Origin of the sequence: Caulobacter hibisci, from assembly GCF_016135805.1 — a bacterium.
In the GTDB taxonomy this organism is placed as follows: domain Bacteria; phylum Pseudomonadota; class Alphaproteobacteria; order Caulobacterales; family Caulobacteraceae; genus Caulobacter; species Caulobacter hibisci.
In genome coordinates this window covers 1-44,832 of record NZ_JADWOX010000027.1, presented here as the reverse complement: position 1 = coordinate 44,832, position 44,832 = coordinate 1, and the positions used below count along the sequence as shown (strand labels likewise).

The window sequence follows — 44,832 nt, the reverse complement described above, 5'->3', positions numbered from 1 at the left end:
GTGTGTCTTAGACAGGTGATGGGTCATGGTCTAGCTTTGCGTGCACCCTTGGATTGCGCCAGGCGATCGCCAGGACCTGGGAAGTTGATCGTCGGCGATGTCCGAACGCCCGATATCCTCAAGCAAGGCGGCTCCGACGAAGCGTGCCGATGCCGCAACGACAACGTTTCTCGGCTGCCCATTGACGACCTGCTCTACGTCCATGGCGACCAGACTACGCCCGCAGGGGAGGGGCTTTGCGCGCAAGCGCCAAGCTGAATGGCGAAGGTCCATGGAGGCGGTAGCGAAAGCCAGAATCCCAATGACGGGTCTCGCGCGGCATCGGAAGCGGTGGGAAATGACAACCGCGCCACCGCATTCAGGCAGGAGCACCTCTGTGCCGGGCCATGCCGAATCGATACCATTCCAAGCTTAGTCTTGGGGAGGTCCTGTTGGGCGTCAGGAATTGGGAGTGGTGGCGCGATGTCGTTGTCGTCGCCTTCGCGGTCAACATCGCGGCCACAGCAGCTTGGATTGCGGCCACGTCTGCTTGGCCGGTCGTTCGGCGTACGTTTTCGAGCAACGCCCAGTCGCTCGCGGGGCGGTGGCGCGACTTTCGCATCAACAGAATGGCTTGGCGTCTCAATCGTCTACAACTCATTCGCCGATCACCTGCGGTGGCGATCGCGGATATCCTTATGGCGACTTTGATTGTCATTTTGGGTGGCGGTTACGCCATGATGATCTTGCTTGCAGCGGTCTTTATCAGACTGACTCAACCTAGCGCCCACCCAGAACTCTTTTCTTTCGTGGGTGGCTTAGGTCTGGTGATCGCGGGACTTTATCGAGCGAGTGACGCCTACGCGGACTTGGTGCAGACGGATCGAAGGCTAGCTGCGCTCAGGAGGAAGGCCGCCGCACGTGGTTGGGATCTCGAAGACGCTAGCGCGGCGTTACTTTAACAGCCGAACTCGCCCTGTTCGCGTGAACACACCCGATGAGTGGTCGCGAACAGGTGTGCGTGCCCTTGCAAGCAAGAAGATCGGTTCAATCGCTTCGTCGGTCCGGCTGCTGGTCGTCGACCGGAGGGGGCGCCGTCCGCGATTGCCGACGGCGCTGATCGGTCACCCTGCGGTCGAAAGAGCCTGGTCGAGATCGGCCAGGATGTCGTCGATGTGCTCCAGCCCCACCGACAGTGGTCTGCCCCCTCTGAAGTGATCCATCCCGTAAGTTGGTCTGAGGACCATTTTGGATGGAACGAGAGATGGCAAGGAAGCGGCACAAGCCGGAAGAGATCGTCGCCAAGCTGCGGCAGGTAGATGTGCTGACAGCACAAGGTCAGTCGATCGCCGAGGCGGTCAGGACGATTGCGGTGACGGAGACGACGTACTTCCGCTGGCGCGCGGAGTATGGCGGCCTCAAGAGCGACCAGGTGAAGCGGCTGAAGGATCTGGAGCTGGAGAACGCCCGGCTGCGGCGGGCGGTGTCGGACCTGACGCTGGACAAGCTGATCCTCACCCAGGCCGCCCGGGGAAACTTCTAAGCCCCGCTCGTCGCCGGGCCTGCATCGACCAGGTGCGGGCCGAGCTTGGCGTGTCGGAGCGCCGCGCCTGCGCGGTGCTCCGACAACATCGATCCACCCAGCGCAAGCCGCCCCGCGGCCGCGACGACGAGGCGGCGTTGACCGCCGACATCATCGCCCTGGCCAAGGCCTACGGCCGCTACGGCTATCGGCGGATCACCGCTCTGCTGCGCCACGCTGGCTGGGCGGTCAACGCCAAGCGGGTGCAGCGGATCTGGCGACGGGAGGGGCTGAAGGTCCCACAGAAACAGCCAAAGCGTGGCCGTCTCTGGCTGAACGATGGCTCGTGCGTGCGCCTGCGCGCCGAGCGGCCCAACCACGTCTGGTCCTACGACTTCGTCGAGGACCGCACCCACGATGGACGGAAATTCCGCATGCTCTGCGTCATCGACGAGTTCACCCGCGAGGCCCTGGCGATCCGGGTCAAACGACGGCTCAACTCCACCGACGTTCTGGAGACCCTGGCCGACCTGATGATTCTGCGGGGGCCGCCAGCCTATGTGCGATCCGACAATGGCCCTGAGTTCATCGCCCAGGCCCTACGCGACTGGATCGCCGCCGTCGGCTCGCAGACCGCCTACATCGAGCCCGGCAGCCCCTGGGAAAATGGCTACTGCGAGAGCTTCAATTCGAAGCTGCGCGACGAACTGCTGAACGGCGAGCTGTTCTTCAGCCTCGCCGAGGCCCAGGTGCTGATCGAGGCCTGGCAGCGGCACTTCAACGCCGTCAGGCCGCACAGCTCGCTGGGCTACCGACCGCCGGCGCCAGAAACGATCATCCCCCGCGGCGGAACCGTCGTGCCATGGGCGAGCGCGCCAGCTGTGGAGGGCGCGCGCTCGCCCAACCAAACCGTGGCGTCAGCAAATGCCATCCACTAACATTGAACCCGGATCACCCCTCGGGGGCAGGCCACTCGTCCATGAGCCGGAAGAACTTCTGGCCTGAAGGCCGGCTACGCGTTCAGAGCGTCGAGCGATCGTTCAAGGACGCCCCCGGTCGGCCTGCAGCCTCGCTACGTCTGCCGGTCCCAATCGGCGACGGCGAGGACCAAGGCGAAAGCTACTGGCCAATGAACGCTTTATATCGACGCAGCGTGGGGCCGTTCACGAGGTCGAACTGAGCCCTGTAGGCTGGAAGATTGTTTTCCCAATCTTGGCAAAGCGTCTCAAGTCGTTGATCGGTCTTGCGATAGGCGCACCATTTGACGGCTTGCGGGCGAATGACGCCCACCATGCTGTCGAACACGCCGGCGCATGAACGCACATAATCCGCAAGGTAGTAGGTGCGCGAATGTCCGCCGCGTCGGACCGTCTTCGATGTGGCGCGTCTGTCCATGTATTCGTCGGCGGTGACGCAGTCCGAAGCTTTGGACTGCACCCCGATCCAGGTTCCAATCGTGAATTGGGGATCGCGCTGAGCTTTGGTGAGGACTGGCGGCTTGGAGGGATCGGCCAGACTCTCCGTAAAGGCGCGGGAGCGTTCGGCATCCAAATGAGTCCTGATCAGGATAGAGCCGAGCGGTAGAAGGAGGGCGACGGCGACGAAAATCTTGGCCTTGGACATCGAAACTCAGCAGCGATTCTGGGGTGAACCGAGTAGCTGTACCACTTGCGCGTTACCGCTCCGTCGCGCCAATTGCCTTCTGTGGCGTTTCTCGGCGGCGCAAGGTGCGGTTCCCGCCGCTCGCTTTCGCGACCGGCTCCACCTGAGACGGAGAGCGGCCGGCGGTCACGCTCGGTCCCGAGCCTTTCGGCTCTCCTACGGGCGCGCCGCCTTCGGGCAGGCTTTGGCCTGCCGCCGGCCGCTCGACGCGGACGTTCCGACACGCGCTTTGCGCGGTCTCCTTGCCGGCTTCATTTGTCATGAGCGCTCGCTGATGCGAGCGCGCACCGCTTAGTCCGTATGTCCTTCCTGCCGGCGCTGAGCCGTCCGGATCGTGGTGCTGCATTCTGACCGGGTGCAACAGCTCGGGAGGAAGGTATGGGCACGCTCTACATCGGCCTGGACGTCCACAAGGCCAGCATCGCCGTCAGTCTCGCGGAGGAGGGCCGCGACGGCGGCGTCCGGTTCCTGGGCGAGATACCGAACACGCCGACAGACGTCGCCAAGCTGGCCAAGCGGCTAGGCAAGGACAGCGAGCGCCTGGAGTTCTGCTACGAGGCCGGCTGCTGCGGCTACGGCATCTATCGCCAGCTGATCGAGCTCGGCCACGGTTGCACGGTGGTGGCGCCGACGTTGATCCCCAGGAAGCCCGGCGACCGCGTGAAGACCGACCGGCGCGACGCCCAGAAGCTGGCGGTGCTGCACCGGTCGGGGGATTTGACCCGGGTCTGGGTGCCCGATCCGGTCCACGAGGCGATGCGGGACCTGGTGCGCGCCAGGCTGGACGCGGTGATGGCGTTGATGCGGGCCCGCCAGCAACTCCTCGCCTTCCTCCTTCGCCACGGGAGGATCTACGAGAAGGGCAAGAACTGGACCCAGCGCCACCGGGTTTGGCTCGCCGGCCAGGTGTTCGACCAGCCCGTCCACCAGATCGTCTTCCAGGACTATGTCGAGGCGATCTTCACGGCCCAGGATCGGCGCGACCAGCTGGTGGCCCGGATCACGGCGCTCATTCCGAGCTGGTCGATGGGGCCCGTGGTCGAAGCCTTGCGCGGTTTGCGCGGGCTGGAGGCGATCTCGGCCGTCACCTTCGTCGCCGGCATCGGCGACCTCAGTCGGTTTGATAGTCCCAGCCAGCTCATGGCCTATCTGGGCTTGGTGCCTTCAGAGCGCTCCAGCGGCGATCATGTTCGCCGTGGCGGGATCACCAAGACCGGCAATGGCGAGGCGCGGCGGATGTTGGTCGAGGCCGCCTGGAGCTACCGCTATCCGCCGCGGGTCGCCCAGGAAAAGGTCGAGGTGCTCGTGAGGCTGCCCAAGTCGGTCCGCGACATCGCCTGGAAGGCCCAAATGCGTCTCTGCGACCGCTATCGAAAGCTCACCCGGTCCGGAAAGAAGCCGACGGTCGTCGTCACCGCCATCGCGCGCGAACTGGCGGGCTTCATCTGGGCGATCGGACAAGAGGTTCGGCCGGCCGCCCCCTGACCGGCTCCGTCCCGAGCCGTTCGGCCGAGGGCGGGATGGAGGTCAGGGTGATCCTCGAGAGCCCCATGGGCCGGCGTTAAGGCCGACGCCCGCGCTTAGTGAGAGGCAGCCCGCGACGACACACGTTCATGCGGTACCCAACCCGCGTATGGAAGTCTGATCGACCGTCGCCTTCGCCATCCCGCCTTCGACCCAACGGCAAGTCGTTCCTTGGTCTCCGCGCCTGCGGCGCGGAGTGTCTTTTGACGAGTCACGTCTTGCAAAAGGACATGGAAGGGCTCCGCCCTCGGCGCGCTTCGGATCGGCTTCCGCCCAGCTTCGGTCCCTTCGGGCCCTGCAGCCGGGTCCCCGCGAAGCCGCCCCTCCGCTTGCACACCCGGTCTCGCCGACGGGCGCCGGGGTCAGGCGCGCTTTTGCGCCTGACCCCGAACTCCCAAGGAGCAACTTCCATGACCGAGGATGACCATACCGCCGCGATCGCGGCCCTGAACGACGCCTGCCGCGCCGAGCCCGGCGCGAGCTGGGTGCTGACCGTAGGCGTGCACACCCTGCCGGAGGCCAAGCTGGCCCAGGCTCTGGAAGCCGTCACCGCCTTCTCGGATTTTTCCGAGGGCAACAACCCGCACGGTGAGCGCGACTTCGGCGCGTTCGAGGTCGGCGGGGCGCGGCTGTTCTGGAAGATCGATTACTACGACCTCGATCTCTGCATGGCCTCGCCCGATCCGGCCGACCCGGCCGTCACCAAGCGGGTGCTGACCCTGATGTTGGCCCACGAATACTAACCGCCAAGCCCGTCGCGCTTTCCGGCGCGGCGGGCGATGGCGGGAGGGGACATCCACGCTCGGCCCGCGCGGCCGATCCTTTGGGATCGGCCGCTTTCGTGGCTCTGGGGCATAGGCGACGACGCTGCAGGCCCGACCGGGACGGATGGGGCGCGACGTCGATGCGACTGTTGCGAGCGACACGGCAAGCGGTCTGACAGGTTTGCGAACGGGCCAAGGGCGCCCGCCAGCACCCGCCGCACCGCGCGCTGTTGGGCGCGGTGTGACGGAGCGGCAGGATCGTATTGGCGCGACTAGGCCGGGCCGCGCAGCAGCGCGAAGGCGCGGGCCGCTCGTGAGGAATGTCGAAGCTGATGGCGTAGCCGCATAGCCGTCTCCTCGATCAGACCCTCCAGCGCGTCGTCCATAACAACGCCATCCTCGGCCTTGGCGAGAATGCCGTCGAACTTGACGAGCTCGGCCTTACAAGCCTGATAGGCCACGCTGTCGGGGACCTTGCGCCGAATGTTGAGGCCAAGGCGACGGCGCCGCCCGCTCAACTGACGCAGCATAGACCCACGATCCTTGTCGTCGGGCGCGACGGCGAACACGTCGAAGAGATCGTCCTCGAAGTTCTCGAGGCGCAGGAGCTCGACATCGAGCGAGGCCACGCTGGACTTGAGACGTTCGACGACCCCAGCGCCCAGAACGCCGCCGATCAGGCCGAGCGCCGCGGAAAAAAGCGCCTCCCCCGGGGTGGCCATCCTCAGGAAGCTTTCGCGTCGCGGATGTAGCTTTCGATCGTGTCGATGAACGAGGGATCGCGATCGGACTTGATATGAATGCGGCCCAAGAGATCCTTGGTCGCAAAGCCGACGCGCACCAAACCGCCGAAAGCCTCTTCCAGGAACGACGGCGACAAGCCGCGCGCGCCGTCCAGGTCGACCTCCACGGGTTCGCCCTTTTTCAGGGCCGGCACCAGCCACTCTTCCCGAAACCGCTGGCCGCTCCAATCGCCATGCGAGGGATAGCGGCCGAACGGGAACGGATTGAAGTCAGCCGCCAATCGAATTGTCGTTGTCATCGCCGCCAACATTTCAACTTCTAGCCTCCGACGTCCGGGCTTCTAGCTGCCAGATAATGAGCGTTCCGGGAAACTGAAACCCTAACGGGCCGCAGTGTTCCTGCTCACCATCCTTCGCGGGGGTCCGATAGCCGTAGTACGCGTCCCCTGAAAATATACTGATGAACCCCGACGGAAAAAGGTCAATCAGGGCGATCATGTTGGTCAGGCCCTTGCCCCGCTCGCCCAGGCCGCTGACCGTGCGCCGCTGATGAATCGTTGCGCGCAGGATCTGGGAGTCGCTGGGCTTGGCGTTGATCGGTCGCCAGTCCTTCTCCTGGATCATCGACTTCAGATAGCCCTGAAGTCCGTCGCCGAGCTTCTGCGGGGCCGTCGCTGGGATACCTGCCCCATGATCAAGCGCGATGAAGGTCGCGCCCTTGTTGGTCAACAAGCCGGCGACCCACCAGCGCTCGGCGGGGTCGGGCGTGTGGCCCTCACCGCCATAGGCCCAGGACAGCACGTTGTCGGCCGCCTCGTTGAGGGCGGCGTGCACCCGGTCAGCCAGCGTGAGGTCGGCCACCAGGCCCTCGGCGAGCTTGGCGACCTTGAAGGTGCGAGCCCCAGGCGAGGGCTCGCCCTTCATGCCGGAGGTGACCTTCATCACCTGGGGGCTGATGCCCTGGAGAGCGTCCTCGTCGAACCGGTCGTCATCGGCCACCACGCCGAACGCGGCCAGGGCAAAGCGCGCCGAGCCGTTGCGCGGCATGCGAACATCGATCTGCAATCCATGGGTCAGGCGGCATCGCTGCATGGACGAGGCCAAGAGCACGCAGGCCACCACGTCGATGTGGTTGGTTTCGTAAAGATCCAAAAGCACCGGCAGGTCGGCGGCGCTGGCGAAGGTTTCGAACCGCTTGAGCTCGTCCAGGGTGCCGCGCAGGTCGCGATCATTGGCCGCCAGCCGCGCCGGGCCCTTGAAGAACCGATGGTCGGGGTATCGACGCCGCAGCGCCGCGTCCTCTTTCGCCCGCCCGCGATCACGCCGAACCTTACGCTTGCTGTCGCCCACGGCCCCTCGATCAAACAGTCACGCGGCGGTTGTCTAGCATCGCCGTTGGTTTCGTATCCACTGAAAATCGGGAGCGCCCCAGTCGGGTGTGGGGGATCTCGCGCATCCCCGCGAGCCGGGAAATCCGCGTCCGAACATATGGAGTGCGGCCACGACCGCTTCTGTCGCGGCGTTAACCGAGTTTTGCCAGCAAGCGGCGACTCGGGGTCAGAAGGGCGTCGCAAAACGCGAGGACGACCATGACGCCGGAAGCCTTTACCCGCTTGGCGCACCGCTTGAGCCCGACGGTGAAAGCCCATCCGATCCTGGAGACGGTCCAGTTCCACGTCGGCGGCAAGGCGTTCGCCACCTTGGGCTGGCCCGAAGCCGGCTGGGCCGTGGTCAAGCTCTCGGCGCGCGATCAGCAGCGCATCCTGGCCGCGCACGAAGCCGCCTCGCCCGAGCCTGGGCGCCAGCGTCGCTCGGGGGTGACGCTGCTTTGGCTGGAGGATTTGGAAGAGGCGGCGCTTGCCGACGTTTTGGCCGCGGCATGGAAGCAGGCCTATAGCGGCGAACGAACTCCGCGACGGGGCGGGCGACCGCGCAAGGGCGCGGCCCCGGCCGGCCTGGCGTCGTCGCAATCCTGACCGCGGACGGGCGCGTCCCAAGATCGCGCCGGGCCCTCAAGGGCTGAACGGGCAATCGGCCCGCCGGCGCCAACCGCGCCGGCGGGACCTGGCGCGTTAGCCGTTGACGGCGTCCTTCAGCTGCTTGGCAGCCGTGAAGGCGATCTTCTTGCTGGCGGCGATCTCGACGGCGGCGCCGGTGGCCGGGTTGCGACCGGTGCGGGCCGGTTTGTCCTGGACCTTGAACTTGCCAAAGCCCGGGATCGAGACTTCTTCACCCTTGGCGGCGGCTTCGGCGATGGCCTTGAAGACGCCGTCGACGAGGGCCTTGGCCTGGGTCTTGTTAATCTTGTCGTCGGCGGCGGCCAGGGCTTCGGCGATATCAGCGGTGTTCATTTGAGAAATCCGTGGCTTGGGGGAATCGAAACCGCGACCCTGCGTTGCTCTCGCGCGCTTGTCACCTCAGTCCTGGCCGCAGGGGTGGACGTCGATGGCCTTGAGCGTCTCCAATTGCGTGCGCTCCCAGCCGTCGGCGCCCTGCGCCAGGGCCTCGCACGCCTTGGCGATCCAAGCCAGATCGGCGATCGGGGCCTGCGCCAGCGCACGCATCGCCTCGGGCGTTATCTCCGGCGAGCGTCGGCGTTCGTCTTGTTCGGCGTCAGGCGGGGCGGCCTCGTCGGCCTCCTCAATCTGATCGGCGACGGCGCGGTGGTCGCTGCGGATCGGCGCTCGGCGATGGGCCTCGGTGAGCGGAAAGGTCGCCTGGACCTCGGCTTCCGGCATGCCGGCCTGGCGCGCCTTCCAGCGCGCAAGGCTCTCCATCATCGAAGGGTCCAGTTGCGGCGCGTTCCAGCGCGCCGCGCCCATCAGCCGCGTGAAAGGCTCGGGATGGCAGAGGATCGTGAATAGGCGATCGACGACCTCGATCATCAGCTCTTTCATCTCATCGTCGTCTAGCCGTGACACCTGGCGCCAGGGAATTTCGCCATAGGGCGTGACGACCTTGACGTCGCTGTAGTCGCCGACGGCGCTGCCCGGCGATACGCCCTGATGCAGCTCCTCGAGCCTGGAATTGCGCACCCCGGTCTCGGCCAGCATCAGCGCGAACGCCGCCGCCCACTCGGTCTCGGCGGTCTTGCGGGGCTTGGTCATGGCGGCGGGTCCCTTGGTCACGCGCCGATCATGGGGCCGGGGGCGGCGATCACAAAGGCCGGCGCGCCAACGCGAGGGACCATCCCTGCAGAGGCCCGGTCCGTGCGCACCCGATGGACTGGCGAGGGACCATCTCTGCGACGGCCTGCTCCGGGGCCAAGCCAAATCCCTTGAATGCCAGGCGGTCGGCGCCGCCGCGCCGGTCTTGCGTGGCCGCTTTGCGGCCTGTGCTTAGGACTGCCGTCCCCAGCGCGCTTCGGATCGCCTTCCGCCCAGCTTCGGCCGGTGGGCTGTCAAAGCCGGCCTTCGACACCAAGCCCTGCAGCCGGGTCCCCGCGAAGGCGCCCCTCCGCTTGCACCCCTGCGCTCGCCGCTTGGGCAGGGTTTCAGGCGCGCCTTGCGCCTGCAACCTAAGCCCCCAAGGAGGCACAAGATGACTTCCCCCTCAGAAAGCCCCGCCGCCGCTGGCGCCGATCCGGTCAGGACCGGCGGCGCGGCGTCTGGCCTTGCCGCCGTGCAGTTCGGCGAGGTCCGAGACATTCCCTTGAACCGCCTCAAGGCCTCGCCCAAGAACGCCCGGCGCGTCGGCCACAGCGCCGAGGTCATCGAGGCGCGCGCCGCCTCGATCCGCCACAAGGGCGTTCTTCAACCCCTCGTCGTCGAGCCCGAGATCAAGGACGGTCAGGAGACCGGCTATTATCTCGTCAGCGCAGGCGAAGGCCGCCGCCAAGCCCTGCGCCTGCTGGCCAAGCGCAAGGCCCTGGCCAAGGGCGCGGCCGTGCGCTGCGTGGTCGATACGGCCAACGACCCGGCCGAGGTCTCAATGGACGAGAACCTCAGCCGAGAGCCGATGCACCCTGCGGACGCTTACGAGGCCTTCAAGGACCTCGCCGAGCGCAAGGGCTACGGCGCCGAGGAGATCGCCGCCCGCTTCGGGGTCAAGCCCGACATCGTGCGCCAGCGCCTCCGCCTGGGCGCTGTCGCCCCCGCCCTGCTTGACCTCTACCGCGAGGAGGCCCTGACCCTGGAGCAGGTGACCGCGTTTGCGGTCAATCCCGACGCGGCGAGGCAACTGCAGGTTTATGAGCGGCTGTCGCCGCATCAGTTGACCCCGCACGTCATCCGCCGCGCCATGGTCGAGGACAAGGTGATCAGCACCGACCGTCGCGCCCAGTTCGTCGGCGTCGAGGCCTATGAGGCGGCGGGCGGCCCGGTCCTGCGCGACCTCTTCACCCAGGCGGGCGGGGTCTGCTGGCTGGAGGACGTGGCTCTCCTGGAGACCCTGGCCGCCGACAAGCTCGCGCAGGTCGCCGATGAGGTCAGGTCGGCCGAGGGCTGGAAGTGGGCGAGCGCATCGCTCGACTTCCCGCACGGCCACGGCTGCTCGCGGGTCTGGGAGCGCTTGCGCGAGCGCGCCCCCGGCGAGTCCGAAGCGATCAACGCCCTGATCGCCGAGGACGCCGAGCTGACCGAGCAGTGGGCCGACATCGACCCGCCGCCGCCCGAGGTCGCCGCCCGCTTCGAGGCCATCGCCGCCCAACTCGAAGCCTATGGCGACGAGTACGGCTATGACCCGGGCGAGCTGGCGCGGGCCGGGGTCTTCGTCGTCCTCGACGCCTATGGCGAAGCCCGGATCGAGCGCGGCTTCGTTCGGCCCGAGGACGAGCCCGCGCCCGAGCCCCAGGACGAAGCGGACGCCGCCGACCGTCAGGCAGCGGACGCGTCCGACCCCGACGACGCCAACGAAGACGAGGGCTGGGACGCCGACGCGAGCGACGGCGTCGGCGAGGTCGAGGAGCCTGCGGGCGACCCGGCCGCGCCGCTGCCCGATCGGGTGATCGCCGAACTGACCGCCCATCGCAGCGCCGCCTTGCGCGACGCCTTGGCGCAAAACCCCGATCTGGCCCTGGTCGCCCTGGTCCATGCGCTCGCGGTGCGGGTGTTCGGCGCCTACCCTGTCCCGACGTGCCTCGAAATCCAGTGGGCCTCGCGCGACCTCACCCAGTTCGGCGAGGGCATAGAGGACAGTCCCGCCGGTCGGGCGATAGCCGAACGTCATCGGTCCTGGGCGCGGCAAATGCCCAGCGAGGGCGCTGACCTGTGGGCCTTCGTCGTCGGGCTCGACCACGACAGCCGGGCGAGCTTGCTCGCCCACTGCGTGGGCCTGTCGGTCTATGCGGTCCGCAATTGGGATCGCAGACCCCATGCCCTGGCCCACGCCGAGACCTTGGCGAGCGCCCTCGATCTGGACATGCGCGACTACTGGAAGCCCACAGCGGTTCGCTATCTCGACCGCGTCACCAAGGCCCATATCGCGGCGGCGGTGTCAGACGGGGTGTCGGCGCAAGCCGCCGCCCGCCTGTCGGGCCTCAAGAAGCCCGACATGGTGGCGACCGCCGAGCCCCAACTGGTCGAGGCCGGATGGCTGCCGCCCATCCTGCGCACGGCCAAGCCGCAGCCCCAGGCGGTCGATGCGGAGGGCGAGGGACGCCAGCGAGGCCTTGAAGCCCCGTCCGAGGCCGAGGACGCCCTGGCCCTGGCGGGCGGTGATCCGCACGAGCCGCCCCAGCATGGCGGCGCGGCGGACCCCGCCAGCCTGTCGGCTGAGGATGAAGAACAGGCCGCCGCATCCTTGGCGGCGGCTGAGTAGGCGGGACGGGCGGCCTTCGGGCCGCCCGTCGTTTTTCGTGGGCGGGCGGGGCGGCCGATCCTTTGGGATCGGCCGCGTTTCGTCGTCACGGCGCCCAGGCTTGGCCTGTGGGTGGGGACGGCGCAGGCCGCGTAGCTACGCCGGGGCAGGCAGGGCGTCGTTCGCGGCCTATCGGGCCTACCGGCTCGGCCGGGCGGGAGCCCCCGCCGCCCAGAGCCCGCGTCGGGCCGCCTTGGCCTTGGCCTCCTCGGCCGCGTAGACGCCCTTGCTGTAGCGCCGGTACTCGCTGGTGAGGCCCGAGCGGATCAGGGCGGCGTTGATGTCGGGGCTTGCGTCGGACCAGCACCGCGCGACATGGCGGCCATAACGGTCGTGATCGACCACCCGGCACCCGACCCGGCCGCGCGTCAGGCTGACCAGCAAGTCTCGGGCCTCGTAGGCGAAAGGCTCGGCGGGCGTCTTGCCGCGTCGCACTTCCGGTGCGTCGACCCCGAAAAGGCGCACGCGGTCCGAGCCACAGCGCAGGGTGTCGCCGTCGTGGACCTTTGGCGCGGTGCAGGCGATGACGGCGGCGGCAAGCAGGGGGAGGGCGGGCATGCGCCGCCTATAGCTTGAGTCTCGCTGGGCAGCCGGCGCCGCGCCCGCCCCGCCGAAGGGGGCGGTGAGCCGAGCCTGGCCCTTAGTCCTCGCGCGGGCCGTTGCTGCGCGACCAGACCAGGCAGGGCGGCGTCCAGGTCGACCAGGGCGGCGTTGGCAGCGCTTTTGAACGACAGGGCGTCAGCGTGACCGAAAGGCAGCCTCTTCGTCCGCGCCGTCCCTCTTCCAGGCCGCGCCGAGATCGGCCTTGCCCGCATGAACCGCAGAGCCGGGCGCTTGTCGGAGGTCTTTTCGGTGACGGTGCGGAACGCGCCGGCATGGCGCTTGGCGGCCTGATCGCGTTGGCGCCGGCGTAAGAGCCGTTTTCGCGAACGGTGAAGGCGCCGGCGGCGGCCTTGAGGGTCTCTCCGGTCGATCTTCATCGGGCTGCGCCGACCTCGTCCTCTTCTGGCCTGATCTGGACCGGGACCGGTCCGTCGCCGCAACCTCGGCGCTCGACTTTCTTCCCCTGGGGCGGCCGCTGGCCACGCCTGCCCCATTCCTCGCGAGACAAGAAACTCTCCGCCTTCGGTCCTTCGCCAAGGCTTCGGGAGCGCGCCCGCAAACCTGCCTTGGAACGGCAGGGCGCGCTCTGCGGGCCGGACATCGGCCCCGGTCCTTCGGATCGCCATCGAGGCCGCGATCGGCGCGGCCTGGTTCAGATCGGAGAGACCCCCATGGCCACCATCGGCACCTTCACCATCCGCGAAAACGGCGCCTACACCGGCTCCATCGACACCCTGACCATCAAGCTCAAGGCCGTCGAGTTCCGCCCCGTCACCGAAAAGACCTCCGACAAGAGCCCCGACTTCCGGGTCTATGCGGGCAAGGCCGACCTCGGCGCGGCCTGGAAGAAGGTCAGCAAGGACGAGAAGGACTATCTGTCGGTCAAGCTGGACGACCCGTCCTTCAGCAGCGCGGTCAACGCCGCCCTGGTCGATCTGGACGGCGTCCTGACCCTGGTCTGGTCGCGCAGCAACGGCCCGCGCGAGGACTAGGGGCCAGGCCCGGCCCGTCCCGCCTTCTGGCGGGGCGGGCGCGACGCCGGCAATCGCAGCGGAAGCCTGGGCGGTCCATCAGGGCCGCCTGTTCTACGCCAGGGCCTGTCTTTCCACGACGCCCGGGCTGAGCGTCTTGAGAGCCGCCACGCCAAGGGACACAAGGGTTTCGCGGGTCTCGCGAGGACGCTTCCACCGCCCGCCAAGCGTCTCCTTCGCCGCCCGTACGCCGCCGATCGTCGTCTCCCCCGCGACGGTCGGCAAGGCGGCGGTCCGATCCTTCACCCCGGCGCTCCCCCCGCCGCGATCGGACCGCCGCCAACTGGCCAGGCCTGCGGGCTCACAGCGAAAGGATAGACCATGACCACCATCGGCCACCTGCGTCGCGACGGCGTCGATTTCGTCGGGCGCCTCGAAATCCTGACCCTTTCCACGGACCTGCGCCTGGTCCCGGCCAACAAATTCTCGCCCCGGGCGCCCGATTTCGACATCAACGCCGGGACGATCGACGCCGGCGTGGCCTGGCGTGTGACCGACACCAGCGGCGCCGTGCTCAGCCTCAAGCTCGATGACCCCAGCTGGCCCGAACCGATCAATGTCCGCGCCATGGCCAGCGAGGACGGCCAGCTGCCGCTCGTCTGGATCCGTAAGGCCGAAGCGTCGGCGGCTCAGGCCGCGCCGCCCAAAGTCGCCGAAACCGGCTGAGCCTTAAGTGTCGTCGTCGGGCGGATCGTCGAGGATCTCGGCGAACGCCTGCTCGAGCCAGTCCTCGGTCCCGGCCGCGCGCCGGGCCAGATAGGCCAAAAGCTCCTCCTCGACCCGCCGCATCGCCAATAGCACCTGGGCCGGCGGGATCGTCGCCAACTCGGCGCCAATGGCTTTACGCAGCCGGCGCATGCCCACGTAGAAGGCCATCGGCATCCTGTTGTCCATCACCTCCAGCGCGGCCTCCGGGTCGTGGAGGTACATCGCCAGCAGGATGCCGAATGGGTCCGCGCCGACCCCGCGCGCGAAGCGTCGGACCTTGGTGAAGGAGAACTCCCGCTTACCAGCCTCGAAGTCCTGGTAGGTGCGCAACTGCATCTTCATGCGCGCGGCGGTTTGGCGGCTGGTCAGGTTGCGCTCCTCTCGGAGCAACTTGACGATGCGGGACAACAGGCGGCCCTGCCGGGCAAGCGGCGAGGCGGGTAAGCGAACCATACGACGCTCCGAACGCGAACAACCTTAGATGGACACTATGGGCAGTTCGCTCTCGCCGTCGCAAATGCGTCATCGCCTTTGCGGGGCCGTTTTCCACAAGTGGGGACCAATCGGTCCCCCAAGGTTGCCGGCATGTATCGAGGCGACGAAATCGTTGCGTAAAAGCGCGCAACGATCGCGCCCAAACCGCGCGGAGAATCCGTCCGGACGGACCGCAAGGCCGCACACTGATTCCAAATCCACGCGATTGGGCCGTCTTCAGCGCATAATTGCTTGCCTTGCGCTCGACGATCCGCCGTCAGCCCGGAAAGCTCGCTCCAAAGGAGCGAGTAATGAGTTGGAATGATCCTTCCGAGCCTGTCCTGGCGGCTGTGCGGGCCAAGCTTTCACTGGGTTCCCCGCTGCAGGGCGCGGCGTTGTCGATCAACGCCATCGCCGCCGAACTGGGGGTGAGCCACACCCCGGTGCGCGAGGCCCTGGCGCGACTGGCCGGGGAGGGCCTGGTGGTGCGCACCGTCGGAGGCGGCTATGTCGGCGTTGTCCATGACGCCGTCAGCCTGTCCGAACTCTACGGCTTTGCGGGTCTGCTGGCCGGCTGGCTCCTGAAGGACCTTCGCGACGCCGCTGGACTGCCTACCAACAGCGCCGACCTCCTGACCGTGCTCGATGAGCGGGCGGTCAACCGCGCGCTCGCCGCCGAGCATCGACGGGTGCGGGTGCAACTGGCCCCCTTTGCACAAGGAGAAGCGATGGTCCTGGGAGCTGAGCGGCCGCTGCTGGCCGGTCGCCTGGGGGAGGGCCTTCGCCGATGGCACCTGCGCCGCGTGCGGCGCAGCGGTGCGATCCTGGCCGCCAGTCTGACCCGTCCGTCTCGCCCCTGAGGGGCGGCGCGAGGCCTTGAGACTATAGCGTTGAATATAGTCTGGCCTGGTCGCCTCCTGGTTGGGCCGCAACTTCGCGGCGAAACTGAAGAAGGAGAGACGGCCATGACCGCCACCCTCAAGCTGATCGTCCTCGGCTCGGCCAAGGCCCTGACCCAGGCCGGCGAAGTCCAGCTGGTCCCCGAGGACGCCTCGGGCCGCAAGTACGCCGGCATCTGAACGTCGGCGACGCGAGGCGCCCCTGGACGTTTCGCATCCCTGGCCCGGCGTGGCCGCTGGCCGTCGCCGGGTCGTTCGGACGCTGCTGCGGCCGCGTCCCCCAAGCACGGAAGATCGAGCCATGATCCTGCGCCTGATCCGTATCGGCTCGGCCAAGGCCCTGACCGAAGGCACCGACGGCTTCATCCCCGAGGACACCACGCCTCGGCCGCACATGCCGCTCTGACGCCTGCCGGCGGCGGCGAAGGCCGCCGCCGGTTCTTCGCGTGGCCAGTGGCGGCCACGCCGCCGTTTCCCAACCCTCCTGCGGATAGTCGCCATGCGTCTTGATCTGCCTGCCCACGTCCACGCGGTGATGATCGACGACGACCTCGTCCTGCTCGACGTGGAGGCTGACGCCTATTTCTGCCTGCCGCTGCCGGCCGGCCTGTTGCGCCAAGGTGCGCACGGCCTGGAAACCGAGGAAGCGGCCATAGTTCGGGACCTGGCCGCCGCCGGCTTGGCCAGGGCGGCGGGGGAAGGCCCGGTCGCGCGACGCCCGCCGCCGCCGGCGATCCCCCAGCGCACGGCGCGCGCGACGCTCGAATATCGCCAGGACCGCGTGCGGGTTCGGCCCGCGCATTTGCGGGCCCTGGCGCTCGCCGCGCGTGCTGCCCTGGCCAGCCGCCGCATGCCCTTCGCCGCGCTGCTCGCGCCGCCGAAAGGCCCGGCGGACGAAGGCGCGCCGGCGAGGCTGCTCGACGACCTGGCGGTCTGGCGGGGCGTCTCGCCCTGGCTGCCTCTGGACGGGGTCTGTCTCTTTCGCAGCGGCATGCTGCTGGCCTTCCTGCGCGCCCTTGGCCATCGACCGTCCTGGGTGTTTGGCGTGCGCACCTGGCCGTTTCGGGCGCATTGCTGGCTGCAGGCCGGCGACCTCGCGCTTGACGACGAGGCCGAGCGCCTGGCCGCCTACGCGCCGATCTTGGCGGCCTGACCATGAGCTGGCTGGTTCTTTCTCACCAAGGCGGCCGCTCGTCCGACCCCTGCGAGGCGATGGTCGCCGACCTTTTGGCGCGCGGCTGGCGCAAGGCGCCTGCGCCCTATGGCCTGGCGGCGCTGGTGCGAGGGCCAAACCCGCCGCCGATCACCGCCATTCCCGGGTTTCGCGGCACGGGCGCGGTGCTGGTCGGCGAGCTCTTCGATGCGGCGGCCGCGCAAGCCGGCGAAGGGGTCACCATCGCCGCGAGCCAATTGGCCGAGGCGCTCGAAGCCGACCCTCAAGCCGCCTGCCGGGTGCTGGCGCGGCAGGCCTTCGGCGACTATGCGCTGGTGGTGCGGCGGCAAGGTGAGAGCGGCCCGATGGCGTTCTCCGAACCCCTGGGCGGCCTGCCGTGCTTTGGCTGGATCCGCGACGGGGTGACCATCATCGGTCCCGCGCCGCCAGACGGCCTGGCCGCACCGCTTGGCGTCAGCGTCGACTGGCCGGTCCTGGCCGCGCTGATGGCCGATCGTCGCCGCTCAGGCGGCGCGCCGCCGCTCGACGGCGTGACCTGGATCGAGCCGGGGACCTGCCGTTGGGGGCGGGGACTATCGGACGTCTCGCGGCTCTGGTCGCCGGCCGAGGCGGCGCGGCCACAGAACCGTCGGCCTGACCTCGCCGCCCTTCGCCGAGTGGTCGACGGGACGGTGGCGGCTCTGGCGCTGGGCCAGGAGCGGATCCTCTGCGAGATCTCCGGTGGCCTGGACTCGGCGATCGTCGCTACCAGCCTCCGCGCCCAGGGCCGCGCGCCCGACCTCGCCCTCAACTTCTATCGCGGTCAGGCCGAGGCCGACGAGCGGGTCTATGCGCAGGCCGCCGCCGAGCGCGCTGGCGCGCCGCTACGCTGCGTGGAGCGGCCGCTGCTGGCGTTCGAAGAGGAGACGCTTCTGGCCGGGGCGGCGGCCTTTCGGCCCAATTTCGAGATCCTCGACGCCGACTTCGACCGCCTGGCGCTGGAGGTGATCGGAGAGGTCGGGGCCCAGGCGGTGTTCACCGGCCATGGCGGCGATGTCGTCTTCTACCAGCTGTCGGCCGCGGAGCTCGGCGTCGACCTCTTGACCGGCGCGCCGTGTCGGGGCGCGCGTCTGGCCCGGCTGGCCGAGGTCGCCCGGCGAACCCGGCGATCGGTGTGGAGCCTGGCGGCCCAGGCGATCACCGGCCGGCCCGGCCGCCGGGTCGCCGAGCTGATGGCCGCCCAGCCGGTCCTGGCCCCGGACAAGCCCGCCGGGCCGCCGCATCCGTGGATGGCGCAAACGCGCGGGCTGTCGGCGGCCAAGCGCGCCCAGATCGCGGGTCTGGCCGTCAGCCAGGGGCTCTCTGCGACGACCCTGCGCGGGCAGGCCGCGCGTCTGCGCCATCCGCTGTTCGCCCAGCCGGTGGTCGAGGCGTGCCTGGCGATCCCGCCGACCCTGCTCAGCCAGGGCGAGGGCGAGCGCAGCTTCGCCCGCGCCGCCTTCGCCGAGCGATTGCCGCCGAGCATCGTCGCGCGGCGCTCCAAGGGCGACATCAGCGTCTTCCTCGGGCGAAGTCTCGCCGCCAACACCCCGATGCTGCGAGGTTTTCTGCTCGACGGCCGGCTGGTCGCCGAAGGGATCATCGACCGGGCGGACCTGGACGCGATCCTCTCCCCGGAGGTGCTGATCTTCCGCGACGTGGCCGGCGAGATTCTCGCCGCGATCGTGCTGGAGGCGTTCGTGCGCTATTGGGAGGCGCGCGGCGAGGCCGCCTCCGACGCGCCTGCGGCCGGCGTGCTGGAGCCTTCGGCCCCCAGCACCGCCTGAAGGAAGGCGAAGGCCCGCCCATAGACGTCGCGGACATTGGCCGGCGAGATCACCACATGGCCTTCGCCGCCATAGGCGAGCAGCTCCACAGGCTTGCCCTGGCGATAGAGCGCGGTGAACATCTCCATGGCCTGGCCCGAATGGATGTCGCTGTCGCCCTCGATCAGCAGCACCGGGGCGGTGATCCTGTCGGCGAAGAGGAGCGGGCTGGCGCGCCCGTATCGAGCCGGATCGCGCCAGGGCGGCGCCAGCATGCGACCCTGTCCGGCCTCGGCCCAGCCAAACATGCTGGAGACGTGCAGCGAGACCTCGGGGGTGGTGATCGCCGTCGCGCCTTGAGCGCCATACATGGCGTAGAAGTCGACGGTGGCGGCGGAGGCGACGACGGCTTTGAAGCGCGATGCCTGGGTCGCGGCCGTCAGGGCGCCAAAGCCGCCGAAGCTCTGGCCCCAGACCGCCAGCCGCGTGCGCGACAGGCCAGGATCGGCCGCCAGGGCCGCATCGACCGCCGCCAGTATGGCCGCGCCCAGGCCCTCGGCGGGATCGGCGGTCGGGGCGATCGGCAGGCTGGGGACCAGGACCGCATAGCCGGCCCCGACCATGGCGCGGACATTGACCGCGAAGCCTTGGGCGTCCGGCGCATCGCCCGCAGGCGGCGCGATGTAGCTGGAGCCTGGATAGGGCACGACGATGAGCGGGCGATGGTCGCCGGGGCCGTGCGCGGTCGGACGGTAGAGCCAGCTGGTCACGGTCTCGCCGCGCGGCGTCTGGTGGACGATCGGCGTCGGCGGCGCGGCGTCGATTTGCTCAAGCCCGGTGTTGATCTTCGCCAGCGTCCGGAGCGGCTGTCCGCGTTGGGCGAGGACGAGCGAGGCGACGCCGACGCGGCTGCGCGAGAGGGCCAGCACCGCGCCGGTGGCGGGCGCGGCTGCGATCGCCTGGGTGTCGGCCGGCAGGACCGCGGCGGGGCGGGGGCTGTCGCCGGCGGTCAGCAGGCGCGAGCGGTCCTTGTCGGTCGCCAGGACGACGCCCGGCAGGTCTCCGGGCAGGACCGGGAAAGGCGAACTGAGCGTCGAGTCGGTCACCAGCGGCGTTGATCGGCCAAGCGGTATGAGGCCGTTATCGCCGCGGACGACGATGCGCTGGCCCAGCATCGCCGTCCGGCGCGCCGAAGCGGCCGGCAGGGCGGGCGTCAGGCGTGAGCGCCGGTCGGCGTCAACCCGCCACCAGGCCGCCGTGTCGCCGCCCGCCGCGGCCAGGACGACCGGGCGCGTGCCGATCCAGCCGGCGTCGGGGACGAGCCGCAAGGTCGTGCCGCCGGCCTCGTGCAAGGCGCCGGGCGCGAGGTCGGGGTCGACGAGACGGGCGTCGCCGTCGACAGACAGCCGCCAGTAGCGAACCCGCCGCCAGTCGCCGGCCTTGTCATCGGGACGGGCGGCGATGATCACCTCGCGCCCGTCCGGCGACCAGCTCATCAGGTAGCCGACCATGTCGCAGCCGGCGCAGGGGCGGCGGACCTGGCCGCTGGCCAAGTCCACCAGCACCAGCCGCCGCCGACGATCGAAGGCGTTGTTCTCGACCGGGGCCTGCGCGTCGATGGTCACGGGCTCTTCAAGAGCGGTGAGGGCGGCGGTGCGTCCGTCCGGCGACAGGCGAAGATCGAAGAACGGCCCGCGCGCCAGGGGGCGCACCTTACCGGTTTCGACATCCAGCGCCGCCAGCGAGACCTCCGGCCAGCGCGGATTGTCCGTCGCGCCGGCCCCGCCCTTGAGCACGGTGACGGTCGTCGCTCCGTCCTCTGCGGCGCGCCAGGCCGCGGCTTGCCGCGCCTTGCCCTGCCAGCCGCGCCCCAGCAGGAAGGACGGCGTGTCGGGCGTGGTGGCGATGGCCACGACCTCGCGGTCGCTCCGCCAGCGCGCCTGGGCGGTGAACACCTCCGGCTCGACCATCAGCCCCGACCAGAGCGTCTGGCCGGTGGCCAGTTCGACGACGCCCAGCTCCCGGAACCGGTCCTTGAGGCGATAGACGATCAGGCGGCGGCCGTCGGGCGACAGGGCGCCGAGGGTTTCGCCAACGCCGTCTTCGGAGGTCAGCAGACGGGCGGGCTCGCCCGCCGCGCCGGCGCCAAGGTCGACGACATAGAGCCGGCTGGTGCGCTGGGGCGTCAGCCAGTCGAGGTCCCAGCGCCCCGCGGCGGTCCATGGACCCTGGCGCTCGAACACCAGCCGCCGCCCATCGCCCGAGAACACCGCCCGGCCGAACTGCTCCAGACCGAGCATGTCGTCGATGGTGTAGGGGCGAAGCGGGGCGAGCCCTGCCGCGATCTTGGGCGCGATCTGGGACGCGGCCTGAGGCGCCGGCCCAGCCAGGGCGGAGGTTGCAGCCAGCGCGCAGGCGAGCGCCGGCCCTGCGAAAGATCGCATGACGGTTCGAGCTCCAGGGTCTTTTGGGGGGAGAGGCCGGTTACCAGGCCTTGGTCAGCTGCAGCGCCACGACGCGGCCGCTTGGATCGTAGTTGGCTGGGTCATAGCCGACGTACTGCGGGGAGTCGTAGAACGGCGGGTCCTTGTCGAGCAGGTTGGTGACCGTCAGGGCCACGCTCGTTCCGCGCCAGGCCCCCTGGCTGGCCTTGGGCGTCCACTGGGCCTGCAGGTCGAAGGTGGTCAGCGAGGCCATGCGCCGACCGGTCTCGGTGTGCAGGTCACCGGTGTGATTGGCCGACAGGGTGGTGGTGACCTCGCCATGGGTCCACGCCGCCGACAGCCGCGCGCGCAGGTCGGCCGGATAGCCGGCCAGGCCCGCCAGCTCGACCGCCGTGGAGGTCTGGGTGACCTTGCGCTTATAGGCCGTCAGCCAGGAGACGTTGCCGCTGAAGGTCAGCGGGTCCTCGCGCACCGTGGTGCGCCAGCTGCCGGTCAGGTCGACGCCGCTCACCGTGAAGCTGCCGGCGTTGACGTAGCGGGCGTCGCCGATCGCGCCATAGGCCTCCGGCGTATAGAGCGCCTGGGCCGCGGCCGAGGCGTTGGTGAGGTAGGACTTCACCAGGGCCAGGTCCGCCGCATTGGTGGCCGGGCTGACATAGGTGCGGAACGGCGCCAGGTCCGAAGCCGTCAGGATGGTGGCCAGGTAGTTGATCGCAGGCCGCCCGATGCGGTTTTCAAACTTCGTCTCGAACACCGTGCCCGACAGCCGAAGCTGCGGCCGGCTCTGCGGGGCGAAATCGAAGCCGGCCGTCCAGGACTTGGCGGTCTCGGGCTTGAGGCTCGGATTGCCGCCATAGAGGATCAGGGTCAGCACCGAGGTTGCGCCATTGCTGAGGCGCACAGGGGTCGCGCCCTGGGCGTCGGTCAACTGGCCGATCGAGGGGGCGCGAAAAGACTCCCCGTAGGTGGCCCGCAGCGTCAGGGGCTCGACCGGCGCCCAGGCCACCCCGACCTTAGGTGTTGTGGCGGCCATGCCGCCCTCATAGGCCTCGTGGCGGACGGCGGCCGACAGCTCCAGGCGCTCAAAGCCCGTGCGCCTGAAGTCGGGGCCGAAGAGCGGCACGCGCGCTTCGGCGAAGGCCGCCTTCACCGTGCGCTCGCCCCGACGCGTGAAGCCGGCGATCGGCGTCAGCGAGGTCGAGGTCGTGACCCCGGTGGTCTTCAGGGTTTCGGTGCGGACCTGGGCACCGAGCGCCAGGCGCACCGATCCGGCCGGCAGCTTGAACAGCGCCCCGTCGGCCGTGACGCTGGCGGTGTCGAGCTGACCGATGGTGCGCCGCGTGTCCCAGCCGGAGACGACGAAATCGAGCACCGCCTGGCTGTTGCGGCCCTGGCCGATGAACGGGTTGAAGTAGCCGTCCCGGCTGGCGCTGTAGCTGGAGAGGGGGCTGTCGGCGGTATTGCCCAGCGCCTCGTTCAGCGCCGCGGAATTGACGAGACCGGTGTTGCGGTTGAGCGAGATCTCCTCGCCGTGGACCGCGTAGGCGTCCAGCCGCCAGTCGGCCGGCAGGACGACCTTGGCGCCCAGGACGTAGTTGCGGCTTTGCACCGAGCCGGTGTTCTTCGAGGCCCCGGTCTCGTTCTGGAAATCGTAGGCGATCAGGTGGCTGCTGGCCCCCGTCGGCGAGACGAAATAGGGATTGGCCGAGGTCACCGTCAGGGTCGCCAGGGGCGCGAGGTTCCAGAGGCTGTAGCGGCGATCGCTGTAGCGGATTTCGCCGTCCAGGGTGACGCGCTCGCCCAGCGCCTGCTTGCCGGCCAGGTAGAGGCCGAAGCGCTCCTGGCTGGGCAGGGCGTCCATCACCGCGTTCTGGTTGGTGTAGTTGAACGGCCCGGTCGTGAACGAGGACGGCGTCAGGGCCGTGCCGCTCTGCCCGGCCGGGATGGCGTAGGCGGGCAGGTAGTTGGAGCCGAGGATGTTGGCCGGCTGGGCGTAGTAGAGCCGGTGGTCGGCGCCGCCGAATTCGCGCAGGTCGGCATTGGCCAGATAGGCCCGATCGGCGGCCCGGACATTGCCGGTGCGCTGATATTCGGCGCTGGCCACCATCGAGCCCGTCGACCAGGCCTTGCCATAGGTCTGGCTTAGCTGGCGCTGGGCAAGGCCGCCTTGGGTCGCCGCGCCAAGGCGCGCGCGGGTCTCCAAGCCCTCGAAGCGGTCGCGCATCACGATGTTGACGACCCCGCCGACCGCGTCCGAGCCATAGAGCGCCGAGGCGCCGTCGAGCAGCACTTCGATGCGCTCGACCGCCGCCAGCGGCAGGCCCGCGACGTCAGAGAAATCGGCCATGATGCCGGCCCCGGCCATGCGCCGACCGTTGACCAGCACCAGGGTGGCGTCGGCGCCGAGGCCGCGCAGGTTCACGCCCGTCGAGCGGCCGGCATTGGTGCCGGTGGCGTCCGCGCCGATGGCGTTGGTGCGATCGCTGGCCGTGCCGCCAAAGGTCTGGGGCAGAGCCATCAGCGCATCGCCGACGCTGATATAGCCGCCGCGATCGATGTCGGCCTGGCCCAGGGTCACGACCGGCGAAGCGCGCTCACGGCCGCCGCGAAGATGGGTGCCGACAACGATCTCCTCGAGCGCGGTCACGTCGTCGGCGGCGACGAGGTCTGCCGGCTGCAAAGCCAGCGGGGCGTCGTCCGCCTTGATCGGCCCCGCGCCGGACACCGAGCGTTGGATCGAGACGGGCAGGCGCACCGGCCGCACGACGAGCACGCCGGCGGCGGCTTGGAAGGTCTCCAGGCCGCTGCCGAGCAGCAGGCGGTCGATCGCTTCGCGCGCGGTGTAGCGGCCCCTGATCGCGGGCGCGAAGCGGCCCGCCACCAGCTCCGTCGGCGCCATGACCCGGATATCGTAGAGCTCGGCCAGCCGCACGATCGCCGGACCGAGCGGCCCCTTGGGCGAGGTGATCTCCAGGCTCTTGTCGGCGGCGGCCGCGCCGCTGGCGTGCAGCGCCACGACCGCGGCCGTTCCCAGCAAGGCCAAGCGCTCAAGCGACGTCCAATGTCTTCCCATGTTCCGTCTCCCCCTTGGCGAGGGCGGCGTCTGGTGACGCGGCTTGATCAACCCTCGCTCGTGTAGGACGCGGGCGGGCGAGGGGCTTGGTAGTTGGGCTGTGAAAAAATTATGACGGCGCGCCGGTGGGGGTCAGGACGACCGATCCATCCCACCGCGCCTTGGGCTCTAGGCCATAGATCGCGCCGACGGCGGCGATGAAGCTGTCGCTGTCACCGACCTTGAAGGCGCCCGTGACGCGCTGCTGGCTGGGCGCATCGGCGTCGAGCACGATCTTGCGGCGGCTGTAGCGATTGATTTCGGCCACGGCCTGACTCAGCGGCACGCCGTCGAACGACAGACGTCCACTCGTCCAGCTGGTGCTCGCGGCCACATCGACCGAGGCGGGCGCGGCGGGCGCTTGGGTTGGCGAGAGCGTCAGGGCCTGGCCGGGGGTCATCGTCCAGGCGCGGTCCTGGCGCGCCTGGGTGACGCGAACCTTGCCCTGCGCCAGCACGACCTGGACGGCATGCCCGTCGCGGCGCACGTCGAAGCGGGTGCCAAGCGCACGGACCTGAGCGTCCCCGGCGCTGACCACGAACGGGCGGGCGCCATCGTGGGCGACGTCGAAAAAGGCCTCGCCTTGCAGCAGCTCGATGCGTCGCTCGCCCGCAGTGAACCGCACGCGTAAGCGCGTATCGGTGTTGAGGCGCACCGCGGAGCCGTCGTCGAGCCGGGCGATCGTCTGCTCGCCCACGCCGGTGGAATAGGTGGAGCGGGGCAGGGCGATGACGACTGCAGCGCTAACCGCGATGGCCCCCGCGAACGCGAGGCCTGTCAAATAGCGGGGCGGCCGCTGCGCCAAGGGCGCGGGCCGGTCGCGCGAAGCGGGCTGTCGCGCTTGAGTGGCCAGCGCGGCGATCTCCGGGTCGGACTTCAGCGAGCTGGCGCCGCGCGCGATATCCTCCATGCGGCGGTAGGCGGCGTCATTGGCCGGCTTGGAGCGCCAGGCGTCGAACGCTTCAATTGCATCAACCGGCACGGACGTGTCGTTGAGGCGCGTAAACCAGCCCGCCGCTTCCTTGTCGCGGCGGCGGATCCTTTGCCGATCTCCGATCATCACGCCCTAATCCTGCTCGTCTCGCATCGCCGCTGACACCCGTTCGAGAGCCTTGCGCATTCGGTGATGAACGGTGGTCAAGGGCAAGCCCTTGAGGCGCGCAATCTCCGCGTAGGTCAGCCCCTCGACATGGCTCAGGATGAAAACATCGCGCAACTCTGGCGGGAGCGCTAGCAGGACCTCCTTGAATGTCACCGCTTCCACCTGCGGCGCTGGGTAGCCGACCGACCCCAGTGTCTCGTCATCCACATTGTCTAGCGGCCGGCTAAGGTCGCGGCGCTGCTGGTCCCGCGCCAGATTGTCGGCGATCCGCATCAGTAGGGCCTTGGGATAGCGAACGTCGTCGTCGAACCGGTAGCGGGCCGCGCGCAAGAATGTGTCCTGCGCCAGGTCTTCAGCGGCCGCGGCGCCGTAGCGCTTTCGCAGCATGGTGCTCAGCCAGCCATGGTAGCGACGGAACACGCGGTCGAGCGCGGCGGAAAGTTTGGGGCTGGGCTCGAAAGCGGGTGTTGATCCGTCCACGGGATGGGTCCGACCTAAGGTTGACCCACAGATTCCTACAATCAACTAGGCTTGAAAAGCCTAGTTGATGATATTTCTAATCTTTCTGAGCTCTGTGTGGCTGGGCTGCTCTGACCCACCATTGCCCCGTCGCGGGGTAGGTGTTGTCGATGGCGAGTTTGCAGCAGCAGGTTGGAGCGCTCGTGCGCTATCACCGCGAGCGCGCAGGCCTGACCCAGCCTCAACTCGCCGAGCGGATCGATCGACAGTTTGGTGCGATCAGCCGAATTGAGCGCGGCGAGTCTGCACCCACTTTCAAGACGCTTTCGGCAATCGCTGCGGTGCTGGGCATCGAGGTTCGCGATCTGTTTGGCTCAGGCGGTTATGCTGCTGGCGATGGACGTGCTGACTTGCTGGCGCACATGTTCGATCAACTAACTTCGCTGCCCCATGATGAGCTTCCCTGGATCGCCGGCATTATTGAGGCCGCGATTTCTGGAAAGACCGCCAAATAGCCGCGCGGATTGCGCGGATACTATTGAGAAGCCACGCGGCGATCAGCCGTAGAGCGCGGCCAAGCGTGGCCAATTCGCACCGAATGCCAAGTCAATAAGGGTTTAGACCCTAGCCCGGTCATGGCCACGCTTCGGTTGGAGGCGGTGTTTCTGGCGCCATTGGCCTATGGCCGCGGCGTCGTCTCCACCGAGACCTGCACGGCCGCCGGCGAGCGGGCCTGGCGGCGGCTGGCGCGCCTTTGCCCGGCTAACCGTCCCCGCCTTGGCGTGGGAGTTCCTCAGGCGCAATCCCGACTACCGAACCGAATACGATGCAGGCGGCGATCTTGGCGATGGTGACGATCGCGCACTCGACCGGCGCTGGGGACTTGAGTTTGCGGCAGATCCTCTGCTGCCTGCCGAGCAGGCGAGCGTCTTTTGGCGCGCCGATATCGCGCCGGCCCTCGTCGTAGACCTTGCTGGCGATCGCACCAAGAGCGCGCTCGCGACGCCGAGCGGCATGACGCGCGAAGGGGAGAGCGGCGTCCATGTCCGGCTTCCATCGGGTTTGCAGATGCGGCTTGGACGCGGCGGGGAGGGCGGTGGGCCGCTCGCGGTGCTGCTGACTTTCGACGGCGAGCTTGGTCTTCGCCTTCGCGCCGTGGACGCGCTTGAGCGCACCGTGAGTGGACGGCCGGCGGCGTCTTCTCAGCTGACACCGCTGCAGCGTCAGCGTCTCGCCAGAAGTCTCTGCGCTCTGGATGGCGCGCTCGAAGGGCGCTCCTACCGCGGCATCGCCGAGACGATCTTCGGCGCCGAAGCGGTCGATGAGGGATGGCGCACCTCATCCTTGCGCGACGTCACCATCAGGCTTGCTCGGACGGGCCGGGCGATGATGCGTGGCGGATACCTCGCCCTTCTGCGGCGCGGCCTCTGACAGTGCGAGGGGGATGGTGAAAGCCGCATGGGCGGTCTTCGCCATCCACCCTCTGCGCGGCGGTTCGCCAGCATCGGCTGGCCTTGCATCGCCGCCCCGGCGACGCGCCCCAGCCCCCGGTGCTTCCCTATGCCGTCAGACACCCAGCTGCCTATGCGCCGCCTCAGCACGCCCGAAGCGGCGCGCTTCGTGGGCCTTTCCAACCGCACGCTCGAGAAGCATCGCTCCTACGGGACCGGCCCCGTCTACGAGAAGATCGGCGGACGGGTGGTCTACGCCGTGGCGGACCTGGAGGCGTGGCTGGCGCGCGGGCGGCGCTCGTCCACCAGCGAGCGCACGGCCGAGGTGGTGCTCCCGGCGAAGGCCCACGCCGCCACGTCGGCCTTCGCCGGCCTGAGCGGCGCGCGCAAGTGACCTCGCACCACACACACGTCGAACTGCTCTGGCTGGAAGGCCAGATCGAGCGCTGGATCCGCTTCGGCCGACCCGTCGCCGAGCGCATCATCGACCGGCGCAGTCGCGTTCTGGAGTTTCGCCCCGGTGCGATCTTCGCGTTGGTCCGCTGGCGCTCGGGCGACTATGGCACGGTCGACTCCCGGGTCGCGGTGCTGCGCGCGGTGGCCCCTGGCGAGCCGTTCACCACCCATCCCTTCGTCGCGCCGGGCGCGGAGATCCTGCTCAATCTCAGCGGATGGGCGCGCGTCCAGGCCGTGCTGGCCGCCATCGACCGCGTCGAGGGTCTGGGCCTTCGCGCCGAGGACGCTGCGCCCGACCACTGGCGTCATGTCGGCGCCCGGATCGGCGTTGGCCTGCCGCCGCGCGCCTATGACCGCGCGCGACATCGCGCCTGGCTGATGCGTCGGAGACTGTCGCGATGAAGCGTCTGAGCATCCCACCGCTGGTCATTGGCGGCGTGGCCTTGGCCGTACTGGCGGCCAGCTGGGCGCAGGCGCCGGCCAAGCGTCTCATCCTCAACACGACCGCCAGTGCACCGGTCGGCTTTTACTGGTTGACGAAAGAGGCGCCTGCCGTTGGCGACCTGGCGCTGGTTCGACCGCCGCCGCAGCTAGCGCGATGGCTGGCCGCGCGCGGCTACCTGCCGGCCAATGTGCCGCTCATCAAGCACATCGCCGCCGTCGAGGGGCAGGCCGTGTGCGCCCGCGACGGCGTCGTGTCGATCGATGGCCGCGTCGTTGGCGAGATCATATCGCGCGATCTCGTCGGTCGTGGGTTGAGTGCAGCCGGCACATGTCGCCGGCTCGCCGCCGACGAGGTTTTCCTGCTCAACGCCGCCGCGCCGCGCAGCCTGGACGGCCGCTATTTCGGTCCGGTTCCGCGCAGCTGCCTGGGCGGCCGGCTACTGCCGCTCTGGACTTGGGGGCGCTGACATGGCCGCAGCGACGCTACTTTCCCTGTTCGGTCGTCTGCGGCGGCCTTTCCCCGTCCCGGCCAGGACCGCGTCGGCGGCCTGGCGCAGCCGCGGTCAAGGACGGCCGGCAGGTCGGCGCGCCAAGCGCGCTTTCCTTGACGGCGGCGAGCACGGCCGCACGCTTTGGTTCGCCGGGAGGTCGGCAAGGACTTCGCGCGCATGGCGCGCGGCCGTGCTGTCCCTCTTGCTGACGTCGTGCGGTTACTGTGCGTCGGCTGAGCCGCGGGCGGTAGCGTCTATCAGTCCGCGGCGGGCGTTGATCGGCGAGGCTGTCGAGGAAGCCGCCGCGCGCTTTGGCCTCCCGGTCAGCTGGATCGAGGCGGTGATCGCCGCCGAGAGCGGCGGCGATCCTTTTGCCCTCTCGCCCAAGGGGGCGATGGGGCTGATGCAGTTGATGCCGCCGACCTGGCGCGAACTTTCGGTCGAACTGGGGCTAGGGCCCGACCCGTTTCAGCATCGGGATAACATTCTCGCTGGCGCGGCCTACCTTCGCCGTCTGTACGATCGCTTCGGCCGGTCGGGGTTCCTGGCGGCCTACAATGCCGGGCCTGCGCGGTATCAGGCCGTGCTCGATGGCCAGCGAAAACTGCCCGCCGAAACCATTGCCTACGTGGCGGCCGTCGAGTCGCGGATCGACCGATCGGTTGCGGGGATTCCTGGCCTGGTTCCGCCGAAGATCAGCGACTGGCGTGCAGCCGGAATCTTCGTTTCGCCCATCTCCGCTCAGCCACCGAGCGTCGATCGACGGACGCTCACCACCGTGATGGATCCGCCCGAACCGGCGGTGCGGCCATGAAGGTGCTCACGGTCGCGGGCGGAGGGAAGTCATGCGGGAAGGTTGCTGGGGGTAAGGAGACCAGGGCAGGGGGAGATGGCGAGATTAAAGGGCCGGGACCTTTTGGGTCCATGGCCTTGATGGTGCTCAGGAAATTCCGGGACCTAGCCTGGAGGCCAGGTCCCGGATTTCCAAGGTTTTCTAGCGCGATCAGAGACTTGTCCGGGACCTGGACGCACAGGCCGTCCCGATGACCGACGAGAACGAGTTTTTCCTGCGTCTGGGACGCATCGGCGATCAGGGCGCGCGCATCGCGCCGCGGCTTCGGGGCTTCGTACAGGAAGTCTTAGGCGCGTCGCGCCGAAGCGGGCAGGGCGCCCTCGACCTGAAGGGACGAAGCGGTCGTCGTCGGTCGGGGCGGGGGCGGGATGCGGCCAGCCGCGCGCGCGGCGGCAATCGCCGTGTGGTCGTCAAGGCCCGGATCGTCCGCCATCGCGGCAGCCGCTACACCGCCGCGCCGCTGGCCATGCACATGCGCTATCTGCGGCGCGAGGGGGTTACGCGAGATGGCGCGCCCGCCGAGATGTTCGACCGCGGGGGCGCGGCCGACCCTGCCGGCTTCGCCGAGCGTTGCCAGGACGATCGCCACCATTTTCGCTTCATCGTCTCCCCGGAGGACGCCGGGGCGCTGGACGATCTGCGCGCCACGACGCGCGATCTGCTGGCCCAGGCCGAGAAGGATCTGGGCACGCGTCTGGACTGGGTGGCGGTCGACCACTGGAACACAGACCACCCGCACGTCCATGTGCTGATCCGCGGCGTGGGCGACGACGGCGCCGACCTCGTCATCGACGCCGACTACATGACCAAGGGACTGCGCCAGCGGGCCGAGGCCCTGGTCTCCCTGGAGCTTGGACCGCGCTCGCCGGAGGAGATCGCCGCGAGCCTAGACCGAGAGGTCGAGGCGGACCGGTGGACCAGCTTGGACCGAACGCTGCGGGGGCGCATTGGCCCTGACGGCCTGGTCGATCTTCGTCCCTCGGCCGATGGCGGCGACCGTGTGCCGCCGCGCCTGATCGGACGGGTCCAGCGCCTGAAACGCCTTGGCCTCGCCGACGAGCACAATGGCCAATGGCGGCTCGCCGACGACCTCGAGCCGCGCCTGCGCGCCCTGGGCGAGCGGGGTGACATCATCAAGACCTTGCACCGCGCGATCCGCGACGCCGATCGCAATCTGGCCGACCTCGCGATCCAGGCCGAGCACCTGGACGCGCCGATCGTCGGGCGGCTGGTCGATCGCGGCCTCCACGACGAGCATAGTGGCCAAGCCTACACCGTGGTCAATGGCGTCGACGGGCGCCTGCACCACTTTCGGTTCAAGGACCTGGGCGCGACGGGTGACACCCCGGTCGGCGGCCTCGTTGAGATCCGGTCGCGCCAGGTCCCCGGCGAGAAGCCGAGCCTCGAACTCATCCATCGATCCGACCTCACGCTTGATCGCCAGGTCAGCGCGTCGGGCGCGACCTGGCTGGATCGACAGCTTGTCGTCCGCGAGCCGACACCGCTCGCCGGTGGCGGCTTCGGACGGGAGGTTCGTGACGCTCTGGTTCGCCGTCGCACGCACCTGCAGGCCAGCGGGCTGGCCGATCGTTTGGGCCGGCCGCGGGCGGGGCTCGTGGCGGGTCTTCGCGCCCAGGAGCTGGTGCGCGTCGCCGACAACATCGCCGCCGAGACCGGCGGGACCTGGAACCCGGTCAAGGCCGGCGACCCGATCGCCGGCGTCTATCAGCGGCGGCTCGACCTGGTGTCAGGCCGGTTCGCGATGATCGAGGACGGGCTGGGCTTCCAGCTCGTGCCCTGGACGCGAGGGCTGGACGGGCGGCTGGGCCAGGAGGTGAGGGGCGTGGTCAGCCAGGGCGGCGGCATCGACTGGGCCCTGGGGCGCAAGCGGGGGATCGGGCTTTGAAGAGCGAGATCCTGACATGAGCGGTACGAAAATCCTCTGGGGCCAGATCCTCGTGGTCATGCTCCTGGCCCTGGCCGGCGTCTGGCTGGCGACTGAATGGACGGCTTGGCGGCTGGGCTTTCAGCCGCAACTGGGGCCGCCCTGGTTTCGGCTTGGGAATTGGCCGGTCTATCCGCCGCCGGCCTTCTTCGTGTGGTGGTTCGTCTACGAGGCCTATGCGCCCGACGTGTTCGCGCGCGGCGCTTTCATGGCGGCCGGCGGCGCCCTGATCGCCGTCGTCGTGGCGATCAGCATGTCGATCTGGCGCGCGGAAGAGGCCAAGAAGGTGACGACCTATGGCTCGGCGCGATGGTCGACGGAGGAGGAGGCCAGGGCGGCCGGGCTGCTCGGCGCCGATGGCGTGGTGCTCGGCCGGATGAAGGACCACTACCTGCGCCACGATGGTCCTGAGCATGTCCTCTGTTTCGCGCCGACCCGGTCGGGCAAGGGCGTGGGCCTGGTCGTGCCGTCCCTGCTGACCTGGCCGGGCTCGGCGGTCGTCCACGACATCAAGGGAGAGAACTGGCAGCTGACGGCGGCCTGCCGCGCAACGGTGGGGCCGGTCCTGCTGTTCGACCCGACCAATCCGGCTTCCAGCGCTTACAATCCCTTGCTGGAGGTGCGGCGAGGACCGACCGAGGTGCGCGACGTGCAGAATATCGCCGACATCCTGGTCGACCCGGATGGAGCGCTCGAGCGGAGGTCGCACTGGGACAAGACCAGCCACAGCCTGCTGGTCGGCGCCATCATACACGTTCTCTACGCCGAAGCCGACAAGACCCTGGCCGGCGTCGCTAATTTCCTGGCCGATCCACGCCGGACCATAGAGGCCACGCTGCGGGCCATGATGGCCACGCGGCACCTGGGCGACGCGGTCCACCCGGTCGTCGCCAGTGCAGCCCGTGAGCTCCTGAACAAGAGCGATAACGAAAGGTCGGGCGTGCTCTCAACCGCGATGTCGTTCCTGGGTCTCTACCGCGACCCGATCGTCTCGGCGGTGACCGCCCGGTGCGACTGGCGCATCGACGACCTCGTCGCCGCGGGTCGGCCAGTGACCCTCTATCTAGTCGTGCCGCCGTCGGACATCAGTCGGACCCGTCCGCTCATCAGGCTGATCCTCAACCAGATCGGACGGCGTCTGACCGAGGGTCTGGAAAGCGCGCGCCACCGGCCCCGTCTGCTACTGATGCTCGACGAGTTTCCGGCGCTGGGCCGGCTGGACTTCTTCGAGCAGGCCATGGCGTTCATGGCCGGCTACCGGATCAAGGCTTTCCTTATTGCGCAAAGCTTGAACCAGATCGCCAAGGCCTACGGAGAGAACAATTCGATCCTCGATAACTGCCATGTCCGCGTGGCGTTCTCGACCAACGACGAGCGAACCGCGCGCCGGATCAGCGACAGCCTGGGAACCGCCACGGAAATGAGGGCGATGAAGAACTACGCCGGGCACAGGCTTTCGCCCTGGCTCGGTCACCTGATGGTCAGTCGACAGGAGACCGCCCGGCCGCTGCTGACGCCTGGCGAGGTGATGCAGCTTCCGGCCGACGAGGCCCTGGTGCAAGTCTCGGGTGTCCCGCCCATCCGGGCGACGAAGGTGCGCTACTTTCTGGATCCCGAACTGGCAGGCCGAGTGGCCGAGCCGCCAACTGAGTTGAAGGCTCTCAGCGTCAGCGGGGCCGGCGACTGGACCGCCTCAATCGCCGCTTCGGATGGCGTGGGGAAGGGGAGCGGGGATGCCGTCGATGAAGGCGGTCATCGGATCGAACCGGAGTTCGAGACGCCGGTCGCGCCCGCGCCGGAGCCGCCTGCGGCGGAGGATTGGCTGGACCTTGAAACCGATACCGACGAGTCCGCTCAGGCCGAGCAGGCGCGCCGCTTCAGGGCTGCGGCCAGACAGGCCAGCCTGGACCCCGATGACGGTATTCCGCTGTGAGGGCGTGATGAAGGTTCAGACAAAAGTCTTCCTGGCGCGCGATCTCGTTCTGGCCCTGGACGAGGCGTCGAGGCGAACGCGTCGATCAAAGTCGGAGATCGTCCAGGCAGCGCTCGCCAGCTATCTGTCGCCGGACAGCGACGAGGCAGCCGAGGCGGCCGTGGTTCGGCGCCTAGACCGGATCGGCCGGGAGCTGGAGCGGATCGAGCGTGACGTGACGATTTCGAATGAAGCCGTCGCCCTCTTCGTGAAGGCCTGGCTGACCGCGACGCCTAGCCTTAGCGCCGGAGACCAAAGGGCTCAAAACGCCAAGGGGCAGGAGCGATACACCGGCTTCCTGGAAGCGCTGTCTCGCCGCCTGGCCTCGGGCCGGCTATTGCGAACCGAGGTCTTAGAGGATCGAGCGTCGAGCGGGGAGGCGTGACACTTCGCTTCCATTGGTAAGTTCCGCCCAAAGGCGGCGAGGCCGTACCTGAAACGGAACGACCGGAAGGCCGACATTTCTACTTGCGCGTGGCCTTGCCCAAGTTCTCGCGCTTCTTGTTCAGCAGATCATTGGGGAACGCTCGGATCAGCAGGGCTTCCAGGTCATCAATCATGCTTGGAGCGATGGCGTAGGCGCTGAAATAGGCCGCCATCTCGTGCAGGGGCACCTGGCGGGTGACAATCTGGCGACGCTTTTCCTGCGAGCGACGAAATTCCACGCGCCGATCAGGGTGTTGAACGCGCGCAAGGGCCTGAACTTCGCCTCGGTCGCGGTTGAACGCGAGGTTCATTTCCTTCCACAGTGACTGATGCTTGGCTTGACCGGCATAGAGCGCGCGGCCGCGGCTGTCATAGAAGAGATAGACCCCGTTGGCGGCCCGCAGTTCATCGCGCAGTCCGTTGCGGTAGGGGTGCAATTCTCCATCGACCATCACGTCGAAGAGATCGTTGCTGACGCCGCCCCGCGCGTTGGCGACGCAGTAGATCGGATGGAACTCGACCACGGTCTTGATCAAATCTTGGGTGGCGCGGGCCTCCGCAGTCGTATCGACTTTGTCGATCAGGCGCGCGACCTGCAAGGCCGACAGAGCTGGTGAGGATTTGAGCTGCGAGAGGCGGGCAGGCGACAACCCCAAGTGTGCGGCCAGGGCCACATCCGTGAACTCGCGCCCCGTGCGTTGCGAAAGAGTCCTGCGTATCTGGGCAACTAAAGCCTTGCCTTCCACGTCGCCTCCGAGTTGCGATGACAGAAACTTCAGCTTAGGGCGAGCAGTGGCGGCCACTCCATGAATTTCTCAAATGCCTTCCAGGCGCTCGGCTACATCATCACCCAACCGCGCACTGATTGGAGCGCGATGTCCCCGGGTGGGGTTTGCATCTCAATCTGGCGCGACGAGATCCACCGTAGCGGTGACGGCCTGTTCGTGTTCGACACGCAGCTTCATGGGCGCGACCATGATCTGTGGAAGCGCAAGCCCGGCAATAGAAAGCGGATAGGCCACCTCGCCCGCGTTATGGCGGAGCTGGGTGGGGCGGTGGACGTTGTCATCGTCCACGGCACGCCTGGCGGACGCGTGACCTCGGCGGACCCTTGGGATGTCGAGCGTCGCGGAGCACGCTGGCGGGTAGTGAGCTTTGATCCGGGGTCAGGCCACTACCGCGCCGAGCTGGAGCGGCTAGGGACTGGGCAGCCCGCATCCTCCGCGAGCCCTGTGGACATGTGATGTACGATTGTGTTGGCTGCCGGTAATCTACCGGAGGGGCAATGGTGTCATCGTCGATTGGCTCGGGCTCCCAAGCGGACTCTGTCGCCGGTGCGGATGATCTAGCTGGTGGCGCGTGGGTTCCGCCGGAGATCGAGGGGCAGATAAACCAACGTGTCGGCTCGAGCATCATCGATGATTTCGTGCTGGGGCATTCGGCGGCCGATGTTTTGCGCGAAATCGTTCAAAACGAATTCGATGGCGGTGGCAGCCATATTGGCATCGTGTTTGGGCCGTCCGAACTGACGATCACCGGCTCGGGCCGGCCTATCGCGGCCGATGGCTGGGCGCGACTGGACGTGATCGTCGGCACCGGCGACGTGATCGGTAGTCATGGCGCTGAGAGAGTTGACCCCAAGTCCAACGGTATCGGGTCCAAGAATTTCGGCATCCGATCACTGTTCTTTTTCGGTGACCGTATCCATGTGCGCTCCAACGGCCGGGTCGCAATCCTGGACGTTAGACAGATGGGGACACGGAACCTCGAGGATCCGACTTCCTTAGGTCTTCCTGGGGTCAGCATCCATGTTCCGTATCGGACGGCGGTGCTGCGGGATTTGCAGCCGTTTGATGTCGAGCGTGAACACAAGGCGATGGACGAAATCGCTCAAGCGCTCCTGCCAACCTTGGTCAAGCTGGCGGGCGCCGGGAGCGCCAAGGGTGTCACCAGCCTAGACGTCAACGCCCAACGCACGGGGCGCCGGATTATCTGGTCGCAATCGGCCAAGGCCGAGCCGAGCGCCGTTCGTGGGGTAACGCTCATCCGCCGCAAAGGACGACTGGAAGATCGCTCGGCCAGCGGTGGCACCCCGCGAATTCTGAAGGTCGAGGAACTGGAGTTCATACGGTCGGTCGCTATTCCATCCGAGCGTCGCGGTGTGGATTTCCCCAGCTACTATGCTGCGGAACGAGGGCGCTTGAACGTCGCGGTGTCCGTGCCTTTGATCCGCCGTCGCCTGGATGTGAGCCGCAACGGCAATTTCTACTACCCGCTGCAAGCGCCCCAGGGGCTGACGGGCTTTCCATTCAGTATCAGCGCGCCGTTCAAGTTGGACCAGGATCGTTCGGCTGTGGTGCAGACGCCTTGGAATGACTGGCTCCTGGATGAAGCCGCTCGTCTGACGACGGAAGTCTTGCAGAAAGACTGGCTGGGGCGTTTCGGGGCGCTGGCCTATGAGGGAATATCGCCTGGGAGACCTGCGGCGCCCGACCGTTATCAAACGGCCGTCATCAATCACCTTCGTACGCAAGCAGCTTGGCCAACCCAGGCCTCCAAACGCGGGGCGATTGTGTTCGCAAAGGCCGAAAACCTTGTCGTCGCAGGGGAGCCGAAGTTGGACGGCTTCATGGGCACCAACAACAGCCTCGACAAGCGTCTGATGGACTCCCCTGTGGTCATGGATTTGGTTAGGTCCATGGGGGCCAAACACTTCACGATCAATGCGCTGGTCCGCCTGCGCTGCGCTGGGGCGAATGGTAAGGATACGCTAGCCACCAAGTTATCCGCATCTGAAGCCGACTACCATTATCCCTCCTTCGAAAGCGGGCCCGTCGATGTCGCTGATCAGGTGAGAAGCGCCGAGGTGCTGTCCAGCCTGCGTAGCCGGTTATCGCCCGCCAACCGTAAGGACCTCCGCGACACGCGATCGACTTTGGCGGCCGATCAGAGTTTGGCGCCCGTCCACAAACTAACGCTTGTAGACCCAAGTATTTGGGCTGCTTGTCCCGCACCGATGTCGACCCGGCTTCACCCCAAGTTGGCCGACGTAAGCCTGTTTGCTCGAATGTGCGTACCCTTCGACTATGCCGATTGGGCCGTCGACGCTTGCTCTCGCGCCGAGACCGGCGTCATCGACGCCAAGGAGCGCGGTGCGCTCTATCGCTGGCTGCTTCTGCCCGAAACGAAGTTGGCTCCGCGCGTCCTGGCGGCTGTTCGCAAGAGCCCAGTGGTTCGTAGTCATTCCGGCGACTGGGTCCGGCCCATCGACCTGGCGATGCTGCCACGCCACGACGCGGCGGTGTTGCATCACGTTGTCGATGCGCCACATGCCGATCTGGTGAAGCGCCCCGAGCTGCTGGAGCGGCTTTCGGTTCGTCGCAAAGTCATCGCGGATGATCTCATAGCGCTCGCCAGGCGATTGGGAGATCATCCAGGTGGGGGAGGCGCGTTCGAGGCGTTCCTTGTGCGGCACGAAGGGCTTCTGAAGCTATCCGTGGCCGACGAGTTGGCAAAACTGCCTTGCCTGCGCAATCGCGCGGGAGGGCTTTCGTCGGCCTCGGAACTGCACCTGGCGACACCAAGCAATTTGGAATGGTTGGACGACCCGGCCGTGATCGTCGCCGATGGCAACGTTTCCCTCTACCGTCGCTTGGGCTGTCGCTCGGTGCCCGACGCTGCCACGCTTTTGGCTCTGCTGCGCCGCAGGCGCGTGGACAAAGCGCCACCGCCTCGGCTCAGCGAGTTTTACCAGACCCTCGCGGACGCCTTGCGCCGGCAACCAGCCGACATCGCGATGCTGGCTGCGGAGCCCGTTCTATACGTCCAGAACGAATATCACGCGCCGCAGGACGTTATCGTGGCCGCCACGGTCGCGCGTTTTCAAGCGGTCACGTTGGCGGTTTTCCGTGGCAGCGATGAGTTGGCTCAGGCCTATCTGACCTTGGGGGCGCAGCCCCAGATGCGGACGCGGCATTGGATTTCCACTTTCCGCTGGTTCGAGGCCCGCGCGGCATCGAGAAACGGTACGTTGCCGCTGATCGACCGGCCATTGCTGAGGGACGCTTACCGTCGCCGACTTCTCACTTCGTGGACGGAAGACCTGCCGGTTGATCTGCGGTTTCTGCTCGACAGGGCAGGCGGTTTGCATCGGGCCGACGACTTGGTCGCGGGAAGTTTCGTCGAGGACGATTTTCCTGCATTGGCGACAGCTTTGGAACTAGCCGGCGCCAAGATCGCATTCGCCGACGCGGCGGAAGAAAGCCGTAGTTTCTTTCTCCGCCTCGACATCTCGACCCTTTCCACCCGATGCGGCTCGCCCACTCCGAAGCTTGGTGAAATCAGGCCAGCTCTAGGCTGGGTTCGGGCCGCGCTCGATGACGCGCTGAGCCAGATCCGCAATCCGAACTTCGCTCTGGGCCTAGCGGAACTTTGCCATGCCCGTCGGCGGCAAGTCGGCACCTTCGGCCCAGTGAGTGCATCAAAGCTGGCCCAACGTCTGAGCGCCGTCGTCGGCATCGATATCGTCGCCGACTTACAGTTAACCTATAGGATCGCAGGCAAGGCGGTGCAGGTCGACACCGACTTCGCGGTCTCGTCGGGTGGCATTTCTGTCGCGATGCCGCGCAGTCGGATGGAGCTGGAGCAAAGGCTCGCTGCGGCGATCGCGGAAATTGCCGGAGCCGCGCGGATTTCAGATCGCCGAGCGCTTTCGCCGCTTATCTCTCTCCTGCTGCGATGCGTAAGCGCCGCCGACGCGCGATCCTTCCTGCTGAGTCAGGGAATATCGCCGCCATCTTCGCTCAGTGAAGCTTCCCAGGAGCAGGAGGATCTGTTCGACACCAAGACCCGAACCGAAGACATCCTAAGAACCGTGCTTGATCAGCTGGACACCACGCCTCGAGCTGTGGAGCCGCCGCCGGCTTCGCTGCCGTCGCCGTCGCCTCCTCCAGCGCCCGCTCCGGTGATACCGCCTCCGGTACGACGTCCACCGACGCTTCCAGTGTTGGCGGCCGTGATCTTGAGCGAGGCGCCGGTGGTTGGCGCCGCGCCAGTGATCAGCGGTTCAGGAGGGCGTGATCCAGGGTATCGGGGGCCATCTTACTGGACCCCGCCATCGGCCTATGAGGTCGAACGCGATCGGATGGTCGGGACCCGTGGCGAAGAATTAATCTACCATCTTGAGATCCAGCGGGTTCGAGAGCTCGGTTACGAGCGCCCAGAGGAGGTAGTGATCTGGACATCGCGCACGGAGCCAGGAGCCGATCACGATATTCGATCCATCGACGGAGCCGGCAATGTGCTCTGGATCGAGGTTAAATCGACGACGGGGCGCGACGGGCGCTTTGAGTGGTCGCGTCGCGAGTTCGAAAAGGCGATGCGTGAAGGCCCGCGCTATGAGCTAGTCAGGGTCTATGAAGCTGACAGCCTGCAACCTGTTGCGAAGCGTTTCCGCAATCCGGCGGCGCTCCAGGGAGAAGGCCTCCGTCTCGAGCTCAGCACCCTGCGCGCCTTTGTCGAGCCGCGGTCGTGAAGCGGAGGTCTGCTGCTTCATTATCGGGTAGGACGTCTGAGGCGCGCTGGGATTAAGGCCCATTGCTTTCATCCACATCCGGGTGCTCGTCTGTAGCGCAGTCGTCGGAGGGCCTCGGCCACGAAGCTCAGATCACCCCGGAAGACATCGCAGGCGTCGATGTCCTGCAGGAGGGTTTCGCTGACGGCCGGCGTGCCCGGCACGCCCTGGGTGTCGGAATCAATATGGATCTCACCCCATGGCGCGCACCCACCGTGGCGGCGGCCGCTTCCGGGGCTTTCTGGATGACGTTTCGGCACATCGCCGATGGTCTGCCCGACTGCCAGGCGTAGAAGACGGTGGAGGGCGGCAAGCTTGACCCCCGGAGCACCCGCGCACGCTGGCGTATTTCCGCAGCCGCCGTCACCAGCCATGTCCACGCTCTCCTGACCCCCGTCGTGTGGCAGGATGGCCAGACGATTCTTCCGGACGCCCATGCCCTACGCCGCGCCGACATCCCCGGATCAACCCGACCCAGCCGCCCTGGAGGCCATGGCTGCCCAACTAGAGGCCAGCGGCCGTTATCGCCTCCTGCGTCGCTTCGAGACCTGTACGCTGCACGCGGACTTCGACCCAGCCACGCTCAAGCGCGGAGTCTACCTCGACACCGAGACCACGGGCACGGACGGCCACAAGGACGAGATCCTCGAACTGGCCATGGTGCCGTTCGACTACGATCCCCACGGCCGCCTCTGCGCCGTCCACGCCCCCTTCGTGGCGCTCAACCAGCCGACCAAGCCGATCCCGCCGGAGATCACCAAGATCACCGGCCTCACCGACGACATGGTGGCCGGCCAGATCATCGATCCCGGAGCGGTGGCCGCGTTCATCGCTCCGGCGGTGATCATCATCGCCCACAACGCCGCCTTCGACCGCCTGTTCGCTGAGCGCCTGACCGAGGCCTTCAAGCTCAAGGGCTGGGCCTGCTCGATGAGCCAGGTGGACTGGAAAGGTCAGGGTTTCGAGGGGACCAAGCTCGCCTATCTCGCCAGTCAGTGCGGCTTCTTCTTCGACGGCCACCGGGCCGAGAACGACTGTCTGGCCGGCCTGGAGATCTTGGGCCGCCCCCTCCAGGACGGCCGAACGGGCCTGGCCCAACTGCTGGATGCGGCCCGCGCCCCCACCTGGCGGATCGTCGCCGAACGTTCGCCGTTCGAGATGAAGGACAAGCTCAAGGCCCGCGGCTACCGCTGGAACGGCGAAGACGCCGCCGGCCCCAAGGCCTGGTTCACCGACGTCGCCGAGGCCGACCGCGACGCCGAACTGCTGTTCCTGACCCAGGAGATCTACGGCTACGATCCCCAGCTTAGCCCTAAGCGCATCACGGCCTTCGAGCGCTTCTCCGAACGAGCCTGACAGGTCGTGGGTGTGGTTGCCTCATTGTAGGCACTACCGGTTGCGGCTAGGCCTAGCTACGCGCCTTACTAGCGCGCACGGCCTTGCGTCGAACGGCGAGGAGACTTTGGGGGGGCGATGAGCACAGAGCGGACCGGGCGAAGCTTTCAATTTCTGCGGGACGGCGCCGAAACCCCCGTCGATGTGACCTGGGATGAGGACGGTACGAACGGCCGGCAGAACACGATCGCCAGCGTCCGGCAGATGATTTCGGAGGCGATGAACGCCAAGAACGTCGCCTTCCTGCTCGGCGCGGGCTGTTCTTCGCTGATGCGGGACAGGATCGAACGCGGCATTCCAACGATGCTGCCGCTCGCGTCGGAGTTCTGTCGCGAAGCCATGTCTGAAACCATCGCGGCGGCCACGGCGCTCTCCCCCGGCGAGGCGGTGGATCAGGCTAACGGCGGCCAGTTCGAGGTCCGGGGTTCCGACGGGGCCAACCATGTTGTCCGTCCCGAAGGCGAAGGCGAAGGCGAAGGCGAAGGCGAAGGCGACGACGTCGACGCCGACGCCGACGCCGCACCGCCGCAGACCTGGCGACTGACCGCCGAGGAGATGGCTGTGCTGGACGACCTGGGGGTCGATCTGGAAGACGGCTACAACAAAAACCTCGAGCGATTGATGGAGGTGCTGTTTGGTCAGCGCTTCGTCCTGACCCGTAGCGCAAAGGCGGCGCATGGTGCCCAACTCCAGCTTGTGAACGGCATCATCCAGAAGGTGCAGGACTTTCTGTGGGAGCGGCTCACCGCTGGCGCCTTTAGCCGCGGCGACACCTCTGTCCGGGACCTCTACGAGAAGTTCTACCGCAAACTCGTGCTGCGGGACCGCTCGTTGCCGCGACCGTGGGTGTTCACCACCAATTACGACCTCTTCAACGAGATCGCGATGGACCGTCTCGGGATCCCGTACGCCAACGGCTTCACGGGCTTCGTCGAGCGCCGCTTCAATCCGGCGAGCTTCCGATACGCCCTCGCCGAGCAGCTCGATGTCGGAAACCGCAAATGGGCGGCCGTCGATGCCTTCGTTTACCTGGGCAAGCTGCACGGATCGGTCAGCTGGACAGAAGACGATCACGGTCTGCTGCCCATTCGGGAAAACTGGCCCGTCGCCGAGGCGTCGCGGATGCTGATCTACCCCACGCCCGCCAAGCAAAATGCATCCCTGGCCTCGCCCTACGCCGATCTCTTCCGGGAGTTTCAGTCGCGCGTGGTCCGCGAGCAGAGCGTGCTGATCACCGCCGGCTTCGCCTTCGGCGACGAGCACCTCAACAATATCATCTATCAGGCGCTGACGATCCCGACGTTCCGGCTGATCATCTTCGCCTCACCAGACTCCGGAGGCGATATCGCCAAACTGCGCAAACTGGGTGACCCTCGCATCTGGATCATCGGCGGCGACGGCCCCACGGAGGGCTCGCGGGCGCACTATTTCAACACCATCGTCGAACACTTCCTACCGCAGCGCCCCAGCGAACGGATCGACGAAGCTGTCCAGAAAGTCATGAGGGCCATGGCACCCAACAAGGATGGCGAGGCGTGACCCACGACGATCGCAAGCGCGCCATCGGCAAGGTGGTCGCCGTCACCGCCGACCGGTTCGTGGTCGAGATGCACGCCGGCACCGACAACTTCACCGTGGTCGGCTTCGACGACGTCCACTACGTCGCCCGTCTGGGATCCTTCCTTATGATCCCGGCCCAGTCAGAATATGTCGTCGCCGAGGTGATCGGTCTGCGCGAACGCGACGCCAGCGCTCCTGGCGACCGAGGAGACCTGGAACGGGCCACGTCGTCGAAGTTTCTAGATCTCGTGCCTGTCGGCATGCTGCCTGTCTCAGGCGGAGCCTTCCGGTTCGGGGTCTCGATTTTTCCGTCGCTGTACGCCGACGCCCTCTATGCGCTCGACCGCGAACTGGACCGCATCTTCGAAACCGACGTGCCGGTGGAACCTTCGGCAAGCATCAATGGCGAGGCATGCACGCCTCCGGACGCCAGCCGCTACCGTGTTCTCTCCATCGGCAAATCGGTCGTCTTTGAGGACTATGAGGTCAAGGTTCGCCTGGACGATTTCTTCGGCGGTCATGTGGCCGTGCTTGGCAATACAGGCAGCGGCAAATCCTGCACTGTCGCCGCCATGCTGCAGGCGTTGTTCGAAAAAGCCGATGAGCACCACGCCAGGGGCGCCACCTTCGTCGTCTTCGACGTGAATGGTGAATATGGGACCGCCCTCACGCCGTTGGCGGAGCGCGGCCAGATCGGCGTGGAGCGCTTGGTCCTGGACGGTTCGCCGGGCGGCTTTCGACTCCCCCACTGGTTCCTTGAGATGTCGGAATGGGAGCTGCTACTTCAGGCCAGCGAGAAGACGCAGCTGCCAGTGCTGCGTGCGGCGTTGGGGTTGACCAGCCTTTTTCGAACTCAGTCGGCGGCGGCTCTTGAGACCAAGGAACACTTCATCGCGACCTGCATCATCGAGTGCTTCCGCGGTGCCGACGGCGACTCGCCCGTCTCGAAATTCCAGCGCGTGGTGTCGCTGCTGCAGAAGTATCCGACGGCGACACTGAACATGGCCCTGCTCAACAGGTTCGGCCCTAACATGCAGTACGGCAATTTCGCCGGTAACGGTCAGGATGGTTTTCTTCAAGTCGTTCGGGGGAAGGTGAGAGAGGATGTTCACCTGCCGTCGTACGACCACACGCCGTTCGCCTTCGACGACCTTGCTGAGTGTCTGGACTTCGCCATCCTTTATGAGGAGGCGCACGGCAACCGGCAGATCCGAGACTACTGTGCTTCATTGGTGACGCGCTTAAAGTCCCTGCAGGAACGTTCGGAATACGGATTTCTCCGGCACTCCAGCACTGAGCTTGGCAATGCGCCTTCGCCCTTGGACTTCCTGATGCGCTTGGTTGGGCTACGGCAGAACGGCCAAGTCCTCACCAAGATCAATCAGATCGTCATTCTCGACATGAACGACGTAGAAGACGAGGTGGTCGAACTCGTTAGCGCGGTAACCGCACGTATGCTGTTCAAGCTACTCCGAAAGGCGGATCCACGCAGTCGCTTCCCTATCCACCTGCTCCTGGAAGAGGCTCACCGCTATATCGCTGCGGCACCATCTCGATTCGCGCTGGACGCCACCAAGGGCTTCGAGCGGATCGCGAAGGAGGGGCGGAAGTATGGGATGTTCGTGATGCTCGCCTCACAGAGACCCAGCGAACTCTCCAAGACCGTGCTTAGCCAATGTTCGAATTTCGTGGTCCACAGAATTCAGAATCCAGATGACCTCGCGCAGATCCGGCAAATGACGCCCTTTATCTCGGACGCTGTCCTCAAGCGCCTGCCGTCGCTGCCCAAGCAACATGCCCTCGTGTTCGGGACATCGGTGAACCTACCCACCACTTTCAAAGTTCGCCAAGCCTCGCCGCGTCCTCGTAGCGATGATGCTCGCATCGTTGAGCGTTGGTTCCATGAGGACGGACGTCCAGCTGAAATCCGGCTTATGCCTGCAGGCTTCGATCATGGCTCAGCAGCCGCTGACTAACTGGGGGATGCAGCACACTACTTCTGCCTTTGGCGGCGTGTGGTCGCGAAGAACTGACGAAACGCAAATCTGCCAATCCAATGAACTGACGCGATAGCTAGCCAAACGGGCAGCCTAGGGCGGTGATTAATGAGCCTCGACGATCTGGCCTCTACAGTAAGTGAATTTTTGGGAGCGCCTCAGGCCGAACTCCTTGCGATTGCTAAGGCACTTGATGCCGAGGGGCTGCTCGGCGCGGTCGGTCCGGGTGGGACATGGCAAGTGGTGGCGTCATCGTTGACCAACCTGCTTCTCGGCGCGATGTCGAAGTGCTCACCCGCTGATGTAGCTCAGACGGTATCGCGACTTCGAGAAGCGACGACTGATCCAAGGAAAGCGCCAGGCGAAGAAGTCCCGCGTTCCATCCTTGATCACCCTCTATTCAGCAAGCGGCATCTCCTGGGTGAAGCGCTCGACGCAATCATTCTCAGCTATGGTGCCGATGACGGGTTCGACGATGAAGCCTACGGCC

Annotated in this window: 39 protein-coding genes; 26 read left to right on the top strand and 13 right to left on the bottom strand. The window is 67.3% G+C overall.

Features of this window, described 5'->3' with window-relative positions; all coding sequences use genetic code 11:
• The first annotated feature begins 431 nt into the window (after positions 1-431).
• Positions 432-941: a hypothetical protein gene (locus I4Q42_RS24370; protein ID WP_198578696.1), complete on the top strand. Its 510-nt coding sequence runs from the start codon at positions 432-434 to the stop codon at positions 939-941.
• Positions 942-1,243: 302 nt separating this feature from the next.
• Positions 1,244-2,439, top strand: a protein-coding gene (locus I4Q42_RS24365) for an IS3 family transposase (protein ID WP_198578695.1) whose coding sequence is annotated in 2 segments (ribosomal slippage) — positions 1,244-1,514 and positions 1,514-2,439 — 1,197 coding nt in all. Because the reading frame shifts where the segments join, the coding sequence is not laid out codon by codon here.
• Positions 2,440-2,620: 181 nt separating this feature from the next.
• Here I4Q42_RS24365 and I4Q42_RS24360 read toward each other — a convergent pair.
• The gene (locus tag I4Q42_RS24360) at positions 2,621-3,124 is read right to left on the bottom strand and encodes a hypothetical protein (protein WP_198578694.1); all 504 of its coding nucleotides are present in this window, start codon (positions 3,122-3,124) and stop codon (positions 2,621-2,623) included.
• Between the two features lie 417 nt (positions 3,125-3,541).
• Here I4Q42_RS24360 and I4Q42_RS24355 point away from each other — a divergent pair, with 417 nt between their 5' ends.
• Positions 3,542-4,648: an IS110 family RNA-guided transposase gene (locus tag I4Q42_RS24355; protein WP_198578693.1), complete on the top strand. Its 1,107-nt coding sequence runs from the start codon at positions 3,542-3,544 to the stop codon at positions 4,646-4,648.
• Between the two features lie 449 nt (positions 4,649-5,097).
• Entirely contained in the window at positions 5,098-5,430 is a 333-nt protein-coding gene (locus tag I4Q42_RS24350) for a DUF3768 domain-containing protein (protein ID WP_198578692.1), read from the top strand.
• A 293-nt stretch (positions 5,431-5,723) separates the two neighbouring features.
• On the opposite strand, the gene I4Q42_RS24345 is transcribed toward I4Q42_RS24350, so the two are convergent.
• The 3 genes from I4Q42_RS24345 to I4Q42_RS24335 are packed head-to-tail and all read right to left on the bottom strand — an operon-like array spanning position 5,724 to position 7,544.
• Positions 5,724-6,173 carry a hypothetical protein gene (locus I4Q42_RS24345; protein WP_198578691.1) on the bottom strand — a complete coding sequence of 150 codons (450 nt, stop codon included), beginning with the start codon at positions 6,171-6,173 and terminating at the stop codon, positions 5,724-5,726.
• A gap of 2 nt (positions 6,174-6,175) precedes the next feature.
• Positions 6,176-6,505 (bottom strand): STAS-like domain-containing protein, encoded by a 330-nt coding sequence (locus tag I4Q42_RS24340; RefSeq protein WP_198578690.1) that lies wholly within the window; start codon positions 6,503-6,505, stop codon positions 6,176-6,178.
• Between the two features lies 1 nt (position 6,506).
• The gene (locus I4Q42_RS24335) at positions 6,507-7,544 is read right to left on the bottom strand and encodes a hypothetical protein (protein ID WP_198578689.1); all 1,038 of its coding nucleotides are present in this window, start codon (positions 7,542-7,544) and stop codon (positions 6,507-6,509) included.
• A gap of 239 nt (positions 7,545-7,783) precedes the next feature.
• Here I4Q42_RS24335 and I4Q42_RS24330 point away from each other — a divergent pair, with 239 nt between their 5' ends.
• Positions 7,784-8,170, top strand: coding sequence for an MmcQ/YjbR family DNA-binding protein (locus I4Q42_RS24330; RefSeq protein WP_198578688.1), 387 nt, complete (start codon positions 7,784-7,786; stop codon positions 8,168-8,170).
• 96 nt (positions 8,171-8,266) lie between these two features.
• Here the strand turns inward: I4Q42_RS24330 and I4Q42_RS24325 are convergent, their stop codons facing one another.
• Together I4Q42_RS24325 and I4Q42_RS24320 are read right to left on the bottom strand one after the other, a co-directional pair.
• Positions 8,267-8,545 (bottom strand): HU family DNA-binding protein, encoded by a 279-nt coding sequence (locus I4Q42_RS24325; protein ID WP_198578687.1) that lies wholly within the window; start codon positions 8,543-8,545, stop codon positions 8,267-8,269.
• 66 nt (positions 8,546-8,611) lie between these two features.
• Positions 8,612-9,322, bottom strand: coding sequence for a hypothetical protein (locus I4Q42_RS24320; RefSeq protein ID WP_198578686.1), 711 nt, complete (start codon positions 9,320-9,322; stop codon positions 8,612-8,614).
• A gap of 412 nt (positions 9,323-9,734) precedes the next feature.
• On the opposite strand from I4Q42_RS24320, the gene I4Q42_RS24315 reads away from it, so the two are divergent.
• On the top strand, positions 9,735-11,951 hold the full coding sequence (locus I4Q42_RS24315) for a ParB/RepB/Spo0J family partition protein (protein ID WP_198578685.1): 2,217 nt from the start codon (positions 9,735-9,737) through the stop codon (positions 11,949-11,951).
• Positions 11,952-12,128: 177 nt separating this feature from the next.
• On the opposite strand, the gene I4Q42_RS24310 is transcribed toward I4Q42_RS24315, so the two are convergent.
• Complete coding sequence (locus tag I4Q42_RS24310) at positions 12,129-12,548, bottom strand: thermonuclease family protein (RefSeq protein ID WP_198578684.1); 420 nt, start codon at positions 12,546-12,548, stop codon at positions 12,129-12,131.
• A gap of 716 nt (positions 12,549-13,264) precedes the next feature.
• On the opposite strand from I4Q42_RS24310, the gene I4Q42_RS24305 reads away from it, so the two are divergent.
• Both I4Q42_RS24305 and I4Q42_RS24300 read left to right on the top strand, forming a co-directional pair.
• On the top strand, positions 13,265-13,585 hold the full coding sequence (locus I4Q42_RS24305) for a DUF736 domain-containing protein (protein ID WP_198578683.1): 321 nt from the start codon (positions 13,265-13,267) through the stop codon (positions 13,583-13,585).
• 360 nt (positions 13,586-13,945) lie between these two features.
• Positions 13,946-14,290, top strand: a complete 345-nt coding sequence (locus I4Q42_RS24300; protein ID WP_198578682.1) for a DUF736 family protein — start codon at positions 13,946-13,948, stop codon at positions 14,288-14,290.
• 3 nt (positions 14,291-14,293) lie between these two features.
• Here the strand turns inward: I4Q42_RS24300 and I4Q42_RS24295 are convergent, their stop codons facing one another.
• On the bottom strand, positions 14,294-14,785 hold the full coding sequence (locus I4Q42_RS24295) for a helix-turn-helix domain-containing protein (protein WP_198578681.1): 492 nt from the start codon (positions 14,783-14,785) through the stop codon (positions 14,294-14,296).
• A gap of 332 nt (positions 14,786-15,117) precedes the next feature.
• Here I4Q42_RS24295 and I4Q42_RS24290 point away from each other — a divergent pair, with 332 nt between their 5' ends.
• From I4Q42_RS24290 to I4Q42_RS24280, 3 genes are all read left to right on the top strand, one after another.
• Complete coding sequence (locus I4Q42_RS24290) at positions 15,118-15,666, top strand: GntR family transcriptional regulator (RefSeq protein ID WP_198578680.1); 549 nt, start codon at positions 15,118-15,120, stop codon at positions 15,664-15,666.
• A 538-nt stretch (positions 15,667-16,204) separates the two neighbouring features.
• Positions 16,205-16,858: a lasso peptide biosynthesis B2 protein gene (locus I4Q42_RS24285; RefSeq protein WP_198578679.1), complete on the top strand. Its 654-nt coding sequence runs from the start codon at positions 16,205-16,207 to the stop codon at positions 16,856-16,858.
• Positions 16,859-16,860: 2 nt separating this feature from the next.
• The gene (locus tag I4Q42_RS24280) at positions 16,861-18,684 is read left to right on the top strand and encodes an asparagine synthase-related protein (RefSeq protein WP_198578678.1); all 1,824 of its coding nucleotides are present in this window, start codon (positions 16,861-16,863) and stop codon (positions 18,682-18,684) included.
• On the opposite strand, the gene I4Q42_RS24275 is transcribed toward I4Q42_RS24280, so the two are convergent.
• The 4 genes from I4Q42_RS24275 to I4Q42_RS24260 all read right to left on the bottom strand — a co-directional run bounded on the left by I4Q42_RS24275 (position 18,603) and on the right by I4Q42_RS24260 (position 25,801).
• Positions 18,603-21,107: an alpha/beta hydrolase family protein gene (locus I4Q42_RS24275; protein WP_198578677.1), complete on the bottom strand. Its 2,505-nt coding sequence runs from the start codon at positions 21,105-21,107 to the stop codon at positions 18,603-18,605. The two genes, I4Q42_RS24280 and I4Q42_RS24275, sit on opposite strands and share 82 nt — an antisense overlap.
• Positions 21,108-21,147: 40 nt before the next feature.
• Complete coding sequence (locus I4Q42_RS24270; protein ID WP_232793418.1) at positions 21,148-24,144, bottom strand: TonB-dependent receptor; 2,997 nt, start codon at positions 24,142-24,144, stop codon at positions 21,148-21,150.
• 145 nt (positions 24,145-24,289) lie between these two features.
• On the bottom strand, positions 24,290-25,279 hold the full coding sequence (locus I4Q42_RS24265; RefSeq protein ID WP_232793422.1) for a FecR family protein: 990 nt from the start codon (positions 25,277-25,279) through the stop codon (positions 24,290-24,292).
• A gap of 6 nt (positions 25,280-25,285) precedes the next feature.
• Positions 25,286-25,801 carry an RNA polymerase sigma factor gene (locus I4Q42_RS24260; protein ID WP_198578674.1) on the bottom strand — a complete coding sequence of 172 codons (516 nt, stop codon included), beginning with the start codon at positions 25,799-25,801 and terminating at the stop codon, positions 25,286-25,288.
• Between the two features lie 149 nt (positions 25,802-25,950).
• Here I4Q42_RS24260 and I4Q42_RS24255 point away from each other — a divergent pair, with 149 nt between their 5' ends.
• The 9 genes from I4Q42_RS24255 (at position 25,951) to I4Q42_RS24215 (ending at position 33,777) form a co-directional block, all read left to right on the top strand.
• Positions 25,951-26,295, top strand: coding sequence for a helix-turn-helix domain-containing protein (locus I4Q42_RS24255; RefSeq protein WP_198578673.1), 345 nt, complete (start codon positions 25,951-25,953; stop codon positions 26,293-26,295).
• 166 nt (positions 26,296-26,461) lie between these two features.
• Positions 26,462-27,211, top strand: a complete 750-nt coding sequence (locus tag I4Q42_RS26245) for a DUF2285 domain-containing protein (RefSeq protein WP_269816545.1) — start codon at positions 26,462-26,464, stop codon at positions 27,209-27,211.
• A 129-nt stretch (positions 27,212-27,340) separates the two neighbouring features.
• Positions 27,341-27,625, top strand: coding sequence for a helix-turn-helix transcriptional regulator (locus I4Q42_RS24245; protein WP_198578672.1), 285 nt, complete (start codon positions 27,341-27,343; stop codon positions 27,623-27,625).
• Positions 27,622-28,089: a DUF2840 domain-containing protein gene (locus tag I4Q42_RS24240; protein ID WP_198578671.1), complete on the top strand. Its 468-nt coding sequence runs from the start codon at positions 27,622-27,624 to the stop codon at positions 28,087-28,089. The genes I4Q42_RS24245 and I4Q42_RS24240 overlap by 4 nt, the downstream gene beginning before the upstream one ends.
• Positions 28,086-28,598: a S26 family signal peptidase gene (locus I4Q42_RS24235; RefSeq protein ID WP_198578670.1), complete on the top strand. Its 513-nt coding sequence runs from the start codon at positions 28,086-28,088 to the stop codon at positions 28,596-28,598. The genes I4Q42_RS24240 and I4Q42_RS24235 overlap by 4 nt, the downstream gene beginning before the upstream one ends.
• A gap of 1 nt (position 28,599) precedes the next feature.
• Positions 28,600-29,436, top strand: a complete 837-nt coding sequence (locus tag I4Q42_RS24230) for a lytic transglycosylase domain-containing protein (RefSeq protein ID WP_198578669.1) — start codon at positions 28,600-28,602, stop codon at positions 29,434-29,436.
• A gap of 229 nt (positions 29,437-29,665) precedes the next feature.
• Positions 29,666-31,381 (top strand): relaxase/mobilization nuclease domain-containing protein, encoded by a 1,716-nt coding sequence (locus I4Q42_RS24225; protein WP_198578668.1) that lies wholly within the window; start codon positions 29,666-29,668, stop codon positions 31,379-31,381.
• A 16-nt stretch (positions 31,382-31,397) separates the two neighbouring features.
• Positions 31,398-33,353: a conjugal transfer protein TraG gene (locus I4Q42_RS24220; RefSeq protein WP_198578667.1), complete on the top strand. Its 1,956-nt coding sequence runs from the start codon at positions 31,398-31,400 to the stop codon at positions 33,351-33,353.
• Between the two features lie 7 nt (positions 33,354-33,360).
• Positions 33,361-33,777, top strand: coding sequence for a CopG family transcriptional regulator (locus I4Q42_RS24215; protein ID WP_198578666.1), 417 nt, complete (start codon positions 33,361-33,363; stop codon positions 33,775-33,777).
• A 79-nt stretch (positions 33,778-33,856) separates the two neighbouring features.
• Here I4Q42_RS24215 and I4Q42_RS24210 read toward each other — a convergent pair whose 3' ends face one another.
• Positions 33,857-34,564 carry a hypothetical protein gene (locus I4Q42_RS24210; RefSeq protein WP_198578665.1) on the bottom strand — a complete coding sequence of 236 codons (708 nt, stop codon included), beginning with the start codon at positions 34,562-34,564 and terminating at the stop codon, positions 33,857-33,859.
• 60 nt (positions 34,565-34,624) lie between these two features.
• On the opposite strand from I4Q42_RS24210, the gene I4Q42_RS24205 reads away from it, so the two are divergent.
• From I4Q42_RS24205 to I4Q42_RS24180, 6 genes are all read left to right on the top strand, one after another.
• Complete coding sequence (locus I4Q42_RS24205) at positions 34,625-35,062, top strand: hypothetical protein (RefSeq protein WP_198578664.1); 438 nt, start codon at positions 34,625-34,627, stop codon at positions 35,060-35,062.
• Positions 35,063-35,103: 41 nt separating this feature from the next.
• On the top strand, positions 35,104-39,351 hold the full coding sequence (locus tag I4Q42_RS24200; RefSeq protein WP_198578663.1) for a DUF3883 domain-containing protein: 4,248 nt from the start codon (positions 35,104-35,106) through the stop codon (positions 39,349-39,351).
• A gap of 447 nt (positions 39,352-39,798) precedes the next feature.
• Positions 39,799-40,746 carry a 3'-5' exonuclease gene (locus I4Q42_RS24195; RefSeq protein ID WP_456298608.1) on the top strand — a complete coding sequence of 316 codons (948 nt, stop codon included), beginning with the start codon at positions 39,799-39,801 and terminating at the stop codon, positions 40,744-40,746.
• Positions 40,747-40,863: 117 nt separating this feature from the next.
• Positions 40,864-42,324 (top strand): SIR2 family protein, encoded by a 1,461-nt coding sequence (locus I4Q42_RS24190; RefSeq protein ID WP_198578662.1) that lies wholly within the window; start codon positions 40,864-40,866, stop codon positions 42,322-42,324.
• Positions 42,321-44,321 carry an ATP-binding protein gene (locus tag I4Q42_RS24185; protein WP_198578661.1) on the top strand — a complete coding sequence of 667 codons (2,001 nt, stop codon included), beginning with the start codon at positions 42,321-42,323 and terminating at the stop codon, positions 44,319-44,321. Before I4Q42_RS24190 ends, I4Q42_RS24185 begins: the two co-directional genes overlap by 4 nt.
• Before the next feature lie 129 nt (positions 44,322-44,450).
• Positions 44,451-44,832, top strand: a 382-nt coding sequence (locus I4Q42_RS24180; protein ID WP_198578660.1) for a hypothetical protein, incomplete at its 3' end; no start/stop codon positions are given.

Coding starts and splice junctions, on each gene's coding strand:
- I4Q42_RS24360 (WP_198578694.1), bottom strand. CDS start 3,124: ATGTCCAAGGCCAAGATTTTCGTCGCCGTCGCCCTCCTTCTACCGCTC.
- I4Q42_RS24355 (WP_198578693.1), top strand. CDS start 3,542: ATGGGCACGCTCTACATCGGCCTGGACGTCCACAAGGCCAGCATCGCC.
- I4Q42_RS24350 (WP_198578692.1), top strand. CDS start 5,098: ATGACCGAGGATGACCATACCGCCGCGATCGCGGCCCTGAACGACGCC.
- I4Q42_RS24345 (WP_198578691.1), bottom strand. CDS start 6,173: ATGGCCACCCCGGGGGAGGCGCTTTTTTCCGCGGCGCTCGGCCTGATC.
- I4Q42_RS24340 (WP_198578690.1), bottom strand. CDS start 6,505: ATGTTGGCGGCGATGACAACGACAATTCGATTGGCGGCTGACTTCAAT.
- I4Q42_RS24330 (WP_198578688.1), top strand. CDS start 7,784: ATGACGCCGGAAGCCTTTACCCGCTTGGCGCACCGCTTGAGCCCGACG.
- I4Q42_RS24325 (WP_198578687.1), bottom strand. CDS start 8,545: ATGAACACCGCTGATATCGCCGAAGCCCTGGCCGCCGCCGACGACAAG.
- I4Q42_RS24315 (WP_198578685.1), top strand. CDS start 9,735: ATGACTTCCCCCTCAGAAAGCCCCGCCGCCGCTGGCGCCGATCCGGTC.
- I4Q42_RS24310 (WP_198578684.1), bottom strand. CDS start 12,548: ATGCCCGCCCTCCCCCTGCTTGCCGCCGCCGTCATCGCCTGCACCGCG.
- I4Q42_RS24305 (WP_198578683.1), top strand. CDS start 13,265: ATGGCCACCATCGGCACCTTCACCATCCGCGAAAACGGCGCCTACACC.
- I4Q42_RS24300 (WP_198578682.1), top strand. CDS start 13,946: ATGACCACCATCGGCCACCTGCGTCGCGACGGCGTCGATTTCGTCGGG.
- I4Q42_RS24295 (WP_198578681.1), bottom strand. CDS start 14,785: ATGGTTCGCTTACCCGCCTCGCCGCTTGCCCGGCAGGGCCGCCTGTTG.
- I4Q42_RS24290 (WP_198578680.1), top strand. CDS start 15,118: ATGAGTTGGAATGATCCTTCCGAGCCTGTCCTGGCGGCTGTGCGGGCC.
- I4Q42_RS24285 (WP_198578679.1), top strand. CDS start 16,205: ATGCGTCTTGATCTGCCTGCCCACGTCCACGCGGTGATGATCGACGAC.
- I4Q42_RS24280 (WP_198578678.1), top strand. CDS start 16,861: ATGAGCTGGCTGGTTCTTTCTCACCAAGGCGGCCGCTCGTCCGACCCC.
- I4Q42_RS24275 (WP_198578677.1), bottom strand. CDS start 21,107: ATGCGATCTTTCGCAGGGCCGGCGCTCGCCTGCGCGCTGGCTGCAACC.
- I4Q42_RS24265 (WP_232793422.1), bottom strand. CDS start 25,279: ATGATCGGAGATCGGCAAAGGATCCGCCGCCGCGACAAGGAAGCGGCG.
- I4Q42_RS24255 (WP_198578673.1), top strand. CDS start 25,951: ATGGCGAGTTTGCAGCAGCAGGTTGGAGCGCTCGTGCGCTATCACCGC.
- I4Q42_RS26245 (WP_269816545.1), top strand. CDS start 26,462: ATGGCCGCGGCGTCGTCTCCACCGAGACCTGCACGGCCGCCGGCGAGC.
- I4Q42_RS24245 (WP_198578672.1), top strand. CDS start 27,341: ATGCCGTCAGACACCCAGCTGCCTATGCGCCGCCTCAGCACGCCCGAA.
- I4Q42_RS24235 (WP_198578670.1), top strand. CDS start 28,086: ATGAAGCGTCTGAGCATCCCACCGCTGGTCATTGGCGGCGTGGCCTTG.
- I4Q42_RS24230 (WP_198578669.1), top strand. CDS start 28,600: ATGGCCGCAGCGACGCTACTTTCCCTGTTCGGTCGTCTGCGGCGGCCT.
- I4Q42_RS24225 (WP_198578668.1), top strand. CDS start 29,666: ATGACCGACGAGAACGAGTTTTTCCTGCGTCTGGGACGCATCGGCGAT.
- I4Q42_RS24220 (WP_198578667.1), top strand. CDS start 31,398: ATGAGCGGTACGAAAATCCTCTGGGGCCAGATCCTCGTGGTCATGCTC.
- I4Q42_RS24215 (WP_198578666.1), top strand. CDS start 33,361: ATGAAGGTTCAGACAAAAGTCTTCCTGGCGCGCGATCTCGTTCTGGCC.
- I4Q42_RS24205 (WP_198578664.1), top strand. CDS start 34,625: ATGAATTTCTCAAATGCCTTCCAGGCGCTCGGCTACATCATCACCCAA.
- I4Q42_RS24200 (WP_198578663.1), top strand. CDS start 35,104: ATGGTGTCATCGTCGATTGGCTCGGGCTCCCAAGCGGACTCTGTCGCC.
- I4Q42_RS24195 (WP_456298608.1), top strand. CDS start 39,799: ATGGCCAGACGATTCTTCCGGACGCCCATGCCCTACGCCGCGCCGACA.
- I4Q42_RS24190 (WP_198578662.1), top strand. CDS start 40,864: ATGAGCACAGAGCGGACCGGGCGAAGCTTTCAATTTCTGCGGGACGGC.